The 57,671-nt window shown below is 42.6% G+C and carries 52 protein-coding genes and 1 pseudogene (1 of these 53 only partly in view); 26 read left to right on the plus strand and 27 right to left on the minus strand.

What is annotated here, in order from left to right; translation table 11 throughout:
- Nucleotides 1-590: the 5' portion of an inner membrane protein YpjD gene (locus tag FTT70_RS00295; protein WP_180168163.1), read on the minus strand. 220 nt of this gene lie to the left of the window's left edge; only the first 590 of its 810 coding nucleotides appear in the window; it begins with the start codon at nucleotides 588-590; its stop codon lies beyond the left edge, outside the window.
- A gap of 139 nt (nucleotides 591-729) precedes the next feature.
- Between FTT70_RS00295 and ffh the strand changes: the two genes are divergently transcribed.
- A complete protein-coding gene (ffh, locus tag FTT70_RS00300) occupies nucleotides 730-2,139 on the plus strand; it encodes a signal recognition particle protein (protein ID WP_096902093.1) in 1,410 nt (469 codons plus the stop codon).
- A 135-nt stretch (nucleotides 2,140-2,274) separates the two neighbouring features.
- Here ffh and FTT70_RS00305 read toward each other — a convergent pair whose 3' ends face one another.
- Both FTT70_RS00305 and FTT70_RS00310 read right to left on the minus strand, forming a co-directional pair.
- Nucleotides 2,275-3,015: a type III pantothenate kinase gene (locus FTT70_RS00305; RefSeq protein WP_004972372.1), complete on the minus strand. Its 741-nt coding sequence runs from the start codon at nucleotides 3,013-3,015 to the stop codon at nucleotides 2,275-2,277.
- Complete coding sequence (locus tag FTT70_RS00310; RefSeq protein WP_004972369.1) at nucleotides 3,012-3,779, minus strand: biotin--[acetyl-CoA-carboxylase] ligase; 768 nt, start codon at nucleotides 3,777-3,779, stop codon at nucleotides 3,012-3,014. The genes FTT70_RS00305 and FTT70_RS00310 overlap by 4 nt, the downstream gene beginning before the upstream one ends.
- A 28-nt stretch (nucleotides 3,780-3,807) precedes the next feature.
- On the opposite strand from FTT70_RS00310, the gene FTT70_RS00315 reads away from it, so the two are divergent.
- The 5 genes from FTT70_RS00315 to ligA all read left to right on the plus strand — a co-directional run bounded on the left by FTT70_RS00315 (nucleotide 3,808) and on the right by ligA (nucleotide 12,279).
- Entirely contained in the window at nucleotides 3,808-4,617 is an 810-nt protein-coding gene (locus FTT70_RS00315; protein WP_004972366.1) for a sulfite exporter TauE/SafE family protein, read from the plus strand.
- 219 nt (nucleotides 4,618-4,836) lie between these two features.
- Nucleotides 4,837-5,532, plus strand: a complete 696-nt coding sequence (locus FTT70_RS00320; protein WP_180168164.1) for a GntR family transcriptional regulator — start codon at nucleotides 4,837-4,839, stop codon at nucleotides 5,530-5,532.
- 10 nt (nucleotides 5,533-5,542) lie between these two features.
- Entirely contained in the window at nucleotides 5,543-9,007 is a 3,465-nt protein-coding gene (gene smc, locus FTT70_RS00325) for a chromosome segregation protein SMC (RefSeq protein ID WP_180168165.1), read from the plus strand.
- 1 nt (nucleotide 9,008) lies between these two features.
- On the plus strand, nucleotides 9,009-10,058 hold the full coding sequence (locus tag FTT70_RS00330; RefSeq protein ID WP_178319270.1) for a cell division protein ZipA C-terminal FtsZ-binding domain-containing protein: 1,050 nt from the start codon (nucleotides 9,009-9,011) through the stop codon (nucleotides 10,056-10,058).
- Nucleotides 10,059-10,242: 184 nt separating this feature from the next.
- On the plus strand, nucleotides 10,243-12,279 hold the full coding sequence (gene ligA, locus FTT70_RS00335; RefSeq protein ID WP_004972359.1) for an NAD-dependent DNA ligase LigA: 2,037 nt from the start codon (nucleotides 10,243-10,245) through the stop codon (nucleotides 12,277-12,279).
- Nucleotides 12,280-12,365: 86 nt separating this feature from the next.
- Here the strand turns inward: ligA and FTT70_RS00340 are convergent, their stop codons facing one another.
- Nucleotides 12,366-13,427, minus strand: coding sequence for an aldehyde reductase (locus FTT70_RS00340; RefSeq protein ID WP_179991161.1), 1,062 nt, complete (start codon nucleotides 13,425-13,427; stop codon nucleotides 12,366-12,368).
- A 324-nt stretch (nucleotides 13,428-13,751) separates the two neighbouring features.
- Between FTT70_RS00340 and bfr the strand changes: the two genes are divergently transcribed.
- The 6 genes from bfr to bioD all read left to right on the plus strand — a co-directional run bounded on the left by bfr (nucleotide 13,752) and on the right by bioD (nucleotide 19,138).
- Complete coding sequence (gene bfr / locus FTT70_RS00345) at nucleotides 13,752-14,216, plus strand: bacterioferritin (protein WP_004972356.1); 465 nt, start codon at nucleotides 13,752-13,754, stop codon at nucleotides 14,214-14,216.
- Between the two features lie 188 nt (nucleotides 14,217-14,404).
- On the plus strand, nucleotides 14,405-15,136 hold the full coding sequence (locus tag FTT70_RS00350; RefSeq protein ID WP_096902085.1) for an alpha/beta fold hydrolase: 732 nt from the start codon (nucleotides 14,405-14,407) through the stop codon (nucleotides 15,134-15,136).
- 99 nt (nucleotides 15,137-15,235) lie between these two features.
- Nucleotides 15,236-16,519, plus strand: coding sequence for an adenosylmethionine--8-amino-7-oxononanoate transaminase (bioA, locus tag FTT70_RS00355; protein WP_180168280.1), 1,284 nt, complete (start codon nucleotides 15,236-15,238; stop codon nucleotides 16,517-16,519).
- Complete coding sequence (locus FTT70_RS00360) at nucleotides 16,516-17,673, plus strand: 8-amino-7-oxononanoate synthase (protein ID WP_180168166.1); 1,158 nt, start codon at nucleotides 16,516-16,518, stop codon at nucleotides 17,671-17,673. Before bioA ends, FTT70_RS00360 begins: the two co-directional genes overlap by 4 nt.
- 8 nt (nucleotides 17,674-17,681) lie before the next feature.
- On the plus strand, nucleotides 17,682-18,491 hold the full coding sequence (bioC, locus tag FTT70_RS00365) for a malonyl-ACP O-methyltransferase BioC (protein ID WP_136144801.1): 810 nt from the start codon (nucleotides 17,682-17,684) through the stop codon (nucleotides 18,489-18,491).
- The gene (bioD, locus tag FTT70_RS00370) at nucleotides 18,488-19,138 is read left to right on the plus strand and encodes a dethiobiotin synthase (RefSeq protein WP_136144800.1); all 651 of its coding nucleotides are present in this window, start codon (nucleotides 18,488-18,490) and stop codon (nucleotides 19,136-19,138) included. The genes bioC and bioD overlap by 4 nt, the downstream gene beginning before the upstream one ends.
- Nucleotides 19,139-19,518: 380 nt before the next feature.
- On the opposite strand, the pseudogene rluB reads toward bioD, so the two are convergent.
- From rluB to FTT70_RS00400, 6 genes and pseudogenes are all read right to left on the minus strand, one after another.
- Nucleotides 19,519-20,391 (minus strand): annotated as a pseudogene (rluB, locus tag FTT70_RS00375) (23S rRNA pseudouridine(2605) synthase RluB); the annotation flags it as partial.
- A 41-nt stretch (nucleotides 20,392-20,432) separates the two neighbouring features.
- A complete protein-coding gene (gene scpB / locus FTT70_RS00380) occupies nucleotides 20,433-21,026 on the minus strand; it encodes an SMC-Scp complex subunit ScpB (RefSeq protein ID WP_004972340.1) in 594 nt (197 codons plus the stop codon).
- The gene (locus FTT70_RS00385) at nucleotides 21,023-21,817 is read right to left on the minus strand and encodes a ScpA family protein (RefSeq protein WP_179996292.1); all 795 of its coding nucleotides are present in this window, start codon (nucleotides 21,815-21,817) and stop codon (nucleotides 21,023-21,025) included. The genes scpB and FTT70_RS00385 overlap by 4 nt, the downstream gene beginning before the upstream one ends.
- Before the next feature lie 219 nt (nucleotides 21,818-22,036).
- The gene (locus FTT70_RS00390; protein ID WP_180043575.1) at nucleotides 22,037-22,318 is read right to left on the minus strand and encodes a hypothetical protein; all 282 of its coding nucleotides are present in this window, start codon (nucleotides 22,316-22,318) and stop codon (nucleotides 22,037-22,039) included.
- A 68-nt stretch (nucleotides 22,319-22,386) separates the two neighbouring features.
- Nucleotides 22,387-23,004, minus strand: a complete 618-nt coding sequence (locus FTT70_RS00395) for an L-threonylcarbamoyladenylate synthase (protein WP_004972336.1) — start codon at nucleotides 23,002-23,004, stop codon at nucleotides 22,387-22,389.
- 91 nt (nucleotides 23,005-23,095) lie between these two features.
- A complete protein-coding gene (locus FTT70_RS00400) occupies nucleotides 23,096-23,758 on the minus strand; it encodes an elongation factor P hydroxylase (RefSeq protein WP_004972334.1) in 663 nt (220 codons plus the stop codon).
- 98 nt (nucleotides 23,759-23,856) lie between these two features.
- On the opposite strand from FTT70_RS00400, the gene FTT70_RS00405 reads away from it, so the two are divergent.
- From FTT70_RS00405 to lysM, 6 genes are all read left to right on the plus strand, one after another.
- Nucleotides 23,857-24,414 carry a DUF177 domain-containing protein gene (locus FTT70_RS00405; RefSeq protein WP_131260705.1) on the plus strand — a complete coding sequence of 186 codons (558 nt, stop codon included), beginning with the start codon at nucleotides 23,857-23,859 and terminating at the stop codon, nucleotides 24,412-24,414.
- Between the two features lie 76 nt (nucleotides 24,415-24,490).
- Complete coding sequence (gene rpmF, locus FTT70_RS00410) at nucleotides 24,491-24,673, plus strand: 50S ribosomal protein L32 (protein WP_004972331.1); 183 nt, start codon at nucleotides 24,491-24,493, stop codon at nucleotides 24,671-24,673.
- Between the two features lie 204 nt (nucleotides 24,674-24,877).
- Nucleotides 24,878-25,864: an ACP S-malonyltransferase gene (gene fabD, locus FTT70_RS00415; protein WP_180168167.1), complete on the plus strand. Its 987-nt coding sequence runs from the start codon at nucleotides 24,878-24,880 to the stop codon at nucleotides 25,862-25,864.
- Entirely contained in the window at nucleotides 25,861-26,595 is a 735-nt protein-coding gene (gene fabG, locus FTT70_RS00420; protein WP_004972328.1) for a 3-oxoacyl-ACP reductase FabG, read from the plus strand. Before fabD ends, fabG begins: the two co-directional genes overlap by 4 nt.
- A gap of 83 nt (nucleotides 26,596-26,678) precedes the next feature.
- Nucleotides 26,679-26,915, plus strand: a complete 237-nt coding sequence (gene acpP / locus FTT70_RS00425) for an acyl carrier protein (RefSeq protein ID WP_001279871.1) — start codon at nucleotides 26,679-26,681, stop codon at nucleotides 26,913-26,915.
- A gap of 250 nt (nucleotides 26,916-27,165) precedes the next feature.
- Nucleotides 27,166-27,639: a peptidoglycan-binding protein LysM gene (gene lysM, locus FTT70_RS00430; RefSeq protein ID WP_004972325.1), complete on the plus strand. Its 474-nt coding sequence runs from the start codon at nucleotides 27,166-27,168 to the stop codon at nucleotides 27,637-27,639.
- Between the two features lie 326 nt (nucleotides 27,640-27,965).
- On the opposite strand, the gene FTT70_RS00435 is transcribed toward lysM, so the two are convergent.
- The 4 genes from FTT70_RS00435 to FTT70_RS00445 all read right to left on the minus strand — a co-directional run bounded on the left by FTT70_RS00435 (nucleotide 27,966) and on the right by FTT70_RS00445 (nucleotide 32,691).
- Entirely contained in the window at nucleotides 27,966-29,249 is a 1,284-nt protein-coding gene (locus tag FTT70_RS00435; protein WP_178319240.1) for a ribonucleotide-diphosphate reductase subunit beta, read from the minus strand.
- 139 nt (nucleotides 29,250-29,388) lie between these two features.
- Entirely contained in the window at nucleotides 29,389-29,523 is a 135-nt protein-coding gene (locus FTT70_RS13605; protein WP_004972322.1) for a hypothetical protein, read from the minus strand.
- A gap of 62 nt (nucleotides 29,524-29,585) precedes the next feature.
- Nucleotides 29,586-29,780 (minus strand): hypothetical protein, encoded by a 195-nt coding sequence (locus FTT70_RS00440; RefSeq protein ID WP_179988535.1) that lies wholly within the window; start codon nucleotides 29,778-29,780, stop codon nucleotides 29,586-29,588.
- An 88-nt stretch (nucleotides 29,781-29,868) separates the two neighbouring features.
- Nucleotides 29,869-32,691, minus strand: a complete 2,823-nt coding sequence (locus FTT70_RS00445) for a ribonucleoside-diphosphate reductase subunit alpha (RefSeq protein ID WP_180051977.1) — start codon at nucleotides 32,689-32,691, stop codon at nucleotides 29,869-29,871.
- Nucleotides 32,692-33,280: 589 nt separating this feature from the next.
- Between FTT70_RS00445 and bfmR the strand changes: the two genes are divergently transcribed.
- Together bfmR and bfmS are read left to right on the plus strand one after the other, a co-directional pair.
- On the plus strand, nucleotides 33,281-33,997 hold the full coding sequence (bfmR, locus tag FTT70_RS00450; RefSeq protein WP_096902057.1) for a response regulator transcription factor BfmR: 717 nt from the start codon (nucleotides 33,281-33,283) through the stop codon (nucleotides 33,995-33,997).
- Between the two features lie 63 nt (nucleotides 33,998-34,060).
- A complete protein-coding gene (bfmS, locus tag FTT70_RS00455; protein WP_373685724.1) occupies nucleotides 34,061-35,728 on the plus strand; it encodes a sensor histidine kinase BfmS in 1,668 nt (555 codons plus the stop codon).
- 99 nt (nucleotides 35,729-35,827) lie between these two features.
- Here bfmS and putP read toward each other — a convergent pair whose 3' ends face one another.
- The 5 genes from putP to FTT70_RS00480 all read right to left on the minus strand — a co-directional run bounded on the left by putP (nucleotide 35,828) and on the right by FTT70_RS00480 (nucleotide 40,648).
- Nucleotides 35,828-37,318: a sodium/proline symporter PutP gene (gene putP / locus FTT70_RS00460; RefSeq protein WP_154320988.1), complete on the minus strand. Its 1,491-nt coding sequence runs from the start codon at nucleotides 37,316-37,318 to the stop codon at nucleotides 35,828-35,830.
- A 221-nt stretch (nucleotides 37,319-37,539) separates the two neighbouring features.
- Nucleotides 37,540-38,397 carry an SPFH domain-containing protein gene (locus FTT70_RS00465; protein ID WP_004972306.1) on the minus strand — a complete coding sequence of 286 codons (858 nt, stop codon included), beginning with the start codon at nucleotides 38,395-38,397 and terminating at the stop codon, nucleotides 37,540-37,542.
- A gap of 1 nt (nucleotide 38,398) precedes the next feature.
- A complete protein-coding gene (locus FTT70_RS00470) occupies nucleotides 38,399-38,884 on the minus strand; it encodes an NfeD family protein (RefSeq protein ID WP_131260698.1) in 486 nt (161 codons plus the stop codon).
- Between the two features lie 130 nt (nucleotides 38,885-39,014).
- Nucleotides 39,015-39,932 carry a patatin-like phospholipase family protein gene (locus tag FTT70_RS00475; protein WP_096902052.1) on the minus strand — a complete coding sequence of 306 codons (918 nt, stop codon included), beginning with the start codon at nucleotides 39,930-39,932 and terminating at the stop codon, nucleotides 39,015-39,017.
- Between the two features lie 62 nt (nucleotides 39,933-39,994).
- Nucleotides 39,995-40,648 (minus strand): 1-acyl-sn-glycerol-3-phosphate acyltransferase, encoded by a 654-nt coding sequence (locus FTT70_RS00480; protein WP_004972299.1) that lies wholly within the window; start codon nucleotides 40,646-40,648, stop codon nucleotides 39,995-39,997.
- A 227-nt stretch (nucleotides 40,649-40,875) separates the two neighbouring features.
- Here FTT70_RS00480 and FTT70_RS00485 point away from each other — a divergent pair, with 227 nt between their 5' ends.
- Nucleotides 40,876-42,159, plus strand: coding sequence for an MFS transporter (locus FTT70_RS00485; RefSeq protein WP_180168168.1), 1,284 nt, complete (start codon nucleotides 40,876-40,878; stop codon nucleotides 42,157-42,159).
- A 272-nt stretch (nucleotides 42,160-42,431) separates the two neighbouring features.
- On the opposite strand, the gene FTT70_RS00490 is transcribed toward FTT70_RS00485, so the two are convergent.
- The gene (locus FTT70_RS00490) at nucleotides 42,432-43,109 is read right to left on the minus strand and encodes a YetF domain-containing protein (protein WP_180168169.1); all 678 of its coding nucleotides are present in this window, start codon (nucleotides 43,107-43,109) and stop codon (nucleotides 42,432-42,434) included.
- Nucleotides 43,110-43,260: 151 nt separating this feature from the next.
- On the opposite strand from FTT70_RS00490, the gene FTT70_RS00495 reads away from it, so the two are divergent.
- Both FTT70_RS00495 and FTT70_RS00500 read left to right on the plus strand, forming a co-directional pair.
- Nucleotides 43,261-43,641: an endonuclease domain-containing protein gene (locus FTT70_RS00495; RefSeq protein ID WP_180168170.1), complete on the plus strand. Its 381-nt coding sequence runs from the start codon at nucleotides 43,261-43,263 to the stop codon at nucleotides 43,639-43,641.
- 69 nt (nucleotides 43,642-43,710) lie between these two features.
- The gene (locus FTT70_RS00500) at nucleotides 43,711-44,487 is read left to right on the plus strand and encodes a hypothetical protein (RefSeq protein ID WP_180168171.1); all 777 of its coding nucleotides are present in this window, start codon (nucleotides 43,711-43,713) and stop codon (nucleotides 44,485-44,487) included.
- Between the two features lie 64 nt (nucleotides 44,488-44,551).
- Here the strand turns inward: FTT70_RS00500 and FTT70_RS00505 are convergent, their stop codons facing one another.
- Nucleotides 44,552-47,446, minus strand: a complete 2,895-nt coding sequence (locus FTT70_RS00505; RefSeq protein ID WP_180168172.1) for a valine--tRNA ligase — start codon at nucleotides 47,444-47,446, stop codon at nucleotides 44,552-44,554.
- Between the two features lie 251 nt (nucleotides 47,447-47,697).
- Between FTT70_RS00505 and FTT70_RS00510 the strand changes: the two genes are divergently transcribed.
- The 3 genes from FTT70_RS00510 to FTT70_RS00520 are packed head-to-tail and all read left to right on the plus strand — an operon-like array spanning nucleotide 47,698 to nucleotide 50,063.
- Nucleotides 47,698-48,366 carry a hypothetical protein gene (locus FTT70_RS00510; RefSeq protein ID WP_004972289.1) on the plus strand — a complete coding sequence of 223 codons (669 nt, stop codon included), beginning with the start codon at nucleotides 47,698-47,700 and terminating at the stop codon, nucleotides 48,364-48,366.
- Between the two features lie 42 nt (nucleotides 48,367-48,408).
- On the plus strand, nucleotides 48,409-49,215 hold the full coding sequence (locus tag FTT70_RS00515) for an SDR family NAD(P)-dependent oxidoreductase (RefSeq protein ID WP_004972288.1): 807 nt from the start codon (nucleotides 48,409-48,411) through the stop codon (nucleotides 49,213-49,215).
- A 56-nt stretch (nucleotides 49,216-49,271) separates the two neighbouring features.
- On the plus strand, nucleotides 49,272-50,063 hold the full coding sequence (locus FTT70_RS00520; protein ID WP_180168173.1) for a hypothetical protein: 792 nt from the start codon (nucleotides 49,272-49,274) through the stop codon (nucleotides 50,061-50,063).
- Between the two features lie 27 nt (nucleotides 50,064-50,090).
- Here FTT70_RS00520 and FTT70_RS00525 read toward each other — a convergent pair whose 3' ends face one another.
- From FTT70_RS00525 to FTT70_RS00550, 6 genes are all read right to left on the minus strand, one after another.
- On the minus strand, nucleotides 50,091-50,552 hold the full coding sequence (locus FTT70_RS00525; protein ID WP_004972286.1) for a YbjQ family protein: 462 nt from the start codon (nucleotides 50,550-50,552) through the stop codon (nucleotides 50,091-50,093).
- A 31-nt stretch (nucleotides 50,553-50,583) separates the two neighbouring features.
- Complete coding sequence (locus tag FTT70_RS00530) at nucleotides 50,584-50,940, minus strand: YbjQ family protein (RefSeq protein ID WP_004972285.1); 357 nt, start codon at nucleotides 50,938-50,940, stop codon at nucleotides 50,584-50,586.
- 141 nt (nucleotides 50,941-51,081) lie between these two features.
- On the minus strand, nucleotides 51,082-52,527 hold the full coding sequence (gene adeK, locus FTT70_RS00535) for a multidrug efflux RND transporter AdeIJK outer membrane channel subunit AdeK (RefSeq protein WP_180168282.1): 1,446 nt from the start codon (nucleotides 52,525-52,527) through the stop codon (nucleotides 51,082-51,084).
- Complete coding sequence (locus FTT70_RS00540) at nucleotides 52,527-55,706, minus strand: efflux RND transporter permease subunit (RefSeq protein WP_004972283.1); 3,180 nt, start codon at nucleotides 55,704-55,706, stop codon at nucleotides 52,527-52,529. Before FTT70_RS00540 ends, adeK begins: the two co-directional genes overlap by 1 nt.
- Nucleotides 55,707-55,719: 13 nt before the next feature.
- A complete protein-coding gene (locus tag FTT70_RS00545) occupies nucleotides 55,720-56,982 on the minus strand; it encodes an efflux RND transporter periplasmic adaptor subunit (protein WP_004972282.1) in 1,263 nt (420 codons plus the stop codon).
- A gap of 21 nt (nucleotides 56,983-57,003) precedes the next feature.
- Nucleotides 57,004-57,621 (minus strand): phosphatase PAP2 family protein, encoded by a 618-nt coding sequence (locus FTT70_RS00550; protein WP_180168174.1) that lies wholly within the window; start codon nucleotides 57,619-57,621, stop codon nucleotides 57,004-57,006.
- Nucleotides 57,622-57,671: the final 50 nt, after the last annotated feature.

Genomic DNA, 57,671 nt, shown 5'->3' on the forward strand with positions numbered 1-57,671 from the left:
AAGCCTAGTGCGACTGTGAGTAAGGCAAAACCTGCAATCAACATATCAAACAGCAAAGATTCCATATCTTGCAAAGACGGCAGTAAATTTACCCAAACCCGACGCTTTTGTTTGTTTTTGAGTTCGCGGTTTTGAAACCACATGAGCACGGCATGAATGGTCGCCATCAACAATACGGCATAAGCAGACAGCGATAAAATAATATGAATATCTAAACCAATCGAGTTTTGGTTAATAAATAAATTATGTTGGCTGAATGAAAAACCTGCAATTAAACCCACTGCTGCTACAGGAATACCAATCAAATTTAGCGCAATTACAGGTCGGTAACTGCTGAACAGCAAGCTCAATAACAACATTAAACCCGCAGTAAATGACATTAGGTTAAACACGTTGTAGTTGACACCCATCGGCGTCCACATATCGTTATACAACACGGCAGCATGCAGCAATAAGCCCAAACTGAGCAGAGAACGAATAAACCAGTGATTTGGCGCACGTTTAGACATTAAATGTGAAAATAAATACCAAAAAGAACTGGTATAAGCGATTAATGCTAAAATCGTATAAACCAAGGGGAGACTGATCATGTCAAACCTTTTTCAGGATGATGAATATTCATTTATATAAATTCGATGCGAACTACAGTATCCTATAGCATCTTGTGCATAAATTTTCTATTTTAAAGAAACATTTTTTTGCTAATGGCTATTTTAAGCGGAATTTGCAATGTTTGATACCTTAACAGAACGACTCACGCAGAGTTTAAGAAATGTTACTGGCTCAGGGCAGCTAACCGAAGACAATATTAAAGATACGTTACGTGAAGTACGTATGGCACTTCTTGAAGCCGATGTGGCGTTACCTGTAACTCGTGAATTCATCGCGAAAGTTAAGGAAGAGGCATTGGGTCAGGAAGTGATGACTCAGTTATCCCCTGGTCAGGCGTTCGTCAAAATTGTCTATGACGAACTCACAAAAATGATGGGCGAGGCCAATGAAAGCCTTGACCTTGCTGCCAAGCCACCGGTTGTGGTGTTATTGGCAGGTTTGCAGGGTGCGGGTAAAACCACCACTGCAGCAAAATTGGCACGTTTCTTACAAGAACGTCAAAAGAAAAAAGTGGCGATGGTGTCTGCCGACGTTTACCGTCCTGCGGCAATTAAACAGCTACAAACGGTTGCAGGCGAAGTTGGCGCAATTTTCTTTGACTCAAATGCCAATGAAAACCCTGTCGATATTGCCAACCGTGCCATCGAACAGGCAAAAATTCAGTTTGCTGATGTGTTAATTGTCGATACTGCAGGTCGTTTGCACGTCGATGATGACATGATGGATGAAATCAAGGCATTACATTCAGCGATTAAACCGACTGAAACCTTGTTCGTGGTCGATGCCATGACGGGTCAGGATGCGGCAAATACAGCCAAAGCCTTTAATGATGCCTTGCCATTAACAGGTGTAATCCTTACTAAAACTGATGGTGATGCGCGCGGTGGTGCAGCACTTTCAGTTCGTGCGATTACGGGTAAACCAATTAAATTCTTGGGGATGGGTGAAAAACTCGATGCCCTAGAGCCATTCCACCCAGAACGTGTTGCACAACGTATTTTGGGCATGGGTGACGTGCTGTCTTTGGTCGAAGAAGTTGAACGTAAAATCGACAAAGAAAAAGCCGAAAAAATGGCGAAAAAACTGCAAAAAGGCGGCAGCTTCAACTTTGAAGATATGCTGATGCAGTTTGAACAAATGAATAAAATGGGCGGCATGATGGGCTTCTTAGACAAGTTGCCTGGCATGAGCAACTCAGGTATTCAAGATGCAATTGCGCAAGCCAATCCTGAAAAGCAAGTGAAAAAGATGGAAGCGATTATCCAGTCGATGACCATCAAAGAGCGTCGTAACCCAGACCTGATGAATCCAAGCCGTAAAAAACGTATTGCTGCGGGTTGTGGTATGGATGTGTCAGAAGTGAATAAGTTGATCAAGCAACATGCACAAATGGCAAAAATGATGAAAAAATTTGCCAATCCATCGGGCATGGCAAAAATGATGCGTTCACTGGGCGGTTTACAAAAGCAATTCAGTGGCGGCGGTATGGGGCCATTGTTTGGTGGCAACGACCCAACCAAGAAATAATTGTTAAAAACATCTTAGAATCAAAGTGTTAAAAAGCAGGCGCATAAAAATGCGCCTGCTTTTTTGTTGTTCTTTATTCGTAGATGACAGCTACACCGAAAGATTTATCAGCGTAGATGGAGCAATGTTTGGTTTTTAGTGCACTTCATGGGTTGCATATTGAATATAACGCTGCAAACCTTTGAGCAATAAATCTTGCTCGACTTGCGGTTGATATTGCTGCAAGAATTTGGCAAACAGCGGTGCATCGCCACCCGTTAAAATCAGTTTACGTGGTGACTGTCGAATTACATGCTCAATGGTGCTGAGCAAGCCGAGTAAAATACCATGATGAACAGCATCAATGGTGCTGCGTCCTGGGGTGAGTTCATCAAATGCAGCATCGGGAATTTTAATGCCTTTGGTGTTTTGAATCAGTGCATCACGTTGCAAATATAAGTTCGGTAAAATATAGCCGCCTAAATGCGTCAGTCCATCCGCCAAATCAATAGTCAGCGCCGTACCACAACTAATGACACAATAATTTTCTTGTGGGTCATTTGCCACGGCAAGCACTTGCAGCCAGCGATCTATCCCCAGTTGTTGAATATCATATTCACAATGCAAACCTGCATAATCTGCATGCACTTTGGCATAAATCACAGGCACATTCAGGGTTTTTAAAATCAAGTGAATGCGTTGATTATTCTTCTGATCTTGTACCGATGACACGCCTACTTTATGCACATTCAGACTTTTAAAGTGTTGAATCAAACCCAGCAACAAATCGGCAGGAGATTGCAAATGCAATTCTGCTTCATGTTCGATGATGCGGTCTTGTTCTGTGACCCAATATTTCAGGCGGGTGTTACCAATATCTAGCCATAAATTTTTCATGAAGATGACTCGGCATGATCGATAGGGCGTAAACGTCCCTGATAAAAAACTTCAAGCCCTTGTGCCGTTTCAATTTGCACTGCGCCATCATCCTGAATGCCTAAAAAAGTACCCTGACAAGTACCTTTAAAATGTTCAAATTCAACTTGTTGTTGCATAAATGCGGCATGATGATTGAAGCGAGATGCCAAATTATAGCAATCGTGATTAAACCAGTCGCAGGCTTGTTGAATGGCAAGATAAAGCTCTGCGATCAGGCGCACACGATCAATAGATACCAAACCCAGTTCGGTTAAAGATGTGGTTTTTTGATCAATAACTGCTGAGCTGACAGGTGCAAGATTAAGCCCAACCCCAACAATGACTTGCTGTGCAGAAATTGGCTCAATTAAGATGCCGCCCCATTTGCCTTGCGGGCTGTATAAGTCATTTGGCCATTTTACTTGTAGATTCAGCGCCTGTAGACTCGGCATTTGCAAGATATTTAACGCAATTTCTAAAGCCAAACGCCCATTTACAGGTGTTCGTAAATTTAGCAATGTGCTTAAATAGATGTTCCCTTCGGGTGATACCCATTGCCGTTGACGTTGTCCTCGACCATGCGTTTGTCTGGTACTGCATACCAAGACACTCTGCACACCTTTTTGTGCAATTTCCCGTACATCATCATTGGTGGAAGTGGTAATCGGCTTCAGGATGAGTACTTCTGGAAGCTGTCCTGCTTCTGTGAGTTGTTGTTGCAGTTGTCGGGTTTCTACATCCATACGAATTTACAAATAGTGGAATATATTTATGGAGTTAATCATATATTTATTGATTGGTGCAATTGCTGGATTTGCAGCAGGGCTGTTTGGCGTGGGCGGCGGCTTAATTATTGTGCCAATTTTATATATTGTGTTCACTCAACTCAATTATGACCCATCGGTGTTAATGCACATGGCGGTGGGGACATCATTGGCAACCATTATTGTAACTTCGATCAGCTCAGTTACGGCACACCATAAAAAAGGTGCGGTGATGTGGCCTGTATTTCGTAATCTTGCGCCTGGTTTAATTGTGGGTGCATTTGTTGGTGCAGGTATTGCCGATTTCCTTTCGGGGCAAGGCTTACAATTATTAATTGGCGGTTTTGCACTGTGGGTGGCTTTTAAGATGTTTAGAGGCGCAAATATTGCGGTTGATCCTTCACATCATTTGCCTTCAACTGCAAAGCAAGTCATGGCGGGCGGTGGGATTGGCATTGCCTCTGCAATTTTTGGGATTGGCGGTGGCAGTTTAACAGTGCCGTACTTAAACCGTTACGGCGTGGTCATGCAAAAAGCGGTAGCAACCTCAGCCGCTTGTGGTTTGCCAATTGCGGTGGCGGGCGCATTAGGCTTTATGTGGTTTGGTAAGCAAGCCGAAGTTGCAGTACCCAATACCATTGGTTATATCCACATTTATGCATTTATAGGCATTAGTGTGATGAGCTTTATTACTGCCAAAGTTGGTGCGAAAGTGGCACATTTGTTATCGCCAGCGATGTTGAAAAAATGTTTTGCCTGCTTGCTGACCACCGTTGGCTGTTATTTTGTATATCAGGGTATGCGAGTATTTTTCTAAGTTGAGTCGCTATTTTCTTTGTTTTAAGCCATGTAAAATTGGCTCTAGCGCCATGAAATTGTCGGACAATGTCATGGCGTTGTGATCTGTTTCGCAGTAAAAAGAAAGATGCTTGTATCGGAGCTATGCTTGCAGTCGAAGGATGATCCTGAGATGTCTTAAATGAGAGTAGCTCCGAATTTTCATCACTGCATCTTATAAAAACAAGATAGGAACAGTATGCAACAACAAGAATCAGAAAGTTTATCGGAACAAATTGCCCGACACATCGCAGAACAGATTATTAGCGGTGATTTGGTTGAAGGTGAGCGTATTCAGGAATTGCGCATCGCCAAAGAACTGGACGTGAGTCGTGGTTCGGTACGTGAAGCGCTGTTGTTATTGCAACGTACTCATCTGATTGAAATTTTTCCACGTCGTGGTGCAATTGTGTCGGAAATGTCGGCACAGCAAGTCCGAGCTTTGTTTGACAGCAGCAGTTTGTTATTGGGTTATATTGTGCAGCGTATTGCGGACACGTGGCGAATGCATGAAGCCGAAGCCTTACAACAACTTTTGCTGCAACTGGCAGAGCAATATCGCTTGGGCAATACTGAAAAGTTTTATGATTTAATTTTTCAATATCTGGCACGGCAGCCTGATATGGTGGGAAATTTATATTTAATGAAGTTCTATCAAGAGTTATTGCCATCGTTAAGACGAAGTTACTTTTTGACCTTAAATACTTCGCGTCGGGAGTTACAAGAATCTTTTGAATTATTTAAACTGGTGAGTGATGCAATTTTAAGCAGAAAATCACAACAAGCCACTTTATTTATGGAAGATTTTTGCCGACACTTGCGCAACTTGGTGTTGGAATCTCTGACCCGTATGAAACAGATCGAGCTTGCATGGGCAAGACGTTCACGCCGTTAATTGGGACATTATGCGTTTAAGCAGTTTAAAACTTTCTGGCTTCAAATCTTTTGCCGACAGTACGACCTTACATTTTAAAGCCAACCGTACCGCTGTGGTGGGGCCGAATGGTTGTGGTAAATCCAATGTGATTGACGCCATTCGTTGGGTGATGGGCGAATCTAGTGCGCGCCAGTTGCGTGGCGGCAGTATGCAGGATGTAATTTTCACAGGAACTGCCAAACGCAAACCTGTAGGTGTAGCCAGTGTTGAACTGCGTTTTGACAATACCTATGGCAAATTGGGCGGTGCTTATAACGCCTATAATGAACTGTCGGTACGTCGGCAGGTCAACCGTGATGGTAAGTCTGAATATTTTTTAAATGGAACCAAGTGTCGTCGTCGTGACATCACCGATATTTTTCTGGGTACAGGTTTAGGCCCGCGTTCTTATGCAATTATTGAACAGGGCATGATTAATCGTTTGGTTGATGCTAAACCTGAAGAAATGCGGGTGTTTATTGAAGAAGCGGCAGGCGTGTCACGTTATCAGGCGCGTCGTCGTGAAACCATGCTGCATTTGGATCACACCACGCAGAACTTGGCGCGTTTGGAAGATATTGCTTCAGAACTAAAATCGCAATTAAAAACCTTAAAACGTCAGTCAGAAACAGCAATTCAATACAAAGCGCTTGAGAGCGAAATTCGCACCATTAAAGTCGAAGTGTTGTCTTTTCAGTGTGAACAAAGTGCACGTTTACAGCAAGAATATACCCTGAGTATGAATGAGTTAGGGGAAAGTTTTAAATTGGTGCGCTCTGAGCTGACCACTTTGGAACATGACTTAACTGCGACCAGTGAGTTGTTTCAGCGTTTGATTCAGCAATCGACACCGCTACAGCAAGAATGGCAACAGGCAGAAAAGAAACTGGCTGAACTGAAAATGACTTTGGAACAAAAACAAAGTTTGTTTCAGCAAAATACCGCGACTTTATCGCAGCTTGAACAGCAAAAAGCACAAACCAAAGAGCGTTTGCAGTTGATTGAATTGCAGCTAGAGAGTTTGGTCGATCAGCAAGAAAACCAACAGGCAAATCTACAGCAGCAAGATCATTTGGCGCAGCAGCAGAGCCAGCAATTTCAGGATTTAAAAGCACAGCAACAAACCCAAGCTGCACAATATGCCCAAGTCAAAGCGCAAGTAGAACAGCAACAACAAAAGCATGTGCACATGCAGGCGCAAAGTGAGCAGTTAGCCAAAAATATCAGCCGTATTGAACAGCAAAAACAAACCCTGACACAGCAGTTTGCACAAATTCAGCCGCAAGATCAGCAAGAGGGAATGCAACAACTGCAAGACGAAAAGACCCGCTTGCAGGCTGAAATGCTAACACTAGAACAGAATATTCAAGACAGCACTCAGCAACTCGCCACGTTGCAGACCAACTATAATGAGCACAAAGCACAGTGTGCGACCTTAAAATCTGAGATTCAGATTTTGCAGTCAGAACAGAAAAACCTCAATCAATTGCTCATTAAGCAAAGTCCAAAAGCCCAAACCGATGTGGTGCAGTTGATGCAAGTATTACAACTTGCAGATGTGGCGAAACCACATGCCAATTTAATTGAAAAGTTCTTGGCTAAATGGTTATCTGCGCAGGTGGTAGAAGCAGATATTGAATTTCAGGACAGCCGCGCACGTCAGCTAAAAATTCATTTGGCTGTAGATTCAAAAACATCAAAAATACAGCTTTCGGGGTGTGAGTCGCTCAGTGACTGGATTGCTTCACCGCAAAGTAGCTTGTGGCAAAGTGTCGCAATTACAGAAAGTTTATCGCAGGCTTTGGCATTGCAAGTGCAATTACAAGCAGGGCAGTCTATCCTTAGTTTAGATGGTTATCATGTGGGAGCAGACTGGGTAATCGGGCTGTTTTATGATGAAGCGGCACAGGCAGGGCAAGGGGCATTAAGCCATCGGATTCGCTTGGATGAAATTGAACAGGCGTTGGCGTTGCAACTGCCACAATATGAGCAAGCAGAACAGCAACTGCCTGAATTGCAGCAACAGGTAAAACAGTTGCAGCAGCAATTGCAGCAACAACAGCAACAGCTCAAACAGCAACAGCAAGCCTTGCAAACGCTAGATGTGCAAATGGCGAAAGCCGAAAGTGCGGCACAGGCTTTTGCAGTACAGCAACAGCAATTACAGCATCAATTGGCACAATTAGATGAGCAGCTTGAAGAAGATGCTATGCAAAAAGATGATCTGGAAATTGATTTGCATGCTTTGGCTTTTAAACTTGAGCAAGCTTTACCGCAGTATAAAACCTTGCAATTTCAGGTCGAGCAGCTGAATGAGCAGCTGGATAGTTCACAGCAACAGTTTCAGCAGCAGCAACAAGAAGTGGAGCTGTTACGTCGTCAAGCGGTACAAACTCAGCAGCAAATTGAACTGTTAGAAAAAGATGCCACTTTCTTAAAAGCACAATATCAACAAATTGTAGCGCAAATGGAACAAGCCAAAAAGTTTGTCGATCCTGTTCAGTTGGAATTGCCTGACTTGGAAACTCAGTTTTCAGAGCAGCAGCAGCAGACTGAAAAGCTGCAAAAAACTTGGCAGGAATGGCAAGTGGAATTGAACAGTATGCAGTCCAAACAGCAGCAACTGACCGAGCAACGGCAGCAGCAACAGCAGCAAGATGAACAATTACGTGCCAAACTCGAAGAAAAGCGCTTGGCATGGCAATCGGCAAAGTCGGACTATCAGCATTATTCTGAACAGTTAAAAGATTTAAACAGCGAGATCATCACAGGTTTGCAGATTGATGTCGCTGCGCATCAACAAAAACTGGCGAAAGCGCAGCAACAGTTTGATAAATTGGGTGCGGTCAATTTGGCGGCTTCGGAAGAATATGAAGAAGTATCTGCCCGTTTTGCAGAATTAAGCCATCAAATTGAAGACTTGGAAAATACTGTTTCTCAGTTGCAGGCGGCAATGAAAAGTATTGATCAGGAAACTCGTAAACTGTTTATGAACACTTTTGATCAGGTGAATACCGAATTGCAGGAGCTGTTTCCTAAAGTCTTTAATGGCGGTGAAGCGAGTCTGAGCTTGGAAGATGACTGGCAATCTGGGGTGAAATTGATGGCGCGTCCACCGGGTAAGCGCAACAGTTCTTTGGCCTTACTTTCAGGGGGTGAAAAAGCACTGACAGCTTTGGCTTTGGTTTTTGCAATCTTCCGTTTAAACCCAGCGCCATTTTGCGTACTCGATGAAGTTGATGCACCGTTAGATGATGCTAACGTGGGGCGCTTTTGTAATTTAGTAAAAGAACTTTCTGAACAAGTGCAATTCATTTACATTACACATAATAAACTTGCTATGACGATGGCAACCGACCTCTTAGGTGTTACCATGCCTGAACCGGGAACCTCAAAATTAGTAACCGTAAATTTAGAAGAAGCCGCAGAATACGGCCTAGTCGCGGAGGCATAATATGGAAATCACCACAATCGTTGGAATTGTCATCGCTATTGTGATCATGGCGTTTGGTTTGAAAATGATTCTAAAAAAACCTGTAGATTCAGCGCCATCCTTAGATTCGGAACTGCAATTTAATGCAGAAAGCCAAAAACCGATTATTCCACGCCATGTACGTGACCAATTGCAAAGCGACGCTACGCCACCGCGTGTGGAGCCGACTTTAACGGTAGATGAAGTTACGCAAGATGCGCCTGCCAAGTCTGAACCACAGGCTTTAACGGATGATGTCGTGGCTTCTTCAAGCACAGAAACTGACAAAGTTGAACCGAGTTTGCAGGCAAATACAGAAAATTCTGAGCTTGATCCATCCACAACGATATCGAAGTCTGAAGTTGCACAAGACACGCCAAGCCCGACAGCGACAACTTCAGAATATTCATTATCGGATGAAATTCAGCAAGTGATTGTAGAAACTGAACCGAATGCGCAGACTGTCGAGCAAAACAAAGCTTCGACTGAATACAGCCTGAATCAACACATTGAAACTGCCGAAATTTCAGAATTTAATGAAGAAAGCAGCATTTTAGATTCGCATTTGCATGAACAAAAAATCATGGATGAAGAAAGTGCCTTGGCAACCGCTGAATCTTTTATCGCGCTGAATGTCTTCCCTGAACGTCGCATACTTTCGGGCGATAAAGCCTTAAAAGTCTTGATGAAATATGGTTTACGTTTCGGTGAAATGTCATGTTTCCATCGCTATAACGAAGATGGCACTAAATTATTATTTTCAGTTTTACAAATTAATGATGAAGGCGCAGATGGTTTTGATTTAGAAACTTTATCGAGCGAACAAGTTAAAGGTTTAGCGTTCTTCCTCGCTTTGCCGCACAGCGATGTGCAAAATGCCTTTGATACCATGGTCAGCATTTCAGGACTGATTGCACGTGAAATTGATGGAACGGTCTATGACCAAAACCATTTAGAGTTTACTCCACAATTACGTGAACACTGGCGTCATCAGGCGATAGATTATCGTGCTGGTCAGGCAAGTCATGCCTAGAATTGCGATCTCGTACTGGGTATAAGCTACGTCAAGTGTTTGGCAATTGAACTGAGTGCAGTAGGATAAATTGCAACTTTGCAGCCGCATTTTTATAATGTGCGCAGCAATACAAGCTGTAGCATGCGCTACATAGAAAAAATTGAAGGGCGGAACAAGACCGCCTTTTTTTATGGTGGAAAATATGTCTGTAGATTTAACCGTCGTGGCGCAAATGCGTCAATTGATTCAACTGCTTGCCAAGCACAATCATGCCTATTATGTGATGGATCAACCGACAATTGCAGACAGTGAATATGATCAGCTTTTCCATCAACTAAAAGCGTTGGAACAACAGTATCCAGATTTAGTTCAACCCGATACACCGACCAATAAAGTCGGTGGCACACCTTTGGCAAAGTTCACCACGGTTACACATGCTGTGCCAATGTTGTCTTTAGGCAATGTGTTTAATCAGGAAGAATTATTTGCCTTTGCAAGACGTGTCGAAGAGCGTTTGCCCAACCAAAATATTGAATACGATGTCGAACTCAAATTTGATGGTTTGGCGATTTCACTTTGGTATGAACATGGTGTTTTAGTGCGTGGTGTGACCCGTGGTGATGGGGAAACAGGGGAAGACATTACCCACAACGTCAAAACTATCCGCAATTTACCGAAAGTTTTGAGTGCGACAGAAACGGCTATTCCTGAATTTTTGGAAGTGCGTGGTGAAGTGTTGATGCCAAAACTTGGTTTTGAAAAACTCAATGCGGCCAATACAGCCAAAGGTGAAAAAACCTTTGCCAATCCACGCAATGCAGCAGCAGGCAGTTTGCGTCAGTTAGACCCGAATATTGCGGCTTCACGTCCTTTAGCATTCTATGCTTATGGCATTGCGCAATGTGTGCCGCCTCATGGACAAAGCACCATGTCCGACAGTTTGGCATGGTTGGGGCAGTTTGGTTTTGAAATTGGCGAACGTCATTTTGTCTGCAAGAGCATTCAAGATGTTCAGGCGGCCTATGAGCAAATTAACCTTGAGCGTCCGAATTTAAGCGTTGAAATTGATGGCATGGTGGTCAAGGTCAATGACTTGAAACAGCAACAGCAATTGGGCTTTTTAAGTCGTGAGCCGCGCTGGGCGACTGCCTATAAATTCCCTGCAGTTGCCGCTTTAACCACCATTGAAAATATTGATTGGCAAGTGGGGCGCACAGGTACGTTGACGCCTGTGGCACGTTTAAACCCCGTTGCGGTAGGTGGTGTGACGGTATCCAATGTTACTTTGCATAATATTGGTGAAATTCACCGTTTGGATGTGCGTTTAGGCGATACGGTCAGTGTTTACCGTAGTGGTGATGTGATTCCCAAAGTTGAAAAAGTCTGGCCTGAATTTCGCCTTGCCGATGCGCAAGAAGTGCATTTACCTGAACAATGCCCTGTGTGTGATTCGCCTGTGGTGATGCCTGAAGGTGAGGCTTTGGCGCGTTGTTCAGGCGGTTTGTATTGTGCGGCACAGCGTATTGAAGCGATTCGTCATTTTGTGTCACGTAAAGCCATGGATATTGAAGGTTTGGGTGATCGTTGGGTAGAGTCATTACTGCATCTGAACTTGCTACAAAATGTGGCTGATATTTATCATTTACACGAACACCGCGACACTTTGCTCGGCATTGAAAAAATGGGTGAGAAGTCGGTTCAAAACTTGATTGACTCGATTGAAAACAGCAAAAAAACTACTTTGGCTGCGTTTATTTATGCCTTGGGAATTCGTGGTGTGGGCGAAACCACCGCGCGGATGCTTGCCAATACTTTTCAGACTTTAGAGGCTTTGCGTGAAGCTGATTTAGAAGCGTTAAAGAAAACTCCAGATGTGGGAGATATTACGGCAGAATGGATTTTGGACTTTTTCCAAGCGCCGCATAATTTAGAAGTGTTGGATCGTTTATTAGCTGCAGGCATTCATTGGGATGCTCCGATTGCACCGACACGTCAGCCTTTGAATGGTGAAAGTTGGGTGATTACAGGGACGTTGAGCCAAATGGGACGCGATGAAGCGACTCAGTTGTTGCAGGCTTTGGGTGCACGGGTGAGTGGTAGTGTTTCGGGTAAAACCAAATGTGTCGTGGCGGGTGAGAAAGCTGGCTCAAAGCTGGAAAAAGCCGAGAAGTTGGGTGTGCAGGTCATGAATGAAGCTGAGTTTATTCAGCTGATGCAGGAATATGGTGTGCTTGAATAAGCATCATCCTACATTTTATCCACTAATAGGTACAAAGGCACTTCAACGATGAAGTGCCTTGGTTTTTACTGAGAGAAGTCGAAGGTTTAACGTTTCTTCACAATGCCATCATCAATGAGTTGCTGAAAATGTTCGACTAGACTGGTTTCAATATTGCGGTAGTGCATACCCAATTCACGCTGACTTTTTTCCGCATTAAAATAAATTGGGTAGCCCATATTCAGTTCCACAAATTTACGGGAAAAACCAAGTAGAGGGCCAAAGGCTTTAAAGGCAAATTTAGGTAACTGATTGCGTGGGAAAGGGTATTTACGTCCAAAGTACTGCGCTAAAATTTTGCCCATTTCCAATAAGCTGAGTGTGCCACCGCTAATAATATAGCGACCTTCAGCAGCAGGGTTGAATGCGGCCTGAATGTGAGCATCGGCAACATCACGCACATCGACAATGCCATTCCACATAGCAGGGACACCTGCCAAGGTCATACCGTTGGCAAACTGCAATAACACTTCCACGCTGCCCGATTGGGTGTTTTTGGTCAACGATGGGCCAAGCACCAAAGCAGGGTTGATACAGACCAAATCCCAGCGGTTTTGTGCCTTTGCCATTTCCCAAGCTTTGCGTTCGGCTGCCACTTTTGAATAAGGATAAGGCTGATGCTCAGGGCTGCTGCTAGTATTCCAGTGACTTTCATCAAAGCGATTATTGGCCGTATTTAAAATATCAATCGCATCGCCATAGGTTGCAGCAATACTTGAAGTCACCACTACACGCTTTACCGATGCAGTACGATTAACGCTGTTTAATACATTTTCGGTGCCTATGACGGCAGGTTCAATAATGTCTTTAACTGCATCTTTATAATTGGTGACCACAAAAGGCGAGGCCATGTGCAGCACGATTTCACAACCTTGCATGGCGGCATCAAAAGCACCTTCTTCAAGTAAGTTGGCTTGGAATAATTGTAAGTTGCCTGTGCTTTTTGCTGCGATATCAGTCAGATGTTGAAAACTGTGGGTTTTATTCAGATCACGCACCGTCGCGTGTACGGTATGTCCTTGTTCAAGCAGGTTTTTAATGACCCAACTGGCAATATAGCCTGTTGCGCCTGTGACTAAAATGGGTGCAGATGTATTTAGATTTGTCATTATTTTAAGAAAGTGATGGAACTCGTGACTATCATAAAGCAGCTGGGTTTTAAAATCCGCTTTTTAGGCGTTTTTTACGATACTTGAGCGTCAAAGTATGGTTTCTTTCAATATTTACAAAATGATGCAAAATCATTGTATTGTCATTTTTAAAGCTAAGTTTTGCCAAGCAGTTGTTTTATATATGGGAATTTTTAAGTTATATTGCAAATGCGTATGTTTCTCATTTTAATTTTATAAAAATCATGGGTTTACAATAATTAACTTTTGCAATTTTGCCTGAATGTGTCCATAATGACTGGATTAAGAAAGGGAGTACAGCAAATGCGTGGCAATCCAGAAGTCGTAGACTATTTAAATATGTTGATTGGTGGCGAACTGGCTGCTCGCGATCAATACCTGATTCATTCGCGTATGTATGAAGATTGGGGTTTAAGCAAAATTTTTGAGCGCATTGACCATGAAATGCAGGAAGAAGCGCAGCATGCCGATGCTTTAATTCGTCGTGTATTGTTCCTTGAAGGCACTCCAAATATGCAGCGCGATGACATCGACGTGGGTGAAGATGTGGTGTCTTGCTTAAAAGCCGATTTAAAACTGGAATACGAAGTACGTGAAAAATTGGCGCAAGGCGTAAAATTGTGTGAAGAAAAAGGCGATTATGTCAGCCGTGATATGTTGCGTCAGCAAATGACCGACACAGAAGAAGATCATACGTACTGGTTGGAAAAACAATTACGTTTAATTGAATTGATTGGTTTACAAAACTACATTCAATCGCAAATGTAATCTGATCAAAGCAAAATAGACCAAAACCCGATTTATGATAAGTCGGGTTTTTTTATAGATCGGTTTTTATAGATTGGCTTTTTTATATCAATTGGTTTTTTTAAGGATGTATCTTGGTGCTTTGCAGATGTCGATTGAGCCGATTCAGTATTATACTGAGGTGATTTTCTAACTTGAGAGCAAGCCACGTGCAACAACAGATTTTATTGATTACAGGCTGGGGCGGTGGTACTGCACTCTTAAATCCGTTACAGCAAGCCTTAACTGCACAAGGTTTTCGGGTTGAGCTCATCAATATTTTTAACGCTACTGATGCTCAAGTCATGCAGCAACAGGTTGAATTTGCACGTCAGTTTGATGTAATTATGGGCTGGTCACTGGGTGGGCAATTGGCAACGCTACTGGTCGATGCGATTGCCAGCCAATATGCAGGATATAAAACCTTAATTACCATTGCATCCAATCCGTGTTTTGTTGCACAAGCCGATTGGGATACCGCTATGCCACAAGCCACGTTTGCCCAGTTTAAACAATCTTTTGCACAAGACCCAATTCTGACCCTAAAGCGTTTTGGTTTTATGGTGTGTCAGGGTGTCACTAGTAGTAAAACCGACCTATTACAATTACAAAGTTTGGTTCAGCCACAGCCGCAATCTTTGCTTCAACACGGTTTGGATTTATTGGAAAACTTAAACTTGGTGACTAAGCTTAAAAATTATACAGGTCTGCAGTATCATCTTTTTGCCGAGCAGGATGTTTTAGTTGATTGCAAAGTTGCAGCTAAACTGCAAAATTTAGCTGCAAAGTTTTTAAGCGTAGATGTTTTGCAAGGCTCGCATGGGCTGCCATTGTTCCATGCCGATGAGTTGACTAGCAAAATCTGCCAATATTTACAGAAAAACCCGCCAACAGGTCCATAAGTGACAAATCTCGCAATTTATTTTATCTGTAGACAGGTTTAAGATTTAGCACATCAAGTTTTTTACAAGATCAAGGATGATGGTGGGATGACAGAACAGATGGATTTGGCTTTTGATCGTGAACATCTTTGGCATCCTTACACCTCTATGACTCAGCCCTTAACAACCTTTAAGGTTAAGCGGGCATTTGGCAGCACCATTGAACTTGAAGATGGTCGCCAGTTGATTGACGGCATGTCATCGTGGTGGTGCGCGATTCATGGTTATAACCATCCTGAGCTGAACCGTGCTGTGACTGAGCAACTCGACAGTATGGCGCATATCATGTTTGGTGGATTGACCCATCGTCCTGCTATTGAGTTAGGGCGTTTGTTGCTCGAAATTACCCCACCGAGTTTAGATAAAATTTTTTATGCAGATTCAGGCTCCGTCGCCGTTGAAGTGGCGCTGAAAATGGCGGTGCAATACTGGACTGCACAAGGCAAAACTGAAAAAACCAATTTTATTACCACCCGTTCTGGCTATCATGGCGATACATGGAATGCCATGTCGGTTTGTGATCCTGTTACAGGGATACATCAGGTTTTTGGCTCAAGTTTGGCGCGTCGTTATTTTGTATCTGCACCACAAACAGGTTTTGACCAAGAGTGGAATCCTGCCGATATTGCAGAATTGGCGCAAAGTTTGGTAGAGCATCATCAGCAGATTGCCGCCATGATTATTGAACCAATTGTGCAAGGTGCAGGCGGCATGCGTTTTTATCATCCTGAATATTTGCGTCAAGCCAAATTGCTTTGTGAGCAATATGATGTGTTGTTAATTTTTGATGAAATTGCCACAGGTTTTGGGCGTACAGGCAAGTTGTTTGCATGGGAACATGCTCAGGTCGAACCCGATATTATGTGTATCGGCAAAGGGCTGACAGGCGGTTATATGACTTTGTCTGCCACATTGACCACGAAGCATGTTGCAGAAATGATTTCGCAGGGTGAGGCAGGTGTGTTTATGCATGGCCCGACCTTTATGGCAAATCCACTGGCTTGCGCGGTTGCAGTAAAAAGTACCCAATTATTATTAGAACAAGACTGGCAAGCCAATATTCAACGCATTCAGCAGCAACTTGAACAGCATTTAACGCCATTGGCTAATTTGGCATGGGTGCAGGATGTGCGGGTTTTAGGTGCAATTGGTGTGGTAGAACTTAAACATGCTGTCGATATGCAAAGCTTGCAACAAGAATTTGTGCAACGCGGTATTTGGGTGCGTCCATTTGGTAAATTGGTTTATGTGATGCCGCCGTATGTGATTACAGCAGCAGAACTAAATACTTTATTGCAGCAATTGGCTGAGGTGGTGGCAGGCATGCAAGGAGCGAGCGCATGAGTTTACTCGATCACTATGCAGAACAGCTTGATCAGCTTCGCCAACAGGGTAATTTTCGTCAGTTTCGCAGCAATCAACAGCAAGGTAAAACGATTGAAATTCAGCAACAGCAGATGCTGAATTTATCTTCCAATGATTATTTGGGTTTAGCCTCTGATTTGCGCTTACGTGAACAGTTTTTTGATGAAACACCGAATGCACAGCGTTTAATGAGTGCATCTTCATCACGTTTACTGACTGGAAATTTCCCTGCCTATGAACAGCTTGAAGCCACATTAACGCAATTATTTCATGGGCGAGCTGCCTTGCTGTTTAATAGCGGCTATCACATGAATATTGGTATTTTACCTGCATTGGCAGATGCGAAAACCCTAATTTTGGCCGATAAACTGGTACATGCCAGCATGATTGATGGCATTCGTTTGTCATCTGCAAAATATTTGCGTTATCGGCATAATGATTTGGCACATTTGCAGCAATTGCTGACGCAATATCATGCCGATGATAATTATGAACGCATTATTGTGGTGACTGAATCCATTTTTAGTATGGATGGTGATGAAACTGATTTAGCCGCATTGGTCGCGCTGAAACAGCATTTTGCCAAAGTCATGTTATATGTCGATGAAGCACATGCGATTGGCGTACGTGGGCAGCAAGGTTTAGGTTGTGCCGAACAATATGGCGTGATTGATGCCATTGATTTTCTGGTTGGGACGTTTGGCAAAGCCGTTGCTTCAGTTGGGGGATATTTGATCTGTGATCCGATTATCCGTGATTACCTAATTAATCGGATGCGCCCGCTAATTTTTAGTACCGCACAGCCACCTATTTGTATGGCGTGGACGCAGTTTATGCTGAATCAGATTGTGCACATGCAGGCACAGCGTCAGCATTTGGCGGCCTTGAGCCAATCTATACAGCAGGGGATTCAGGCCAAAGGTTTTGCTTGCCCATCAACTTCGCAAATTGTACCTGTGATTATTGGCGACTCTACTGCAACTGTAAGCAAAGCCCGACAGTTACAGGCTGCAGGTTTTTATGTGATGCCTGTACGTCCACCGACTGTGCCGCAAGGCAGTTCAAGACTGCGGATTTGTTTAAATACGCAATTTGAAACGGCAGATTTAACACAGTTACTGGATTTGCTTTGAGTGTGCGTATGCGTATAGATAAGGCACAAGTGGCACAGCGTTTTGCCCGCGCTCATCAGAGTTATAAAACGCATGCCGTGGTACAGCAGCAAATTTGTCAGCAGTTAATGGCAAAAATGCAGCAATATATTGTGCAGCAAAAGTTGTCAGATCAACCTCAGCCTTGCTTTGAAAACGTCTTGGAAATCGGCTGTGGTTCAGGGAATTTAACCGACTTGCTACTGCGTGAATTTCAAATTCAACAGCTGACTTTAAATGATTTATATGCCGAAGTGTTGCATGCGTATCTGCATCATCCTCAAACAACTAGTACGCAAATTCATGGCTTAATTGGCGATATAGAACAGCTCGATTTTCCGCAGTCTTTGGATTTAATTTGTTCGAGTTCGGCTTTGCAATGGGTGGAAGATTTTGGAGCATTATTGTGCAAGGCGAATCAAGCGTTAAAGCCGCAAGGGTATTTGTGCTTTTCGACGTTTGGCCCTCAAAACTTGACTGAAATTAAGCAATTAACAGGTCAAGGCTTACATTATTTGAGTATGGATGCGTTACAACAACAGCTTAAACAGCAGGGCTTTGAAGTATTACACTGTTCAGAGCAGCTTGAATCATTAAGTTTTGAACATCCCAAACAGATTTTGCAGCATTTAAAAGCCACGGGTGTCACGGGTACAGCGCAAGGGCAGCGTTGGAACAAAACGACTTTAACCGAATTTTATCGGGGCTATGAACAGTTTAGTCAGCAGCATAGCTCACAGCAAAAAAGTTATACGCTCACGTATCATCCTATTTATTGTCTTGCACGGAGAATGCCATGACAGCTCAAGTTTATTTTGTGAGTGGTATTGATACAGGGATTGGTAAAACCTATGCCACAGGTTATTTGGCCAAGACCATGAATGGACAGGGTATTCAGACTATTACCCAAAAATTGATTCAAACAGGCAATCAAGACGTTTCAGAAGATATTGAGCAGCATCGTAAAATTATGGGCAGTGAATGGTTGCCTGAAGATGATGACAAACTCACCATGCCTGAAATTTTTAGTTATCCTGCTTCACCGCATTTGGCTACACAAATTGATGGTCGTGAGATTGACTTTGCTAAAATTGAGGCTGCGACTGCGCAACTGGCAGCAAAGTATGATGCAGTATTATTAGAAGGTGCGGGTGGACTCATGGTGCCGCTGACCACAGACCTACTCACCATCGACTATATTGAGCAAAAACAATATCCTGTTATTTTGGTGAGTTCTGGGCGTTTGGGCAGTATTAACCACACTTTGCTCAGTTTGGAAGCTTTAAAAACACGTGGTTTGAATTTACATGCATTGGCATATAATTTGAACGATGAATCACAAGACCCTTTAATTTCGCAGGATACTGCCAAATATTTAAAAAATTATTTGTCAAAAAGCTTTCCAAAAGCACAGTGGATTGAAATTCCTGTATTGCCAAATATTTAATTTTTATTATTTTTTGTCCAACCAATTTGCCCAATAAAAAAGCCACACATGAACGTGTGGCTTTTTATCAATTTGGCGTATTTCAGCTTTTAGAATTTTTTAAAGCTTTTATTGCCAAACGGTTTGCGTGGTGCATTTTCGTCACGACGTTCACGGTTGCCGTAGCTGTTGCCATCCTGACGTGGTTCACGGTTGCTGTAGCTGTTACCATCCTGACGTGGTTCGCGGTTGCCATAGCTGTTACCGTCTTGGCGACGCTCACGGTTGCCATAGCTATTGCCGTCTTGGCGACGTTCACGATTGCCATAGCTGTTACCGTCTTGGCGACGCTCACGGTTGCCGTAACTGTTACCTTCTTGGCGTGATTCACGTGGTGCAAAACCTGTGTTTTGTGCAGCTTCTTCGGTGTCACGACGTTGCTGACGCAAGAAACCACCACGACGAGCCGCCAATGGTTTTTCCTGCATACGCTCATTGCGACGTTTTGCCATGCCGTACAAACCTGTGCCTTGACGTGGTTTTAACTCAACCGCTTTGGCAAGGTTATCGATGTCATTTTTATCCAATTCCATCCAGCGACCTGTACGTAATTCACGCGGTAAAATTACCGTGCCGTAACGGGTACGCAATAGACGGCTGACTTTCAGACCTTGTGATTCAAAAATACGACGAACTTCGCGGTTACGACCTTCTTTTACCACCACTTGATACCAGCGGTTAATACCATCACCGCCAATTTCAGAGAAAGATTCAAACTTGGCAGGGCCATCATCTAGCACTACGCCGCGCAGCATGTTGTTTTTCAGTTGTGGTGTCACTTCACCCATCACACGAACTGCATATTCACGTTCAATTTCGTTCGATGGGTGCATTAAACGGTTGGCTAATTCACCATCGTTGGTGAATAGCAATAAACCTGTCGAGTTAATGTCCAGACGACCAACCATTACCCAACGATCATTGGCAATTGCAGGCAGGTTATCAAATACAGTTGGGCGCTGTTCTGGGTCGTTGCGTGAGCAAATTTCGCCTTCTGGTTTGTAGTAAATCAGAACACGACGACGAATTTCATCTTCAATTTGGAACTGAACTTTACGACCATCGATGCGAAGCTCATCACCTGGTTCGATACGTTCACCCACTTGGGCAACTTGGCCGTTGACACTCACACGACCAGCGGCAATGACTTCTTCCATATAACGGCGAGAACCCAAGCCTACTCGTGCGAGTACCTTTTGCAACTTTTCACTCATGACAGCATAACCTTAGAAATGATCATCAACAGTTTACCTATTCAAGACACAGACGCAGATGCATCGAGTGCCATGAAAGCTTCCTTGGCATCCTGTAGGGGAGGCAATTGACTTAAGGAATTCAAGCCAAACGCATTTAAAAATTGAGGCGTTGTAACCAACAACGCAGGTCTTCCTGGGAGTTCTCGGAAACCTGATTCTTTAATCCAGTTCCAATCAAACAATGTACGTAAAATTTGACTATTGTTTGATACTCCGCGAATTTGTTCAATATCTGCACGGGTCACAGGTTGGTGGTAGGCAATCACAGCCAGTATTTCTAGCAGTGAGGGTGAAAGTCGGGTCGGACGTTCAGGCCATACCTGTGTAATAATTGTACGATACTTTGCCCGCACCTGAAAACGGAAACCTTGTGCGGTTTCGATCAGTTCAATCGAGCGACCATGTTGTAACATGGCCAATTGTTGTAAAAACTGGCGCAATTGCGCTTTGCTGTACTTATCTTGAAACGCTTCTTTCAGACGTGCTAAAGACACAGCACTGTCACTGGCAAAAATAATTGCTTCGAGTTGCATCAGCACTTCATGCTGTTGTTCGCCTTCAGACAAGCTTGAAATTATTGGTTCTGGATTCATGTCTGCGCCCCTTGAATGCTCAATGGTGCTTCAATACCGCTGCTGATAATGCACACTTTTTGCTGGCGGGTCAGTTCTAAAATCGCCATAAAGGTCACCACCATGCCCATGCGTCCCTGACTTGGTTTAAGCAACGCGTCAAAACTTAGTACTTCACCCGATGCGAGTTTGGCTTCAATAAATGCAATCCGTTCTTCAAGTAAAACAGGTTCTTGCAAAACTTGATGGGTGACAGGTTCAGGACGATTAAAAATACAGAACAAGGCATCACGTAATTGATCGGCTGCATAGCCAACATTATTGACTGCGGTATGCCCTAAGCTAACATTGGTAGCAAAGGTATCGCGTTCCAAAACAGACATTTGCCCCAAGCGTTCAGCTGCTTGCTTGATTCTTAAATAGGTTTCTAAACGGTCAATCAGCTCTTGTTTTGGGTCTTTTTCAATGCTGCTGATACTTGCAGGTTTAGGCAACAACAGGCGGGATTTTAAATCGGCCAGTAATGCCGCCATCACCATATAATCGGCAGTCAGTTCAATATTTAGCGATTTCATGGCATCCATATACGACAAATATTGCGATGCAATCGGGGCAATATCTAACTGAAGTAAATCGAAGCCATTTTTTTGAATCAGGTAAATTAAAAAGTCGAGTGGTCCTTCGAAATGCTCTAACAGAATTTCAAATGCTGCAGGAGGAATATACAAATCCTCAGGAATCGACTCTTGCCACTCATCTAACACACGAATGTGTTGGGCAGGTTCCATCGCATTGTGGAGGGATTGATTCATTACAGTGTTGGGCCACGCGAATTTTCAAAAGCATGCAAATGCTATTTCCGCTTCAGATAAGAAGGAGATGGAGAAATAGCTCAGAATTAATAGCGGCTAGTCTAAAGGATATCGTGATTGAAATAAATCTGTTCTACGACCAAATATCAAAAAAAGCCTAAAATAAATCGGGATTGAGGGAGATTTAAGGCAAGTTGTAAAAATTAACTCATTCAATCTTTAAGTATTTATTTCTGTTTTATTCTGTAATGCGTATTCAATCATTGCCATGCAGCTGTCTTGTAAACACAGATTACGAGTTTGCGATTGCGCTAAAAGTGCTTTACATAGTGCTGCATCTAAAAAGTAAGTATAAGAATCGGGAGGTTCAGGTATTGTTGCTGTGAATGCAGTTTGGGAACACACGATTGCATCGGAATCTAGCGTCCACGGATGTTGCACATAAATGTGCATCTCATCCGAAAACTGCTGCAAATTTAACAATACCTGAAATAAAGTCATGGGTTTAATTCGTGCAAGTAAGGCTTTTAAACCGTAGTGCTGTCAATCACTTTGCAGGTAGTGAATGCTTATTCAAAAGCACTCACATCTCCCACACCACGACGCACAATTTGCGGGTTGTCGCCCGATAAATCAATAATACTGGTGGTGCTAAGTGTGCCTAAGCCACCATCAATCAGTACATCAATACGTTTGTTGAGTTGTAGATCAATCTCGTATGGATCATCTAAAGGGTCTTCTTGCCCCGGTAAAATCAGGGTACTGGTCAGTAACGGTTCGCCTAATTCTTTAAGCAGCATGCGACAAATAGGGTTGCTTGGAATACGCAAACCAATGGTTTTTTTATTGGGATGCATCAAGCGACGTGGAACTTCACTGGTCGCAGGTAAAATAAATGTGGTGACCGCAGGCGTATTGTTTTTCAGCAGACGATACATGGCATTGTCCACTTTGGCGTAGGTGGCAATATCCGATAAATCGGCACAAATAATGGCGTATTGGTGTTTTGCGCCTAAACCACGAATTTGTGAAATGCGCTCCATCGCGTTTTTATTACCAATTTGGCAACCAATCGCATAAGCAGCATCGGTTGGATAGACCACCACATCGCCTGCGCGTATGCGTTCAACCGCTTGGCTGATTAGACGCGGCTGTGGATTTTCAGGATGTACTCTTAAATGCAACATATGAATTCCTCAGTAGCGTAAATGTGACGTTAGGCTCATTATGAAAGGGGATTGATGTCAGTTGCAATCATTGCCTTGTGCTTTATTGCATTTAATCCAAATTTTTTCGTTCAAACTCTGCAATTTGTAATGTTTTGCCACCTCGGGTGCAGTAACAAATACATTCAATAAAGCGTTTTGCATCGCGTGGTAATTTGGCTTCTCCGTTAAAATAACGCTGTACTTGGGCAAAGACATTGTCTTTAAATGTGCGGCCATCTCCACCTTCACCGGTCAGGTTATCTAAAGATACACGGAATTTACGTCCAAACGCTTGAGCAAATAGCCATTCAATGGCTTGAGGCTTAATTTCAACCTGTTCAAATAAGGCTTGTTGTTCCTGAGTGCGACCATCGGGAGCATACCAATAGCCTAAGTCTGGCAATAAACGTCGTTGTTCGCCTGCAATGCACCAATGGCTAATTTCATGCAAGGCACTATTAAAGAAACCATGTGCAAATTGAATTCGTGCAGGCTGTGTTACCGTGGCAGGAAAGTACTCAGGTTCAAAATCACCTTTGACCAAGTTCACATTTAGGTGGGAAAACCAGTGATTAAAGTGTAAGATGAGCCAGTCCACCTGTTCCGTTTCTGTATTGAGTTTTGCCCAGTCCGAGAGTTGCACTTGGGGGTGCGAAGTGTCAGAATTGGTGGTTGGAAGTGTGCTCACAAGTGATGAAAAATTCACTTCTGTTTGCGGCTGCAACAGATGCATGACTGTGTTACCCAAAATTGGTCTGTCTAAATAAGTACAAAATTGTATCTTAATCTTTGACAGAGTACTGATGAATTTGTAGAATTGCCGCCTTAATTATGTCAGCAAATACCTTTCCGGCACAGATTGAGCCGTTTAAATGGGCTGAACAGGGCTTTACATGGTCAGGTAACCTGCCATTGTCTCGCTTTGCTCGTATCGCCCGTGAAGCTGTTGGATCAATTGATGATCAATTGGTTAACATAGACTGTAAGCTATCAATGGATGCGTATCATCGCATTGTATGGCTAGATGGTCATATTGAAACGAGAGTTCCAATGGAATGCCAGCGCTGCTTGGGTTCTGTAGAAATAGACCTCGTTTCAGATTTTCATCTAGCTCTTGTGGATGATGAGTCACTGATAGAGCGCTTGGATGAGGATGCTGATTTCATTGTATTAGGTGAAAGTGAAGCCACCACCAAAGGCGATTATGATTCGCCTGCGACGGCTAATTTACTGTCACTTATAGAAGATGAATTGTTATTGTTGTTGCCTTTATCTCCTAAGCATGACGCTTGCGAGCATAAGCATCAACCTGCCATTCAGAACATTGCCGAAGAAAAACGTGATAATCCGTTTGATGTTTTGGCAAGTTTGAAAGGTAAACTTAACTGAAAATTATGTTATAATTTTTAGTTAAGACAACTCAATTTGTTCTGATCCATTTTTTCGATCTTTGTAAGGAGCCATCATGGCCGTTCAGCAAAACCGTAAAAGTCGCTCTCGCCGTGACATGCGCCGTTCACATGACGCTTTAACCGAGAATGCATTAACTGTAGACCAAGCTACTGGTGAAACTCATCGTCGTCACCACGTAACTAAAGATGGTTTCTACCGTGGTCGTCAATTATTCGCTAAAGCAGATGCTGAATAATTGGTGATGTATTAAGCGTCAAGCTTAGTAGAAAAAATGGGAGCGTAAGCTCCCTTTTTTTGTGCCCGATTTTTGTTGTATTTGGCAATTACTAAAAACAAAATTAAGTGTTAAATTTCCGCTCCATAACTGAGCTTACATGAGAAGGTGTGGGTTGTAGCTGCAAAAAACTACAATTTGCGCATCTTAATTAAAGGATTTTTTATGTCTGCTAAACGACTCGAGCAAGTAGCTCAAGCCACTAAAACTGCATTTGTCTTTCCTGGTCAAGGCTCACAAAAAGCCAGTATGTTGGCTGAGCTTGCAGAACAGTTTAGCGGTGTGCGCGAAACATTTGCAGAAGCCTCTGAAGCGATTGGCTTTGACTTATGGCACATTGCACAAAGTGGTGAAGGTTTAGACCAAACAGAATTTACTCAGCCTGTATTACTCACTGCAAGTATCGCTTTATGGCATGTGTGGTTAGAGTTGGGTGGTGTTGCACCAAAATATTTGGCAGGACACTCATTGGGCGAATACAGCGCATTAGTAGCTGCAGGAAGCTTGAGCTTGGGCGATGCCGTTAAACTGGTAAACTTGCGCGGCAAATTAATGCAAAACGCTGTGCCACAAGGTCAGGGCGCAATGGCTGCCATTTTAGGCCTTGAAGATGCCAAAGTGCTTGAGCTATGTGAACAAGTGAATGTGCAAGGTCGTGGCTCGGTAGAAGCAGCCAACTACAATGCACAAGGGCAAGTGGTTATTGCAGGCGATAAAACTTTAGTCGAAGCAGTAATGGCATTGGCCAAAGAAAATGGCGGTAAAGCCATTGCCCTGCCTGTATCTGTACCTTCACACTGTTCATTGATGAAACCTGCTGCCGAACAGTTTGCACAAGCTTTGGAACAAACTGCCATTGAGCTACCACGTATTCCTGTAATACAAAATGTCAACGCTGGAATCGCGGCAGATGTTGCGCAATTAGGTCAGGCACTCACTGCGCAATTGTACCAATCGGTGCAGTGGACACAAACCATGCAATACCTACAAGATCAGGGTATTGAATATATCGTGGAATGTGGCCCAGGCAACGTATTGGCGAATCTTGCGAAGCGTTTACCGAATATCGAAAAAGCATTCCCACTCGACACACAAAGTCGTATGGAAGATGCACTAAATGCCATTTTAGTGGCAGAAGGGAAAATTGCATGACACAAGAACGTAAAGTTGCATTAGTCACAGGTGCAAGCCGAGGGATTGGTGCAGCCATCGCTCAGCAACTCATTCAAGACGGTTTTTTTGTGGTAGGTACTGCCACTTCTGAAGCGGGCGCAGAAAAATTATCGGCAAGTTTTGCAGAAAACGGTGCAGGTAAAGTATTGGATGTCCGTGATGGTGCAGCCATTGATGCATTGGTTTCTGAAATTGAACAAAGCTATGGTTCAGTTTTGGTTTTAGTTAACAATGCGGGCATTACCAAAGATAATTTGTTACTGCGTATGTCAGAAGATGATTGGGATGACATTCTCAACATTCACTTAAAGGCAGTTTACCGTTTATCTAAACGTGTCTTGAAGGGCATGACCAAAGCACGTTTTGGACGCATTATTAATATTAGTTCTGTGGTAGCACATTTTGCGAACCCAGGACAAGCGAACTATTCTGCGGCAAAAGCCGGTATTGAAGCATTCAGCCGTAGCCTTGCCAAAGAAATGGGCAGTCGTCAAATTACAGTAAACTCGGTTGCTCCGGGCTTTATTGCAACTGAAATGACAGATCAGCTAAGTGAAGAAATTCGCAAAAAAATGAGTGAGCAAGTGGCATTAAACCGTTTAGGTGATCCACAAGATATCGCAAATGCAGTGAGTTTCTTGGCTTCTGACAAAGCTGGTTACATCACTGGTACAGTGTTACACGTAAATGGTGGTTTATACATGAGCTAAGCTCAAGTATAAACTTTCAAAATTTTATAGATTCAATTAAACTAACGGCATTAAAAACGCCACAAGCAATGAGGAGAATTCCTGTGAGCGATATCGAACAACGCGTTAAACAAGCGGTTGCAGAACAACTTGGTCTTAAAGCTGAAGAAATCAAAAACGAAGCATCTTTTATGGATGACTTAGGTGCTGACTCTTTAGACTTAGTAGAGCTTGTAATGTCTTTCGAAAACGATTTTGACATCACAATCCCAGACGAAGATTCTAACGAAATCACAACAGTTCAATCAGCAATCGACTACGTAACTAAAAAACTTGGTTAATTGTTGATTTCAGCTCTGCTGAAATGAAAGCCACCGCAAGGTGGCTTTTTTATGCGCTGTCGTTTTTACAATCGAATATGAAAAAGGCGCATTTTGTTAAATGTGTGATGTAGCTTACATTTTGTTACCAGGCTAGTGTCTAATCACAACCGAAGTCGCTTATTTTTTTAGTTATAAATGAATGAGAACAGAAACGTGCTTATGTAAGTGAGCGACGCTTTATAACAGCAGAAAAAAATAGGAGTACCTCATGGGTCTTTTTGATTTTGTAAAAGGGATTGGTAAGAAAAATACAGCACCTGCAGAGCCACAAGCTGCACCAAGCACACCTGCAGAACCATCAGCACAAGAAATTGCCAATAAACTTTTGGGGCATGTGAAAAGTTTAGGCTTACCTGTGACAGGTTTATCGGTGAGTTATAACGCAACTACTGACTTAGCGACAGTGCGTGGACAGGTCAATAGTCAGGCAGACCGTGAAAAAATTATTCTTGCAGTGGGTAATATTGACCATGTTGCACAAGTAGATGATCAACTCACAGTTGCAACCCCAGAACCAGAAAGCAAGTTCTATACAGTAAAATCAGGCGATACCTTATCTAAAATTTCTAAAGAATTTTATGGGGATGCCAACCAATACAACAAAATCTTTGAAGCTAACCGTCCATTACTAAAAAATGCCGATGACATTTTCCCAGGACAGGTGTTGCGTATTCCTGCATAAATGTGAGCAGCCTGAATAAAGGCGCGTGATGCGCCTTTATTTATTTTGTTTTTTGTCGTTTTTGGGCTGTTGGATTATTGTCCTATTCTCATAATGAACAAAAGAAGTAAAAAAACGGCATTGTTGTATAAATATTTTGTAAGATAACGATTTTTAAAGGTTTATGGAAGTTTTAAAAATAAATAAATTAAAAAAATCAAATTGTTAGGTATTTGCACAACCTAGCCATTAAATACTCGATCGTATCTTTAAAAAAACCGCCATGAATGGCGGTTTTCTCAATGACAACTCATGTGTCTCACAACGATATTTTATGTGTCGCGATATTACCAGCTCAATGCACCGCCAGTCTGGTAATCGGTTACACGCGTTTCAAAGAAGTTCTTCTCTTTACGCAAGTCCATCATTTCAGACATCCATTGGAACGGGTTGTTTACGCCAACAAACTGTTCAGGTAAACCGAGCTGACTCAAACGGCGGTTACAGATGAATTTCAAATATTCTTCCATCATACCTGCGTTCATGCCCAATACACCACGTGGCATAGTGTCACGCGCATATTCAATTTCAAGCATCGTGCCTTCAAGAATCATTTGAATCACTTCTTGCTGGAATTCTGCAGTCCATAAGTGCGGGTTCTCAATCTTGATTTGGTTAATCATGTCGATACCAAAGTTCAAGTGCATAGATTCATCACGTAAAATGTACTGGAATTGCTCTGCAACACCATTCATTTTGTTACGACGACCCATCGACAAAATTTGGCTGAAACCGCAGTAGAAGAAAATACCTTCAAGTACACAATAGAATGCGATTAAGTTGCGTAGCAAAATTTGGTCGTTTTCAGGTGTACCTGTTTTGAAAGTAGGATCGCTTAAAGATTGCGTGTACTTCAAGCCCCATGCTGCTTTACGCGCAACCGATGGTACTTCGCGGTACATATTGAAGACTTCGCCTTCATCCATACCTAACGATTCGATACAGTACTGGTAAGCGTGAGTGTGAATCGCTTCTTCAAAGGCTTGACGCAAAATGTACTGGCGGCATTCAGGGTTGGTAATGTGGCGATAAATAGCCAATACCAAGTTATTAGCAACCAATGAGTCTGCAGTAGAGAAGAAACCAAGTGAACGCATAACAATGGTGCGCTCATCTTCAGTTAAGCCATTTTCAGACTTCCACAACGCGATGTCGTGGTTCATGTTGACTTCTTGCGGCATCCAGTGGTTTGCACAACCATCTAGATATTTTTGCCATGCCCATTCGTATTTGAACGGTACAAGCTGGTTTAAGTCTGCACGACAGTTGATCATGGCTTTATCATCAACCTGTACGCGCGATGCACCCATTTCCAGTTCTTCAAGACCAGGAGCAACGTCCAATTGATCTAGAGCGTTAGATGCTCTTGCCAACGGATCGGTTGAATCTGTTGTTCTACTTCTAGGGGCTGCAGCGGGTTGTGCAGCTGCCACAGTCGTCTGTGGTTGCTCTGCATGAGATACCATCTGCGTATCATGCGCTTTTTGCGGCTCGACGGGCGCAGACTTGTGTTCAGGAGCAGCCGGTTTTTGCGAATCATCTTCGAAATCGTCCCAACTTAGGATAGACATATCAATTCTCTCTTCGTTGCTTTATATCTTTTATGGACATCCAGCTACGCTGAGATGTCTTAATATACGCTTAATTTGTGAAAGCAAAATTAAGTTTTGCTCATCTTGGTCTGAAAAATGTACATTCCGACCAATTTGCTCACGACTTATTTTGCTTTCGTTGTTGTTTTGCCGCTTGTACCCAAAAGTAAGCAATCGGTGCGTAAAACAACACTACAAAGGAAACCAGCAAGACCGCGAGTCCTAACATATAGTTGTGGGTCATGTGTGGCATGGTGATTTCCTTGGTTATTCAACTGGATTGGTTGCCCTAAGTTTTAAGACAACCAAAAAATCTTATAAATTAAAAGTTGAACTCAATAATTTTGTTACTAACTCATTCTCTAACAGAATATTAATCGCTAGCAAAAGGCTTGATGTTGCTTCTACTAAATTTGCACAACTGTTTAAAATATCAGCTAAAGCTAGTAAAAATGTAATGATTAATAAGCTCACGATAGCTCCATTTATATTGTAAGAAGCTACTTTCATGGCGATGTGCTAGTAAAAACATCTACTAGAGTCACATTATTTGCCACGTAGGTAGCTAATAATGTTTTCTGACTTCTAGTTATTTATTTTACTGACAAGCCTCACAATCAGGATTATCAATACTACATGCCATTGGCACTGGTGCTGCTTGAGCAAAATCTTCATCAACAGCTGCAGACGCTTCTGGTGTAACGGCTGCCACAGGGGCTGCTGTTACTGTTGCAGGTTTTACTGCGTTCAATGCGCCCGTGTTAATGGTCGATTTCTCTGCAGACGTTGCACCCAATGCACGTAGGTAATAAGTCGTTTTCAGACCACGTAACCATGCCATTTTATAAGTCAGGTCAAGTTTCTTACCGTTTGCACCTGCAATATACAAGTTCAACGATTGCGCCTGATCAATCCATTTTTGACGACGTGATGCTGCATCTACAATCCAGCGTGGTTCAACTTCAAACGCAGTCGCAAAAATCGCTTTCAATTCTTCAGGAATACGTGAAATTTTTTGTACTGAACCTTCAAAGTGTTTCAGGTCATTCACCATCACAGAATCCCACAAATCACGCTCTTTCAATGCACGAACGAGGTAAGGGTTGATTACTGTAAATTCACCAGACAAGTTCGATTTCACATACAAGTTTTGGAATGTCGGCTCAATAGACTGAGAAACGCCACAAATATTTGAAATGGTTGCAGTCGGAGCAATCGCCATCACGTTTGAGTTACGCATACCATCTTTTTGAACTTTGGCACGTAAGCTGTCCCAATCCAAACGCTGTGTACGGTCTACTTCAAACATACGTTCTGGACGCGATTTCGCCACAATGTCTAAAGAGTCAATTGGTAAGATGCCTTGATCCCACAATGAACCTTTAAATGTTTCGTAAGTACCACGCTCAACCGCTAAGTCGCTAGACGTTTGAATCGCGTAGTAGCTGATTACTTCCATAGATTCATCGGCAAATTCAACTGCAGCATCTGAACCATAAGCCAAGTTCATCTCATAAAGCGCATCTTGGAAGCCCATGATGCCCATACCTACAGGACGATGTTTCAAATTTGAATTGCGTGCTTGTGGTACAGCGTAGTAGTTGATGTCGATGACGTTGTCGAGCATACGTACTGCAGTTTTAATAGTACGTGCTAATTTTTCACGGTCTAACACACCACCTTGAACGTGTTGCACAAGGTTGATTGAACCCAAGTTACATACCGCAATTTCATCTTGGTTAGTATTGAGGGTAATTTCAGTACATAAGTTAGATGAGTGCACTACGCCAACGTGTTGTTGCGGTGAACGTAAGTTACATACGTCTTTGAATGTGATCCACGGGTGACCTGTTTCAAACAACATTGACAACATTTTGCGCCATAAGTCCTTCGCACGAAGTTTTTTATGCAGCATGTTAGTTTCTTTGGCAATGCTTTCGTAGTACGCATAACGCTCAGCAAAAGCTTCGCCCGTCAAGTCGTGCAAGTCTGGTGTTTCAGATGGCGTAAACAATGTCCATTCTGCATCTTCAAAGACACGTTGCATGAACAAGTCAGGTACCCAGTTGGCTGTGTTCATATCATGGGTACGACGACGGTCATCCCCTGTGTTTTTACGCAGCTCTAGGAATTCTTCGATGTCTAAGTGCCAAGTTTCTAAGTACGCACATACCGCACCTTTACGCTTACCACCTTGGTTGACCGCAACAGCTGTATCGTTAGCAACTTTAAGGAACGGAACAACACCTTGAGATTTACCGTTTGTTCCTTTGATGTAGGAGTTCAAAGCACGTACTGGCGTCCAGTCATTGCCTAAACCACCTGCCCATTTAGACAGCATTGCGTTGTCACGCATTGCACCATAAATGTTGTAAAGGTCATCAGAAATTGTAGTTAAGTAACAGCTTGATAACTGTGGACGTAGCGTACCTGAGTTAAACAGGGTAGGCGTAGAAGCCATGTAGTCGAAGCTAGACAATAAGTTATAGAACTCGATTGCACGTGCTTCACGGTCATCTTCATTAAGCGCCAGACCCATTGACACACGCATAAAGAACAATTGTGGAAGTTCAAAGCGTACGCCATCTGAGTGAATGAAATAACGGTCAAATAAAGTTTGCAGACCTAAATAGGTAAACTGGTTTGAGCGTTCAGGCTGAATCGCTGCAGCAAGTTTGGCAAGGTCAAACTCAAGTAAGTCTGCAGAAAGCAAATCAAGTTCTACACCTTTTTTCAGGAAAGTTTCTAATGCTTCGCCTTCAGGTGTATCTGTTGCCAAACCTAAAAATTCTAAGCCTGTTGCTACCAAGTCATTACGCAATAAACGCGCAGTCACATAGGTATAGTTCGGCTCTTGCTCAATACGGGTACGAGTCGCCATCATCATGGTGGTTGAGATGTCAGACTCTTTTACACCGTTGTAGAGGTTTTTCACGGTTTCATCAATGATGGCATCTACATCAATGCCTTCTAAACCTTCTGCCGCTTTATTCACGGTTGCTTTTAACGCACCTAAATCTAGTGGTTTAAGCTGACCGTTTGCATCAGTCACTTGTAACGTCGGGTGATGGTTTTCACCTGCTTGCTTACGCGCTTCTGAGCGTTGTTCACGGTAGATGACATAAGCACGAGCAACTTTTTGCTCGCCTGTACGCATGAGCGCAAGTTCAACTTGGTCTTGAATTTCTTCAATGTGAATAGTTCCGCCAGACGGTAAACGGCGGTTGAATGTGTTCAACACCATTTCAGTCAGTTGTTCGATCCGATCATGAATGCGGCTTGAATCGGCGCTTTGTTGACCTTCTACAGCCAAAAACGCTTTGCCAATTGCAACTGCAATTTTTTCAGCATCAAAAGCGGCAACATCACCAGTGCGTTTAATCACTTGTAATTGACCAGGGGTTGAGGTGATTACGCTCATGTCAGCATAGCTCCATTGTCATCTATTGTTATGTTTATGGACCATTAAACTGGGCAAAACTTAGGCCGCAGTGATTGAGGGATAAACACAAGACTTAGTGGTTTAAAATTGAATTGAACACAAGATACGGGAAAATTGAGGGTAGATCAATATTGACTTTTTCTTTTAAATTTTGACTATTTTAGGATTCAAATTTATCTCAAAAATACCGAATTTTGTCCTTTCGGCTATAAGCCTTATCAGACAAGGGCATAGCATAGCAAAGCTCGGAAAAACTGCTTATAGATAACCTTGTGGATAACTTGAAAAGTTAGGAGATAATTTTTCCAAAGGCGGCAAAGGCTTGATCTAGTGCAAAAAATACCCATTTTGTAACTTTATATTTCTTAAATCTGTTTAAAAATCACCAAAACTAGAAAAGTGCTATAAATTCAATGCTTAATAAAAATATAACAAAATAATACGCAGATGTATCAGTTTGGTGAACAGTATCTTGTTTACAATGTAAACGTGTGTATATTGCAAATTATATCAAGACCTATCTCTCAGATTTTAAAAGGATAGGTCGAATCCAATAAAGGGACAGGTTATGAGTCAAGAAGAAAAGTTACCAAAAATTTTAATTGTTGAAGATGATGAACGCCTTGCACGACTTACGCAGGAATACTTAATTCGCAATGGTTTGGAAGTTGGGGTAGAACCAGATGGCAACCGTGCGATTCGCCGTATTATTGCCGAGCAACCTGATCTTGTGGTGCTCGATGTGATGTTACCAGGTGCCGATGGTTTAACCATTTGTCGTGAAGTTCGTCCACATTATCATCAACCAATTTTAATGCTGACTGCGCGTACTGAAGATATGGATCAGGTGCTAGGTCTGGAAATGGGTGCAGATGACTATGTTGCAAAACCTGTGCAGCCGCGTGTGTTGTTGGCGCGTATTCGTGCTTTATTGCGCCGTACCGACAAAGTGACTGAAGATGAAGTGGCACAGCGCATTGAATTTGATGATTTAGTGATTGATAACGGTGGTCGTTCTGTAACTTTAAATGGTGAATTGGTTGATTTCACCAGCGCAGAATATGACCTGTTATGGTTGTTGGCGTCGAATGCAGGACGTATTTTGTCTCGTGAAGATATTTTCGAGCGTCTGCGTGGCATTGAATATGATGGTCAAGACCGTTCAATTGACGTGCGTATTTCACGTATTCGTCCAAAAATTGGCGATGATCCTGAAAATCCTAAACGTATTAAAACTGTACGCAGTAAAGGTTATTTATTTGTCAAAGAAACCAATGGCATGTAATTTACGTTTCACTGAGTCAAACCCTGACTCAGATATAAAAATAAGTCACATAGGACGGGTTTAGTGCTAAAACACAGTATATTCTTGCGTATTTATGCAGGGTTGGTAATTTTGGTCGCCATAGTCGCTATTCTGGGCTACTTATTGGTGCAAATTATCAACTATCAGCGTGCGCAGGAATATCGTGAATCTTTGACCGATGGTATGGCTTATATTATTAGTGAAGGGATTGCACGACAGCAAAACGAACAGCAAAAGAAAGACTGGATTTCTGATGCATCCGATTTGCTGGAATTGCCCATCTACTATGTGCAGGCAGACAAAGTAGATTTGTCGCGCGCAGAGCTTAGACGGATTAAAGAACGTAAAGCGGCTGTGCGCTATAATGCCGAAAATATGATTGCCTATATTATTTTGGGTATGAAAGATGATCCAAATCATTATTTATATATCAAGGCAGATAAAATTACAGAACGGCAAATGAAAGCTTTGCCGATTTTTGTTTTAGATTATTTGGTGTATTACCCGGGTCAGGAAAAAGAATATCTAGCCAAAATTCAGCAGCACTTTTCTTATCCGGTCAATATTAAAAATATTCAGGAACTGCCACTCGATTCTGAACAGATTGGGCGTTTAAGACTCGATCACAGCATTATTTTATATCGTGACAATGCCACCGTGCGTGGTACAACCATCTCGATTGTGTCACCGATGCCAAATTCACCCTCAGAAGTCTTGGTTTTAGGGCCTGTGCCGTTATTTAACTGGATGCCATTCCAGTTGGCAGCAGGCATTACCTTGCTCAGTATGTTTATGTTGAGCTTGGGGGTTTATGGTTTGATCTTGCCTATGCAACGTAAGATCCGCCAAGTGAACTATGCCTTAAACCGCACCAAATCGGGTGATTTAAACATGCGTTTGCCTGTAGATGGCACAGATGAAATGGCAAGTTTGGCATCTAGTTATAACAGCATGTCCGACCATATTCAGCGTTTGATTGAGGCGCAGCGTGAACTGATGCGCGCTGTATCGCATGAGCTGCGCACGCCTGTGGCACGTATTCGTTTTGGTATGGAAATGCTGGCAGAAGAAGATGATTACGAATATCGCTTACAGCAAGTCGAAATGATTGATAAAGATATTGAGGCTTTAAACACCTTGATTGATGAGATCATGACCTATGCCAAACTTGAACAGGGCATGCCATCTTTAGAAATTGAAAAGATCGTTTTGGTTGAAGTGCTAGAGCAGGTGGCTACGGAAACAGAAGCATTGAAAACCCAAAAAGATATTCAATTGCTTGCCCCACCTGTGACTTTGGAAGTGGAAGCTGAACGCCGTTACTTGCACCGTGTGGTACAGAACTTGGTGGGCAATGCAGTCCGTTACTGTGACCATAAAGTCTTGATCAGTGGCGGTATTAACGAACAAGGCATGGCCTATGTTTGTGTGGAAGATGATGGGCCGGGGATTCCCGAACAAGACCGAGAACGTGTATTTGAAGCCTTTGCTCGTTTAGATGACAGCCGCACCCGTGCTTCAGGTGGTTATGGTTTAGGTTTGTCTATTGTAAGCCGCATTGCTTATTGGTTTGGTGGCAAAATTGAAGTCGATCAGAGTCCGAACTTGGGTGGTGCACGTTTTATGATGGTTTGGCCTGCCAAACGGTTTAGTAAGGCAAGAAAAAAAGTCGCAGCAGAGAAAGAGAAAACTACAGATTCATTGACTTGATTTGAGTGTACTAAAACTTTTCTCAGACATAAAAACCAGTGCAGTTCAAGGCACTGGTTTTTTATCGCTTTTTTATCTCTATGCAGATCAATCTACAGCTTAGTGCGATTCTTTATATTGCTGATCGGCCTGTTCAAAACGGTCTGTCACTTCATGACTTGGCGCTTTACCCAATAAACTCACCACGACAATCGCAATCCAAGAACAGACAAAGCCCGGAATAATTTCATAAATACCCGTATCTGCCCAAAGGTTTTTCCAAAGAATGACCATAAGTGCGCCGACAACCATCCCCGCCAATGCACCATTTAAAGTCATGCGTTTCCAGAACAAAGACAAAATGATTAGTGGACCAAATGCTGCACCGAAGCCTGCCCAAGCATAAGAAACCAATCCCAAGACTTTTGATTCAGGATTACCCGCCATCCAAATAGCAAGCAGCGCAATCATGAGTACCATGCCGCGTCCGACCCACACCAATTCATTTTGTGAGGCATTTTTACGCAGGAACGATTTGTAAAAATCTTCGGTTAAAGTACTTGAACAGACCAAAAGTTGACAGCTTAGGGTACTCATCACAGCAGCTAAAATTGCAGCCAGTACCACACCTGCCACCCACGGATTAAACAGGATTTTGGTCAATTCCATAAATACTGTTTCAGGATTGGCATTGACCACACTTGCCAGTTCAGGATGTTGCTGGAAGTAGGCGATACCAAAAAAGCCCGCAGCCACCGCACCGCCTAAACATAAGGTCATCCATGTCATGCCAATACGACGTGCATTCGGAATAGACTTGACTGAATCAACTGCCATAAAACGCACTAAAATATGTGGCTGTCCAAAATAGCCTAAGCCCCATGCCATGAGGGAAATGATCGCGACCCAGCTTAAATCTCCGACTAAATTCAGCGCCTGCGGACGAGCCGCTTCTAAAGCAAGTGTGACTTGGCTTAGGTCAGAAAAGCTGAGTAGGGTAATGATAGGGGTCAGCAAGAGCGCAAAAATCATCAAGCCAGCCTGAATGGTGTCCGTCCAGCTGACTGCCAAGAAACCACCAATAAACACATAGCTGATGGTGGCAATAGCACTAATCCACAATGCAGTGCTATAAGGCAGATCAAACATACTTTCAAATAAGCGCGCACCTGCAACCATGCCCGAAGCACAATAAATCGCAAAGAAAATTAGAATTACGCAGGCAGATACAATCCTTAAAATTTTTCTTTGATCATTAAAACGGTTAGAAAAATAATCAGGCAAAGTCAGTGCATTGTGCTGTACTTCGGTGTGTACTCGTAAACGACCTGCCACCAAAAGCCAGTTTAGCCATGCGCCAATAATCAGACCAACGGCAATCCACATTTCAGACAAACCTGAAAGATAAATGGCACCGGGTAAGCCCATCAGCAACCAGCCACTCATATCGGATGCGCCTGCAGAAAGTGCAGTGACAAAACTGCCAAGACGACGACCACCTAAAATGTAGTCCGAGAAATTTCGAGTCGCGCGATAAGCCAATAAACCAATGACAATCATGGCGACAATATAAAACAGGAAAGTAATAATGGTGGGGTTGAGTGCGCTCATACAGTATCCATTTGGGTTTTGGACAGTCGACTAAAATACAGACCGCTGCTAGATGTGAGTCACTCAATTTGGTGAGTGCAGACATCTCATCTGCGGTGCTGATTTCATCAAGAAACGCGAAATTTAACCATACATTAAAAAATATTTCAGATTTTTTTCTGAATGGGCATAAAATAGGCAGCTTGAAAGCTGCCTATCATCTTGATGTTTATCTGATTTGCTTATGGATTATTGCGACCCATAACACCACGAATGGTATTCAGGACATCTGCAGGTAAGACCACAGTTTTGGCATTGTTGGATTTCGCCATATCTTGCATGGCTTTTACATATTGCTCACCCAATAAGTACGCCACAGGAATTTCTTTATCACCTACCGCAGAGCTGACCATTTCAATGGCACGTTGAGAAGATTCTGCCAATACAACTTGCGCTTCTGCATCACGACGTGAAGCTTCCAAACGACCATCGGCTTCTAAAATAGCCGCTTGTTTTTCACCATCGGCTTTGGTTACGGTAGCACGACGCTGACGTTCTGCTGCAGCTTGTTCTTCCATAGCTGCCTGCATGGTATGCGATGGTTTAATATCCTGAATTTCTACAGTTTTAAGGGTAATTCCCCAGTCTGAAATATCATCAGAAATGGCTGCTTTGAGTTTGGCTTTGATGTGATCGCGCGAAGACAAGGCATCATCCAAATCCATTTCACCCACAATAGAACGCAATGAGGTTTGAACAAGGTTTTGAATCGCCCAAGTATAGTTTTCAATGCCATACACTGCTTTTTCAGGAGTCGTGAGATTAATGTACGCTACCGCATTCATGAGCAGAACTGCGTTGTCACGGGTAATGACTTCCTGAGATGGAATATCTAATACAATATCTTTGGTGGTGACTTTATAGGCCACTTCATCGACATAAGGAATGACGAAGTTAAGTCCCGGTGCAAGTGTGGTGTGGTATTTACCCAGACGTTGCACAATCCACTTATAACCTTGCGGAACAATTCGCACGCCTTTAAAAATGGTAATTCCAACAAAGGCTAAAATCGCTAAAACAATAATAGATCCACCAGACATTTTAATTTCTCACTTTTTCGTTGTCATGTGCGCTGTGATGCGGCTGCACCACCAAATCATTACCCAAAATATCAATCACGCGAATACGATCTCCCACTTGCACAGGGCTTGCGGTGCGGCAGTTCCATTCGTCTGAACCAAGTACGGGCATCGGGAAACGGACTTTAATTTGATCATGTTCTAAGTTGGTTTGAATGACCATGCCAATTTGTCCAATAGTGGCTTCGCGTGACAAGCCTGCTTTGGTTTTATCGGTAGATAAGGGTTTGATAAATTTAAACCACGCCAAGGTACACAGTACCGATAAGATAATCCACATCACCAATTGGGTAGTGGTACCCATCATGGGGAACATCCAGTATAAAATACCGACCATGACTGCCCCAATGCCAAACCATAAAGCGGCAAACGCAGGCAAGACCAGTTCTGAAAGCATTAACAGAACGCCTAGTACAAACCAGTGCCAAGGTTCAAGAACGAATTCCATACATCTACTCGCGTATTTTTTACGATTGGTTAATTCTAATTGCTTAGAGAAACGCATCGACTTAAAAAGATGCGCTCTCATCACTTTAACAGATCAATAAGTTTATGAATATTAAAAAAATCACTGAATCCTAAAATTTCGGACGCGGTGCAGGTTTCAGCGCGGCAGGTGATTTTTTAAAGTTATTGATGGCTTGCAGAATTGCTTTGACCTGTAATTGTGCGGCTTTTTCACCTTCTAAAATGGTTTGGTTACTGGCTTTTAAATCTAGAGTACCAATATGTCCAACTTTAGGTTGAATCACGATATTGGCCTGCGCCAATTCCTGATTGATGCTTTGCTGCCCCATAATATTGAGGGTTTGATCGAGTAAGCCCCACATGCTGACAGGTTGATTGCCTGTCGGACGTGCAGAAATATCCACTGCAATGACTAAGTCGGCACCCATCGCTTTAGCCGTCTGTACGGGAATTGGGCTGACCAAGCCGCCATCCACATATTGTGTTCCGCCAATGGTGGCAGGTACAAAAACATTCGGAATACTGCAAGAGGCACGTACGGCTTGACCAGCATTGCCTTTAATAAAGTCGGCTTTACGTCCATTATCTAAACGTGTGGCAACGGCAGCAAAACGAATTGGAAATTTTTCAATCGGTTTATTGGCTACGTGTTGATTGACAAAGTCTTGTAACTTTTGACCTGCAATAAAACCCTGACGGTTTAAGGTTAAATCACGAATGTCGGATTCTTTAAAGGTTAGGGCAATATGTTGGAGCTGATAAGGACTTTTACCACTGGCGTATAAACTGCCGACAAAGCTGCCTGCACTGGTGCCTGTGACAATTTTTGGTTTAATCCCGTGAGACTCTAAAACTTTAATGACGCCAATATGTGCAAAACCTTTAGCACCACCGCCACCCAGCGCCAGTGCAATTACAGGTTCACGTGCTTGGATAGGTGTGGTGCTTGGCGGTGTTTTTGTTGTTTTGTCGCAGCCAGCCAAAGTTAGAGCTAGTACGCCCACTAAAGAATAACGAATCAGTTGCATATCAAATCTAAATTTAGATCAAAGAATATTGCGCCCATCTGAACAAAAAATAGAAACTTTGACTAGCCCTTTTTCAAAAGCTTTTGTAACGGTTTTGCCAACCAATGTGGATTTTTAGCCGAAAACTTGCCGTGATATTGCGTATAAATTGCATCTAAATCTTGAGCATAATCGCCCGTAGGATGAAACACGCCCAAAATATGAATGGTTTTGTGTGCATAATCAAAAGAGAACATCACAATTGGGATATTGGCGCCGTAGGCAATATGGTAAAAGCCACTGCGGATATTTTCGGCTTGTTTACGTGTGCCTTCGGGCGCCATACCAATCCAGATTTTTTCTTTTTTTCGTACAATCTCAATAATATCTTGGGTATGTCCTTGAGGAGAATGGCGCACCACAGGAATTACCCCAATCCAGTTTAAAAGTGGCTTGAGTGGGGTTTCAAATAAAGTGTGCTTACCAAAAATAGTAATTTGAATACCTAAACCGAGTAGGGCGGTAAAACCATGCCACGCATCAATATTTGACGTATGCGGTGAGATAATAGCAACTGCTTTGGGCAAGTTGGGAAATTCGCCCACCATTTGCCAGCCTTGCGCCAAAAAAATATTTTTAAATAAAGCACGACTGCTGGCTGTTCCACGTTGTGGAACTTGGTCGGGTAACTGTGGAAATTGCCGTGCACTGCGTGCAAAAGGATTGGTGATTTTCATGAATGCGATGTCATCCTGACGTGCGTGATTAACAACAATAAATACCCAATATCATGACGCATGAATCTAAATCTATTCAAGATATTAGACTTTCGCTTTGTCTGATTCATTGGCAAAATAGTCGAAATCTGAATGTGAAAGTGATGAAAAATAACAATCCATTATTCAAAATTTTAGTGTAGTACTGCGTTTTTTTGATCTTTTGCCCATATCTAAATTGAGATGCTATGCCCAATTTGCGCCAAACTTATTTGTTGTTATTTTCTCTGTATTGGGCGCAGGGCTTGCCTGTTGGTTTTATGACCCATGCCTTGCCTGTGATTTTACGTGCGCAAGGTGTGTCTTTGGCACATATTGGCGGTTTCGGTTTGTTAATGCTGCCATGGTCAATCAAAGTATTTTGGGCACCTTTGGTGGATCGCTTTGGACATTCATATTTTGGGCATTATCGTAGCTGGATTTTGCCGTGCCAGTGGCTGAGTGTTTTGGTGCTGATTGGGCTGTCCTTTTTACCTATTGAGTCTTTGAATCATCCTATCTATTTGTGGGTGTTTTTTGTGGCTTTGCTCGGTATGAACTTGGTCGGTGCAACCCAAGATATTGCCACCGATGGTTTGGCGGTCAATATTTTACAAGCCAAACAGCAACATTGGGGTAATACCTTTCAGGTGGTTGGTTCACGACTGGGCTTTATTGTGGGTGGTGGTGCAATTCTGTGGGCATTGGATTGGCTAGATTGGCAAAAAACTTTCTTAATTTTAGCGGGATTGGTGTTTTTAAATACCTTGCCAATTTTAATGTTTAAAGAGCCACAACATGCTGCTAAACAAGTGCTTGTTCAAGCTCAAAGTAAAATGTCATTTCACGCACGTCTTGCTGCGATTCGTGAATATCTGCGCTATTTTGTGGAAACGCCTGTACTGTACGCATGGCTATGGGTGTTACTCAGCTTTAAAATTGTCGATGGTTTGGCTGGCCCTTTATTAAAACCTTTAATGGTAGATTTAGGCTTAAGCTTTTCTCAAATTGGCATTTATGTGACCATGTTGGGAGCAATGGCCGCTTTGTTGGGTGCAGGCATCGCAGGGTTGATGCTGAAATGGTGGTCTAGAGCGCATGCCCTCATCATTTTTTCTGTGCTTAAAATTTTGAGTTTAGTGGCCTATGCTTATTTGGCTGAATTGTATGAACAGCAAGTTGATGTTGCACACTGGCTGATTTATAGCATTAATGCTGCAGAAGATTTGTGCTCTGCCATGTTACTTGTGGTGATGCTGACCTTGATTATGCAGTACAGCCGTAAACAATACGCAGGGACCGACTTTACATTTCAGGTTGCGATTATGGCGACTGTGAGCGGGGTACTCTATACCCTGAGTGGAATGTTGGGCGATGCTTTAGGCTATGCGAATTACTTGCTGTTGATTTGTGTTGTTGCGATTTTATGCCTTGTCACGATCTGGAAATGGGCAAAGCTTGCGAAAAGCGCTCACTCATCCACGCTCGAATAAGAAGATAGATCATCAAGACAGAATGACAGGCTTAAACCACTTTAAAAAATTCATTGAGTGGAAAAAATAAAAGCGACCTTTAAAGAGTCGCTGGAGTATAAAAGGTATCCACATTGAAGCAGATACCGATCTCGTTTTTGTGATTTTCAAAAATTATTATTTGCGCTTTCAGTGCTTCACTTCGGCAGCGCAGGTAGTATAACTTTTAATTATGACAATCCTGCGACAACTTAAGTCGCATATAGGTGTGTTGCAGCTAAAATCAACATATTCTAGCTGCGATATGCAGTATTGATTGCCAGTGTCCATTGTTGGTGATTACAACGCGGACAGGCTTCATTGGCGTGTTCAAGTAAACGGACATGCCCACAATACATGCAGGCATAATATGTGTTTGGAGTTGTGCGGTACACGGGTTGGCAAGCTTTAGGAAATAAGGGTAAACCATAGCGTGTGGCACCGTCATGAAAAAATAACATGCTGAATTTGCCATCAGTTTCTAGTAAACCGACACGTACTTGTCCCAAATGCTCCACACCTTGTTGACGCATTTCGGCAAAGAATTCATCATGCGACATTTTGCCGTATTTAATTTTTTCTAAGACCAGTTCGCCATTTTCTACAATATACAGCGATTTACCTTCAATCAAATCTTCAAAGGGTTGGTATTTCATCATGAGCCATGTGGTCAGGCGATACATTCCAATCACTACTGTCATCACCACCAAGGCGTGTACCAAAGGTAAATCTTCAGTGAACATGGGGTCGCCCGCAATAGAACCGAGCGATAAAATAATGGCCAATTCAAAAATGGAAAGCTGGCGTACTCCGCGTTTCCCTGTAAGGCGTAAAAATAGAATAATCATGCTAAACATGAGTGCTGCACGAATTGTTAATTCGGCAACAAATGTCCATGTGGTGTCGTGAATAAAGATGGTGAACCAATCCATAGGATGTCAATTTTGTTATTTTGATGCTTGATACTATGCTTAAATTGAGTGGGTAAAATAGTGGTTTTGAGTAAATAACTGCAATTACTTGAGTGGTTTAGGAAAACAAAAAAACTGTTATATTGTCTAAAAACTATAAATACAAAAAATAATGAATCTGAAGATGAATTTACAACTATTACAATTTGCCAAATCTATGCGCCATGCTGCTACAGATGCTGAAAATTTGCTGTGGCAAATACTCCGTGCCAAGCGTTTTATGAATCTGAAATTTCGTCGTCAGTATGTAATTCAACCTTATATTGTGGATTTTTACTGCCATGAGGTTGGCTTGGTCATTAAGTTGGATGGCGGTCAGCACAATACGGAAGATGGTCGGGCTTATGATGTCGAACGTACTCAGTTTTTAGAGGCTTTGGGCTTATCAGTGGTTCGATATTGGAATTCTGATGTGTTGGGGCGGACGGATGGGGTGTTGGAGGATTTGTGGCGGATATGTTCTACATTAAAACTATTTAATTTAAGGACTTAAGTTTAATAATATAAAATAGATTTATTGATATAATTAATTGATTGTTAATGTTTTTTATTAAGGGTGAAAATGTCTTATTATAATCTAGCTACTAATCAAGTTTTACTTAGAAGCTACGAAGAACTAGCATTGCTTCATAAAAGAAAAAATGCACCAACAGAATCAAAAGAAGAGTTAGCAAAAACATTTGGAATGAGTGTGGATACATTCTTTCGTGATTCTAAAAGAATTGATAATTATGTATATAATTTCCCATTGTTATCTTTAAATGCTGCAATTATTGAAGGTATTCTTAGATTTACTCTGTCTCAGAACTTAAGGTCTGAGATCAATAAACATGTAGAAGAGAACTCTAAGAAAGGTCAAGAGACTAAAAGCCCTTATGAAAATATTTTAGATAACTTTTTAATTCGTGTTGAAAATGATGGCGGGATTGAGAATGTATTTAAATATTACTTTAGTTACCTAAAATTTCATTTCGATACTGAAATTGACAAAGCACTATTCAAGAAAATAAAAATATTATTCCGTTTAAGAAACATTTTAGCTCACGGTACTACGCTGGTAGAAACGAATCCTGATTTCATTGATGAAAATAATTTGGCATTTTTTAAACAACAAGAAATGCTGAAAGATGCAAAAAAACTTTTAGATGAACTATATGGCGAAAATGATTTATTAAAAAATATATCTCATTACGAAGTGCCAGAATATTTTATGGGAGTCACCCAAGAGTTTTTACAAGAATTCAAAAATAAATTTGGCAACAAACACAACTTATCTGATGATGATAATCGTTTTTTGGATAAGATAATTGGATACTCTTGGGGTTATAGATTAGTTTGATTTTGAAAATAAAGGGCTGAATAATCAGCCCTTTATACACAAATTAGATCAAACTAACAACACATTAAAGCGCCGCAATTTGCTCCATATTCGCTTTAATTTTCGCTAACTGGTCAGCAAACTCAGCAAGTTTCACTTTCTCGCCTTCAACCACAGCAGCAGGGGCTTTCGCCACAAAACCTTCATTCGCAAGTTTAGTTGCAATTTGGTCATGCTGCTTTTGAACCTTGTCTAAGTCTTTTTGCAAACGACCCAATTCCGCTTTAGGGTCAATTAAGCCCTTCATTGGAACAAATACAGACACGTGACCGACTACAGAAGAAGAAGACAATGGTGGTTGTTCACCATCTGCCAAGAAGGTAATGCTTTCAACTTTCGCCAATGCTTTAAACAACGGTTCAATACGAGAAATTTGTGCTTTTTCTGCTTCAGTCGTGTTCTGTAAAAGTACAGGCAATAAACGTGCATTACCTAGACCCATTTCACCACGAATGTTACGCACCGCACCAATCAAACCTTGTAGCCATTGCATATCTGCTTCGGCTTGTTCGTTGATTTTGGCTTCATCTGCAACAGGGTAGTTTGCCAACATAATGGTTTCGCCACCCAAGCCAATCATTGGCGCAAGGGTTTGCCAAATTTCTTCAGTCAAGTACGGCATGATTGGGTGAGCAAGACGTAAAGAGGCTTCCATCACCGCAAGCAATACACGACGAACTTCGGCTTTGCGTTCTTCAGAAACAGATTCATCATTCAGAACAGGTTTGGTTAGCTCTACATACCAGTCGCAGTATTCATTCCAGATAAAGTCATAAATCGCTTGCGCAGCCAAGTCTAAACGGTAAGTTGCAAACGCTTGATGAACAGCTTGCTCTGCCTTTTGTAAACGGCTCACAATCCACTGCTCAGGCAATTCCCAAAGGTCTTGACGTGCTTCTTGACCAACCGTTTGACCTTCAACATTCATCAATACAAAACGAGTTGCATTCCAAATTTTGTTGGCAAAGTTACGGTAACCTTCCACCCGTTTCATATCAAACTTGATGTCACGACCTGTGTTTGCCAATGCACAGAAGGTAAAACGAACGGCGTCTGTACCATAAGCCTGAATCCCTTCTGGAAATTCTTTGCGGGTCGATTTTTCAATTTTCGCTGCTTGTCTCGGGTTCATCAAACCCGTCGTACGTTTCTGTACTAAAGTTTCAAGATCTACACCGTCAATCAAGTCTAATGGGTCAAGCACGTTGCCCTTAGACTTCGACATTTTTTGACCTTCGCTGTCACGTACCAAACCGTGAACGTAAACTGTTTTGAACGGTACTTGTGGCGTGCCATCTTCATTCTTCATGAAGTGCATGGTCATCATGATCATACGCGCCACCCAGAAGAAGATGATGTCAAAGCCAGTGACCAATACATCTGTTGGATGGAAGGTGTTTAAGAAGTAGTTGGCTTTGTCTTTTTCAGCATCGCCTGTCCAGCCTAAAGTTGAGAATGTCCACAGACCTGATGAGAACCATGTATCGAGTACGTCTTCGTCTTGGTTTAATTCAACGTCAGCGGGGATGTTGTTTTTCGCACGAACTTCTGCTTCGTCACGACCAACGAATACGTTACCTTCAGCATCGTACCAAGCAGGAATACGGTGACCCCACCACAATTGACGCGAGATACACCAGTCTTGAATGTTGTTCATCCACGCCATATACATATTGCTGTATTGCTCAGGCACGAACTTGATGCGACCATCTTGCACCGCTTCAATTGCAGGTTGCGCTAACGGTGCAATTTTCACATACCATTGGTCAGTCAATAATGGCTCAACAATTACGCCCGAACGGTCACCGCGAGGTGGTTTCAAGGTGTACGGTTGGATTTGATCTAACCAACCTTCGCTTTCCGCTTGTTCAACTAATTTTTTACGTGCTTCAAAACGCTCTAAACCAATGTAGTCTGCAGGTGCAGGAATGGTTTTAGAAATTTGTTCGCCTGCTTTCGCAATATATTCAAACTCAGCCAATACTTCAGCATTTTTGTTGAAGATATTGATGATTGGCAATTCGCAGCGTTTACCCACTTCATAGTCATTGAAGTCGTGTGCAGGGGTAATTTTTACACAACCTGTACCGAATTCTTTATCGACATACTCATCTTTTACGATTGGAACGGCACGACCTGTAATTGGGAGGATGATGTTTTGACCAACAAGGTGCGAATAACGCTCATCATCAAGCGCAACCGCAACCGCTGTATCACCTAACAATGTTTCAGGACGAGTGGTTGCCACCACAATATGATCTTTACCATCGTGAGTGCGTAGTGATTTATCTTCAAAGAAATATTTGAAGTGCCACAATGAACCTTGTTCTTCTTTATCCGATTCAACTTCTAGGTCAGATAGGGCAGTTTGTAATTTTGGATCCCAGTTTACGAGGCGTTTACCGCGGTAAATTAAACCTTCTTCGTGTAGTTTCACGAAAACTTCTTTCACCGCATTTGATAAGCCTTCATCCATGGTGAAGCGTTCACGTGACCAGTCAACCGAAGAACCTAAACGGCGGATTTGACGAGTGATGTTACCGCCAGATTGTTCTTTCCATTCCCAGACTTTTTCGATGAATTTTTCACGACCTAAGTCATGGCGGCTGATATTTTGCGCGCCCAATTGACGCTCTACTACCATTTGTGTGGCAATACCCGCGTGGTCTGTACCCGGTTGCCATAAAGTATTTTTACCCGACATACGGTTAAAGCGCGTGAGGGCATCCATAATGGCGTTGTTAAAACCATGACCCATGTGCAAGCTACCTGTGACGTTTGGCGGCGGAATCATGATACAGAATGATTCGCCTTTTTCAGACGGCTTAAAGTAGCCGTTTTCTTCCCAAGTCTTGTACCATTTTTTCTCGATCTCGGTAGGATCGTAGGTTGTAGCAATATTTTGCGCTGAATCAGTCATAGTAAGAACAGGTTAAAAGTGAATAAAAAATTGTAACTATTGTAGCAAAAAAATTGCCCGCTAAGCGAGATTCAACTCAGCCAAACTTATCGCAATTGGCAGTTGGGCAAACTCATCGTATGATGGGCGACAAGTATGATAAAAACTTCAAGTTCTCCGTTGCCTGTAACACTGTTTTAAACTGGGTTTAAGCAATGGATTTTAAAATAGATGAAAACACATCAATACGGTCAAAATAGGCAAGTTCAGTTATGACTTATGCTGTATCTTTAAAATTAAAACCAGAAACATATCAAAGATTTCAACACATTCATCAACAACTCAATGCAGGTGAATCGGAAAGTTTATCTAAAGCTTTGGGGGCGGTACTGACCGATATTTCTTGTGAAATTATTGAGCAACTTTTTGGTGAATTGTCACGTTCTAGTCATTCACTGGATGGTGAATCTGAAAAAATTATTCAGCAAGTCATACAAACCATGCAAAAATATATGCCATGGTCGGTGTCGTTTTTTGGCAATGAACGCTTAACGCCTATGGTGAATTATCTGGCAAGCATGATGTATCAGCAGGAAGGGCAAGGTTTTGTGACTTATCCTGTCGATAGTATTGTTATGAAAGAAACGTTGGGTTGTATTGAGCAAATTCGGCAGGGCAACAGTGCATGTATTGCGCCTGCATTTAAAGGGTTTACTCAAATTATTGATCAGGGCGTGGGTTATTTAATTCGTGATCCGAAAAAAATGCTGAAATTTAATTTGGTGGTCGATAAAACTTTAAACGGCGTGATTCATTTGACTACGCAACTGGGGTATAAACGCCTAGAAAAAATGGGTGCGCAATTCGATTTGGAAAGTGCAGAGATATATTTAAACCATTTTCTTGGGTTTTTGCAGCATCCTGCAAAACCTAAGACTTAAATTTTGATGACTTAAATTTTTAAATAACGCGGACAAACGGTTATGGCAAAACGGGAAAATTTGGAACATAAAGTGGTGTGGATTACAGGTGCATCTTCTGGCATTGGTAAGGCATTGGCAAAAGAGTGTGCTTTACAAGGTGCACAAGTGATTTTAACCGCACGTCGTTATGAAGAACTTGAAAAAGTACGCGTGAGTTTACTGAATCCTGAACGTCATCTTTCTGTATGTGCAGATATTACCAATGAAAGTCAGGTGTTACATGCGTATGAACAAGTTTTGGCACGTAAAGGACGCATTGACTGGCTAATTAATAATGCAGGTTTAAGTCAGCGCGCTTTAATTGCCGATACCACTATGCAGACTGAACGCACCATTATGGAAGTGGATTATTTTTCTCAGGTCTTTCTGACCAAAACTGTCTTGCCGACCTTTTTACAGCAAAAACATGGTCGCATTATTTTTGTATCTAGTGTTGCAGCATTATTGGGTACGCAATATCGCGCGTCATATTCTGCAGCGAAAAGTGCCATTCACATGTGGGCGAATAGTTTGCGTGCCGAAGTAGCGGAGCAGGGCGTACAGGTTTCAGTTGTTTTCCCAGGATTTGTGAATACCAATGTGTCTTTTAATGCGTTGAATGGTGAAGGCAAACCACAAGGACATCAAGATGAAGCCATTGAAAATGGTTTAGATGCCGATGTTTTTGCTAAAAATACAGTTAAAGCACTCATGGCAGGCGATGAATATATCGTGGTCGGGGGCGCTAAAGAAAAACTGGGCGTGTTGGTGTCGCGTTTATCGCCAAGTACTTTATATAAAATGATTCGTAAAACCAAAGTGAAGTAATTTTTAATCAAAGTGACTTCAAAATAAAATAATAAAAACAAAAAGAAGGATGAGCCATGCGTTTAATAATGAAAGGTTTTTTTATCAGCGCGTGGCTTTTCGCTTTCTTAGGGATGACTCAAACGACATTTGCCAAATTACAAACAAACGATGATTCGTTGTGTAAACAACCTGAATATATTGAAAAGATTTTACGACAGCACACAAATACAACCACAGTGAATGAGGACTTTTTGGCTTGTGCAGATTTCCCCAATGTTACTGAACAAACTTTAATTGCTTATGCTGAAACTCAGACAAAAGATGATCAACCTGTAGATGATTATCAGCTGACTTTTTTAACCGTAAATAGTAAAACGCAAAAGCTTCATTCAATCTATCACGTGAAAGAGCTTTTGCCTTCAGATGCAATTGAACTGCGTTCTATCCAATTAGATTTGGCGCCGTATCAAGTTTCTGAAAGCTTAAGGGCAATTGGTTTAAGAAGGAATTATGCAGGACGTTCAAGTGCCAATCCATTTTCGGCGCAAGTACTCGATTTATATGATTTACAACATAACAAGAAAATTTTAAACGGCTTAATCGTAGCGCGCTATCAGGCAGAAACCGATACACGTTGTAATGCCAAAGTAATAGAAAGCAAAGCTATTTTAATGATCTTGCGAAATACAACTCGACAATATTTTGATATGCAATTACGTGATCGTATTCAACATTATGAAATGTCGGGCGATTTAGAAAATTGCAAAGAAACTAAACGAGTGTCTACTCAACAGCGTTTCACTTTAAAATTTGATGGTCGGCAATATCAAATTCCTCAGCCTTATCGAGATCAGTATTTATACTAAATTCTTTACAAACGCTGAAAGATGTACTCAGCGTTTTGCAGAGAATTGACTAACGCTATTTTGAACCGCCGTTCCATAAGCAAAGACTTCGACCATGCCGCCTTGCATCCCCAATTCTGTGGTGCTTAAACGCAGCCCCATAATATGATTTGCGCCCATTTTTTCAGCTTCTAATTTTAAACGGACGATGGCTTCACGACGCGCCCGCTCGACAATACTTTCATAACTGGTCAAGCGCCCGCCAAAGAAGTTCTGAATATTGGCAATCACAAACTTAAAATAATCATGAGAAATGACCACATTGCTGTGTATCAATTGCCCAAAATTGGGACTGGTCTGGAAGCGGTTATTATCAATCTGAATATAACTTAAACGCAGTTCTTGCTCGGCTAAATATTTGAAATGTTTGCGTTCGTTGTGTCGCCCAAAACCAAAGCCTACGGCAAATAAAATCGCAAAGACAACAATTTGCAGAATTAAATTATCCATGTGATGTTATTCCTGTTCAATAATCTTTGCTTTAGTGTGATGCTGGAAATGGGTCTGGAAGTTTAGGAATATCTGCCTCGACCACCACTGCTGTACCATAAACAAACAATTCCGAAGCACCTTGAGCGATATTTGAAGTAGAAAAGCGAATCCCAACAATAGCATTGGCACCTAAACCACGTGCTTTAGCAATCATACGATCCATCGCTTCTTGGCGTGATTCTTCTAGTAATTCGGTATAAGCCGTTAATTCACCACCGACAATATTTTTGAGTCCTGCCAAGAAGTCACGCCCCACATGCTTACTGCGTACGGTGCTGCCATAGACCACATCAATTTGCCGTGAAATACGATGACCTGGTACAGATTCAAGATTACTAAGCAACATAAGATTCTAATATTTAAAAACAAGACGTATTGAAGATATGAAATGTGCTTGCAAAAAGCAATAAAAAAGCCCACCGAAGTGAGCTGATTTAGTCTTTATATCTGAGCTGTTAAGCAGCAAATTTAAGGTAGACGCAAAGACTTATTGCGCTTTACGTTCTGCCGATGATGCAGGTTGTGATGTGGCATCTGAAGTATTGGCTTTCACACCGCCACCCAAAGATTTATACAACTCCACCTGATTGTTCAAATTGGCTTGTTCCAACAACAATAAACCTTGTTCTGCTGCATAAGACGTACGCTGTGCATCCAACACGGTTAAATAGTTGTCAATGCCTGCGCGGAAGCGTGCATTAGATAATTTATAAGTGGTATTGGTCGCATCAACCAAGCGTTTTTGTGCCGCTAAACGATCACCAATATTTTGACGAACTGCCAAAGCATCATTCACTTCACGGAATGCAGACTGAATTGATTTTTCATAGTCAGCCAAAGCAATTTGTTGATCCGTTTCTGAAATTTTGATGTTGGCTTGGCGTGTGCCCCAATCAAAAATTGGCAAGTCGATGCTCGGGCCCACTGCCCAAACAAAACTGCCTGATTTAAACAAATCACTCAAGTCAGTTGATGCATAGCCTGCATTGCCCGTGAGGCTAATGCTTGGGAATAAACGTGCTTTTGCTGCACCAATATTGGCACCCGCAGCCGATAGTCGATACTCTGCAGTACGAATATCAGGACGGTTATTCAGCAAGTCACTTGGTAAGCCAGCGCCAATTGCGGTAGTTTTGGTAATGTGCGTCACACGCTGCGTTGGCAATAACGCACTTGGAACTTGTTCGCCCACCAACAAGTTCAGCAAGTTTTGTGCTTGCGCGACTTGGGTTTTGTAGTTGGCGACATCATTACGTGCAGTTTCAACTGAAATTTGTGCCTGACGGACAGGTAATTCACTATCAATGCCGACATCAAAACGCTTTTTGTTGAGGTTATAAGACTCAAGCTGTGTTTTTAAGGTTTGGTCTGCCAGTTTTAAATTGGCATTGGCAAAAGAATAGTTGAGCCATGCTTGCGCCACCTGACCAATCAAGGCAATTTGTGTGGCATCACGCGAGCTTTGAGTTGCCAAGAAGTTATCTAATGCATTGTCTTTTAAGCTGCGTACACGACCCCAAAAATCTAGTTCGTAGGCAGTTACACCTAAACCAACGTTATAGCGTGTGTGTGTGCCTAAAACAGTACCTTGGTCTTGACGCAGTACGCCACCGCTAGCACCAATGGTAGGTAACTGGTTGTTTTCGGTAATTTGATAGGCTTGTTGGGCACGTTGGATATTCAGCGTCGCTGTGCGTAAATCACGGTTATTGTTCAATGCCATATCCAAAACTTGTAATAAGCGTTGATCGGCAAAGAAATCTTTATAACCTTGTTCAGCCACTGAAGTACCCGATGCAGCAGCAGTATAGCTGCTTGGAATACTTGCCTGAGCGACGGGCTCTGGCCCACGCATACTTTGACAAGCTGTCAAAGCAAGCGCGAGGGCAGAAACCGCAATACCACGGCCTGTATGCGACCATAAGTTTTGCATCACGATACATGCTCCTGATTATTTTGTTGTTTTGGTTTGTATTTAAAGATACTTCTAATCCAGACATAGAATACAGGAATAAAGAAGATCCCTAACAAGGTTGAGCTAATCACACCACCTAACACACCATAACCTACTGAGTGTTGGCTACCTGCACCCGCACCTGATGAAAGTGCAAGCGGCAATACACCAAAACCAAAGGCCAAAGTGGTCATAATGATTGGGCGTAAACGCATTTTTGCAGCATGCAAGGTCGCTTCAAACAGGTCTTCACCTTTTTCTTGTAGCTCTTTGGCAAATTCCACAATCAAAATCGCGTTTTTGGCTGATAAACCAATCACGGCAATAATTGCCACTTGGAAGTAAATGTTGTTGGATAGGTTCGGGTTTTTGAACAAGATCATGCCCCCGAAGGTGAGCAATAATGCTCCGACAATACCCAACGGTACCACCAACAGCACCGAGAATGGAATAGACCAGCTTTCATACAAGGCTGCCAAACACAAGAATACAATCAGTAATGACAGTGCATAGAGGAATGGTGCCTGATCGCCCGATTCACGTTCTTCAAGTGATAAACCTGTCCATTCATAGTCAAAGCCGTTTAAGCCCATAGATGGAAGTTTTGCGACAATTTCTTCCATCGCTTGCATGGCTTCACCAGAGCTGACACCTGGCGCAGGTGCACCCTGAATGTTCTTGGCAGATACGCCGTTATAGCGTTCCAAACGAGGTGAACCATAAGTCCATTCACCTGTTGCAAAGGCAGAGAATGGCACCATTTCACCACGGTTGTTGCGGACATACCACTTGTTCAGGTCTTCAGGCATCATGCGTGAATCAGATTCGGCTTGCACATAGACTTTTTTCACGCGACCACGGTCAATAAAGTCATTGATGTACGAACCACCCCAAGCCATGCCCATGGTGCTGTTGATTTCAGCAATGCTGACACCTGCCGCACCTGCTTGCGCTTGGTCAATAATAATACGGTACTGTGGTGTATCTTCTTGACCATTTGGACGTACGCCCATTAAGCGAGGGTCTTTAGATGCTTCACCCAACACAATATTACGTGCCATGGTGAGTTTTTCATGACCATTGCCCGCAGCATCTTTCAGTTGCAAGTTAAAGCCTGAGCTGACACCTAATTCTGGCATCGCAGGAAGCTGTAATGGCATGATGTAAGTGGCATCTTTCACAATCATGTTCAGTGCCATACCACGCTGGATAATTGCACCAACTTGAGATTCAGGGCTTGTACGCTCACTCCAGTCTTTTAACTTAATGAACGCCATACCTGCGTTTTGACCAACGCCTGAGAAAGAGAAGCCTGAAACACTAAATACCGACTGCACATGCTCTTTTTCATTTTCTCTGAAAAAGTTGGTCATGCTGGTCATGGTGGCGTCAGTACGTTCCAAAGTTGCATTTGGTGGGAGTTGTACCAATGTCATCACCACGCCCTGATCTTCATCAGGCAAGAATGATGATGGTAGTTTTTGGAACACTAACACAATAATGCCCAGTACCACTGCATATAAAACCCCCGAGAAGATTTTATGATGCGTCATGCGGTTAACACCACCTTGATATTTAACCGAGAGCTTATCGAAACTGCGGTTAAACCAGCGGAAGAAACGCGCAAAAATACCGTTGCTTTCAGGCTTGTTTGGATCGTGTTGTTTAAGAATCGTGGCACATAGGGCAGGGGTAAAGGTCAACGCTACGACCAGTGACAACACCATTGCAGTCACAAGCGTAATTGAGAATTGACGATAAATAACGCCTGTAGTCCCACCAAAGAATGCCATAGGTACGAATACCGCAGACAATACCGAGGTAATCCCGATCAGTGCGCCTGAAATCTGTTTCATCGACTTTTCAGTCGCCGCCACAGGGTCAAGATGTTCTTCGACCATGACACGTTCTACGTTTTCCACCACGACAATTGCGTCATCGACCAATAGACCAATCGCCAGTACCATGGCAAACATGGTCAGGGTGTTAATCGAGAAGCCAAACATGTTGATCACGGCAAAGGTACCCAGTACCACCACAGGTACGGCCATAGTTGGAATAATTGTGGCGCGCCAGTTCTGCAAGAACAGGAACATCACAATAAAGACCAAAATGATCGCTTCAATTAAGGTTTTAACAACACTCTTAATCGAAAGTTCAATAAATGGCGTGGTATCAAAAGCCAACTCATCCTTTAAACCCGCAGGGTAGTTAGGACGTAATTGCTTGAGGCGTTCTTCCACAGCAGCAGCAGTATCTAGGGCGTTAGCACCTGTAGATAATTTAATTGCGACACCGCCCGCAGGCTTGCCGTTGTATTTAGAAATAAACTGATAGTTGTCTGCACCAAGTTCAATTCGTGCCACATCACCCAAGCGCACTTGAGCGCCTGAAGCGGTATTTTTTAGAAAAATATTGCTGAATTGTTCAGGTGTTTGCAGCAAGCTTTGCGCAGTTACTGTAGCATTCAAAGCCTGACCTTGAATTGCAGGTGCGCCGCCCAATTGACCTACCGCAACCTGTGCGTTTTGGGTACGAATCGCTTGAGCAATATCACTTGGTGTGACTTGCAAGCTCGCCATTTTGGCAGGGTCCATCCAAATACGCATCGCGTATGAGCCACCAAAGACTTGTACTTCACCCACACCTGCAACACGGCTCAGCGGTTCAGAAATGTTAGAGTTAACATAGTCTTTAATATCATCGGCAGACAGGCTTTCATCAGGTGAATAAAAAGCGAGAACCTGTAAGAAGCTCGCTCCTGATTTGGTCACTTTCACGCCTTGACGTTGCACATCATCAGGCAAGAGCGCCGTAGCAGATTGCAATTTGTTCTGTACTTGAACCTGTGCAATATCTGGGTCGATACCTTGTTCAAAGTTTAACGTAATGGATGCAGAACCGTTCCCCGCACTGTTGGATGAAATATAGCGCAGACCATCCAAACCGTTCATTTGTTGTTCAATAATTTGCGTTACTGTGTTTTCCACAGTTTCAGCAGATGCACCCGGATAGGTTGCAGCAATGGTGACCGTTGGCGGTGCAATGGTCGGATATTGGGCAATTGGCATATTGGTGAGGGTAATAATCCCCGCCAACATGATTACCAATGAAATCACCCATGCAAAAATGGGGCGATGAATAAAAAAGTGAGCCATTAACGTCTACTCCTTATGTATTTGAAGTAGCTTTTGATTCAGTTGCTTGGGCTTCTGAGGCTGGTTTGGCATCCCCCGATTTTGCTGGTGCAGCAGGTGCAGCTTGAGGAGCAGCGCCTTGCGGTTGATACGGCTTAGCGACCACTTGCTGTTCAGGTTTTACTTTGGCAATACCTTCGACAATCACTTTATCGCCAGTTTGCAAACCTTCAGTCACAATCCAGTTGCTGCCTTGCGTACCAACTGTGGTCACAGGACGCGGTTCAACAATACCTTTGGCATTCACAATCATTGCCATTGCCTGACCTGTTGGGGTACGGCTAATCGCAGCTTGTGGAATTAAGATTGCGTTAGGAATCACACCTTGCACAATTTGCGCAGTGGCAAACATACCCGGCAATAATAAATGATTTGAATTTGGGAACACGGCGCGTAAAGTCACGGTGCCTGTTTCTGGGTTCACGCTGGCATCAGAAAAAGCCAAACGACCTTCAACAGGGTAGTAGCTGCCATCTTCAAGTTTTAATTTTACTTTGGTGTTGTTGCTGCTATTTAAACTACCTTGACTCAATTGCTGACGTAAACGTAGTAACTCTGCGCTGGACTGATTGATGTCTACATAAATTGGGTCTAAGCGTTGAATCGTCACCAATGGTTCCGCCTGACTAGCCGTAACCAATGCACCAGCAGTTACGGTAGAGCGGTTGGTTTGCCCTGAAATTGGGGCACGTACAGTCGAATAGCCTAGGTTAATTTCGGCATTGCGTACTTCTGCTTGAGTCGCAGCAACATCGGCTTCGGCAAGTTTTACCTGTGCCACAATGTCATCATATTCTTGTTTAGAGATTGCATTGCTGCCTACCAACTGACGGTAACGACCTTCTTTAATGCGTAACACATTCAATTGCGCTTGCTGGCGGGTGAGTGCTGCACGGCTACTGTCTAGACTGGCACGGTTGGTACGTGAGTCAATTTCATAAAGCGCCTGACCTTCACGTACGTAGCTGCCTTCGGTAAATAAGCGTTTCAGAACCACACCACTGGTTTGTGGGCGAACTTCTGAAATTTCAAAGGCTGTGGTACGTCCAGACAGTTCTACAGACTGTTCCACGCTTTGTGGCTGTGCCACCAGTACGCCAACCTCAGTCGGTGGCATTTGCTGAGCTGCACCTGCTTGCTGTGCATCTTTTGGATCTTTGCTACAACCCACAAGTGCTAAACTTGTGGCTAATGCGCAAGCAGTCAGGGCAGGAGCCCAAAGCTTTGCAGACATCATTCTTTCACCTCTATTAGATTTTTATCTAAACTTATATATTGGTTTGTCTTGCAGATATTGAGCGCAAAACAGATACCACAATGTGATCCAAATAAAACTTATGCTCCAACCAGAGAGGACATCTGAAGGATAGTGCACTCCCAGATACACACGGGAAATGCCCATCAGCAACATCCACAACCATGCACATACAGATAAAATTTTATGCGCTGGATGTTGCAAACTCAGGTAAATCACCAAACAACCTAAAGTTGCAGCATAGAAACTATGGGCGCTTGGAAATGATGTGCCAAAAGTTTCCACTAAATGCAATGCTTCAGGCGGGCGAGGTCGCGCGAATAGGTATTTGAGCAGCCATGAAAGCGCAATACTTACGACCAGTCCTACACTGATAAAAACAATTTTTGTGTATTTTTTATACCATGCCAAATAGAAACACCATAGGCAGGTTAAAAATAATACAAATGGCATGCCACCTAATACAGAAAGTGTGATTGCCAATTGATTCAAATGTGCGGTGCGCTGGGTACTTAAAAATTCCACACTGGCAACATCAAATTGTTGCCAACTTGGAATGTTTAGCACTAACACACTGATTATAAATAGTAAACTACCGAGATAAAGCAGTATTTTAGGCATGCTAAAAATCCCTGTAAGTTTAACCGATTTGAGCACGGTTGATGAATGGA

Origin of the sequence: Acinetobacter sp. YH01003 (assembly GCF_013420525.1) — a bacterium.
In the GTDB taxonomy this organism is placed as follows: Bacteria; Pseudomonadota; Gammaproteobacteria; order Pseudomonadales; family Moraxellaceae; genus Acinetobacter; species Acinetobacter towneri.

Bases quoted from the DNA above. Each gene is read 5' to 3' on its own strand.
- ffh (WP_096902093.1), top strand. From the start codon at position 730: ATGTTTGATACCTTAACAGAACGACTCACGCAGAGTTTAAGAAATGTT.
- FTT70_RS00305 (WP_004972372.1), bottom strand. From the start codon at position 3,015: ATGAAAAATTTATGGCTAGATATTGGTAACACCCGCCTGAAATATTGG.
- FTT70_RS00310 (WP_004972369.1), bottom strand. From the start codon at position 3,779: ATGGATGTAGAAACCCGACAACTGCAACAACAACTCACAGAAGCAGGA.
- FTT70_RS00315 (WP_004972366.1), top strand. From the start codon at position 3,808: ATGGAGTTAATCATATATTTATTGATTGGTGCAATTGCTGGATTTGCA.
- FTT70_RS00320 (WP_180168164.1), top strand. From the start codon at position 4,837: ATGCAACAACAAGAATCAGAAAGTTTATCGGAACAAATTGCCCGACAC.
- smc (WP_180168165.1), top strand. From the start codon at position 5,543: ATGCGTTTAAGCAGTTTAAAACTTTCTGGCTTCAAATCTTTTGCCGAC.
- FTT70_RS00330 (WP_178319270.1), top strand. From the start codon at position 9,009: ATGGAAATCACCACAATCGTTGGAATTGTCATCGCTATTGTGATCATG.
- ligA (WP_004972359.1), top strand. From the start codon at position 10,243: ATGTCTGTAGATTTAACCGTCGTGGCGCAAATGCGTCAATTGATTCAA.
- FTT70_RS00340 (WP_179991161.1), bottom strand. From the start codon at position 13,427: ATGACAAATCTAAATACATCTGCACCCATTTTAGTCACAGGCGCAACA.
- bfr (WP_004972356.1), top strand. From the start codon at position 13,752: ATGCGTGGCAATCCAGAAGTCGTAGACTATTTAAATATGTTGATTGGT.
- bioA (WP_180168280.1), top strand. From the start codon at position 15,236: ATGGATTTGGCTTTTGATCGTGAACATCTTTGGCATCCTTACACCTCT.
- FTT70_RS00360 (WP_180168166.1), top strand. From the start codon at position 16,516: ATGAGTTTACTCGATCACTATGCAGAACAGCTTGATCAGCTTCGCCAA.
- bioC (WP_136144801.1), top strand. From the start codon at position 17,682: ATGCGTATAGATAAGGCACAAGTGGCACAGCGTTTTGCCCGCGCTCAT.
- bioD (WP_136144800.1), top strand. From the start codon at position 18,488: ATGACAGCTCAAGTTTATTTTGTGAGTGGTATTGATACAGGGATTGGT.
- scpB (WP_004972340.1), bottom strand. From the start codon at position 21,026: ATGAATCCAGAACCAATAATTTCAAGCTTGTCTGAAGGCGAACAACAG.
- FTT70_RS00385 (WP_179996292.1), bottom strand. From the start codon at position 21,817: ATGAATCAATCCCTCCACAATGCGATGGAACCTGCCCAACACATTCGT.
- FTT70_RS00390 (WP_180043575.1), bottom strand. From the start codon at position 22,318: ATGACTTTATTTCAGGTATTGTTAAATTTGCAGCAGTTTTCGGATGAG.
- FTT70_RS00395 (WP_004972336.1), bottom strand. From the start codon at position 23,004: ATGTTGCATTTAAGAGTACATCCTGAAAATCCACAGCCGCGTCTAATC.
- FTT70_RS00400 (WP_004972334.1), bottom strand. From the start codon at position 23,758: ATGCATCTGTTGCAGCCGCAAACAGAAGTGAATTTTTCATCACTTGTG.
- FTT70_RS00405 (WP_131260705.1), top strand. From the start codon at position 23,857: ATGTCAGCAAATACCTTTCCGGCACAGATTGAGCCGTTTAAATGGGCT.
- rpmF (WP_004972331.1), top strand. From the start codon at position 24,491: ATGGCCGTTCAGCAAAACCGTAAAAGTCGCTCTCGCCGTGACATGCGC.
- fabD (WP_180168167.1), top strand. From the start codon at position 24,878: ATGTCTGCTAAACGACTCGAGCAAGTAGCTCAAGCCACTAAAACTGCA.
- fabG (WP_004972328.1), top strand. From the start codon at position 25,861: ATGACACAAGAACGTAAAGTTGCATTAGTCACAGGTGCAAGCCGAGGG.
- lysM (WP_004972325.1), top strand. From the start codon at position 27,166: ATGGGTCTTTTTGATTTTGTAAAAGGGATTGGTAAGAAAAATACAGCA.
- FTT70_RS00435 (WP_178319240.1), bottom strand. From the start codon at position 29,249: ATGTCTATCCTAAGTTGGGACGATTTCGAAGATGATTCGCAAAAACCG.
- FTT70_RS13605 (WP_004972322.1), bottom strand. From the start codon at position 29,523: ATGCCACACATGACCCACAACTATATGTTAGGACTCGCGGTCTTGCTG.
- FTT70_RS00440 (WP_179988535.1), bottom strand. From the start codon at position 29,780: ATGAAAGTAGCTTCTTACAATATAAATGGAGCTATCGTGAGCTTATTA.
- FTT70_RS00445 (WP_180051977.1), bottom strand. From the start codon at position 32,691: ATGAGCGTAATCACCTCAACCCCTGGTCAATTACAAGTGATTAAACGC.
- bfmR (WP_096902057.1), top strand. From the start codon at position 33,281: ATGAGTCAAGAAGAAAAGTTACCAAAAATTTTAATTGTTGAAGATGAT.
- putP (WP_154320988.1), bottom strand. From the start codon at position 37,318: ATGAGCGCACTCAACCCCACCATTATTACTTTCCTGTTTTATATTGTC.
- FTT70_RS00465 (WP_004972306.1), bottom strand. From the start codon at position 38,397: ATGTCTGGTGGATCTATTATTGTTTTAGCGATTTTAGCCTTTGTTGGA.
- FTT70_RS00470 (WP_131260698.1), bottom strand. From the start codon at position 38,884: ATGGAATTCGTTCTTGAACCTTGGCACTGGTTTGTACTAGGCGTTCTG.
- FTT70_RS00475 (WP_096902052.1), bottom strand. From the start codon at position 39,932: ATGCAACTGATTCGTTATTCTTTAGTGGGCGTACTAGCTCTAACTTTG.
- FTT70_RS00480 (WP_004972299.1), bottom strand. From the start codon at position 40,648: ATGAAAATCACCAATCCTTTTGCACGCAGTGCACGGCAATTTCCACAG.
- FTT70_RS00485 (WP_180168168.1), top strand. From the start codon at position 40,876: ATGCCCAATTTGCGCCAAACTTATTTGTTGTTATTTTCTCTGTATTGG.
- FTT70_RS00490 (WP_180168169.1), bottom strand. From the start codon at position 43,109: ATGGATTGGTTCACCATCTTTATTCACGACACCACATGGACATTTGTT.
- FTT70_RS00495 (WP_180168170.1), top strand. From the start codon at position 43,261: ATGAATCTGAAGATGAATTTACAACTATTACAATTTGCCAAATCTATG.
- FTT70_RS00500 (WP_180168171.1), top strand. From the start codon at position 43,711: ATGTCTTATTATAATCTAGCTACTAATCAAGTTTTACTTAGAAGCTAC.
- FTT70_RS00505 (WP_180168172.1), bottom strand. From the start codon at position 47,446: ATGACTGATTCAGCGCAAAATATTGCTACAACCTACGATCCTACCGAG.
- FTT70_RS00510 (WP_004972289.1), top strand. From the start codon at position 47,698: ATGACTTATGCTGTATCTTTAAAATTAAAACCAGAAACATATCAAAGA.
- FTT70_RS00515 (WP_004972288.1), top strand. From the start codon at position 48,409: ATGGCAAAACGGGAAAATTTGGAACATAAAGTGGTGTGGATTACAGGT.
- FTT70_RS00520 (WP_180168173.1), top strand. From the start codon at position 49,272: ATGCGTTTAATAATGAAAGGTTTTTTTATCAGCGCGTGGCTTTTCGCT.
- FTT70_RS00525 (WP_004972286.1), bottom strand. From the start codon at position 50,552: ATGGATAATTTAATTCTGCAAATTGTTGTCTTTGCGATTTTATTTGCC.
- FTT70_RS00530 (WP_004972285.1), bottom strand. From the start codon at position 50,940: ATGTTGCTTAGTAATCTTGAATCTGTACCAGGTCATCGTATTTCACGG.
- adeK (WP_180168282.1), bottom strand. From the start codon at position 52,527: ATGCAAAACTTATGGTCGCATACAGGCCGTGGTATTGCGGTTTCTGCC.
- FTT70_RS00540 (WP_004972283.1), bottom strand. From the start codon at position 55,706: ATGGCTCACTTTTTTATTCATCGCCCCATTTTTGCATGGGTGATTTCA.
- FTT70_RS00545 (WP_004972282.1), bottom strand. From the start codon at position 56,982: ATGATGTCTGCAAAGCTTTGGGCTCCTGCCCTGACTGCTTGCGCATTA.
- FTT70_RS00550 (WP_180168174.1), bottom strand. From the start codon at position 57,621: ATGCCTAAAATACTGCTTTATCTCGGTAGTTTACTATTTATAATCAGT.